The organism is Psychrobacter urativorans, assembly GCF_904846675.1.
In the GTDB taxonomy this organism is placed as follows: Bacteria; Pseudomonadota; Gammaproteobacteria; order Pseudomonadales; family Moraxellaceae; genus Psychrobacter; species Psychrobacter urativorans_B.
Map to the genome: position 1 here is coordinate 1 of NZ_CAJHBT010000017.1, position 57,671 is coordinate 57,671.

Here is a 57,671-nt window from a genome sequence, read left to right on the forward strand (position 1 = left end):
TAGCCTGTGTCTTTATTTGGCTGCCGCTGATTTGAATTCTATACAGACCCTAGTCTTCTTTAATTAGTAATTTGATTGCAAAAACAAGACTATAAATGAGCTGTAATAACGTAAAAAATGCTAGAATCGGCTCATTAATACTAAGAGTTAATAGTCTTTTTATCTTTAAATACAGAAGTAATAGGTTTTTTGGTGGTGGTGAAATTATCACTCTGAGCAGACTTAATATCAGTATTAATAGCTATTATTGACTTAGCTGTACCGGTAGAAACACTTGACTTTATAACACTATTATCTGTATAGGCATAATTAGCAAACACCACCTTTGCTGACCATAATTTTAAGACACAAACCGTTAGCGCACTGGCAAATAGTAACGGTGAATAAAGCGGTGAAAACGGTGCTACGATAATAGCGGTTATTATATTGAGCACTAATAACAGTTTAGGCAACGCAGCTATGTTAGCCGCCCATACACTATGCTGTGTCCGCTTATATTCGTGCTTTGGTGTACAAATAAACGGCTTATCGCGTCCCCAAAGTACGGGCAACCAAGACAATGCCCCAAGCTCCCAAAAGCTGAGATGCAAAGCCCAAGCACGTAATCTGTGATAAAACTTAGGTGCACTAATATCATTCACTTGTTGATTAAGCGGTGCATTATCATGACTATAGGCCCATAAACGTCTCGCTAAAAACAGCGCATAGCTACCATATACCGCATACAAAGGCATCAGTAGTGACGATAAATTGACGGGTGCATCCATAAGCATCGCACCCGTGACTATCAATAGAGTGCAGATATGTAGCAGTATAAAAATACCTGTAAAATTTATCCAAGCACTCAACTGTGATAAATGAGCACGCATACAGGGCAAACGCCCAGCAAGACTATTTGTCACGGACAGACTTGACGACGGTAGCGGACGAATAGAAAAGTAATTATTGAGCACCTGCATATTGCCATAAATCCAACGGCGGCGCTGACTCATCAAATCCCCTAAAGTGTTTGGCAGTAGACCCGTAGCAATTACCTCAGGAATAAACTGGCTACGCAGACCCTGACAGTGCATCAGCACGCCCATCTGCGCATCCTCTGTAATTGACGCACCTGACCAGCCACCTAAATGAAGTAGCGCATCGCGGCGAATAACGGCATAAGTCCCCGTTGATAGCGCACGCTGACGGTTAAAAGGCCGGTATAAATGATAATTAAAATAATGGTTCAGCTCACTGTGGACATCTACCCGGCCAGCATCACGATAAAACTGCGGAAACTGTAAGAGCGCGTGATTGGGATGGTTATTAATAGCAGTGGCTATCGACATCCTTGCTTGCGGCAATGCTTGATAATCGCTATCGACTACCACCAGATGCGTACATCTCGGATCCATCAGCCCCAAGGCTAAATTAAGCGCCCCTGCTTTGAACCCTGCTACCGCATCAATATGATAAAAATGCACGTTTAACCGTTCATCGAGCCCAGCACAAAACTTTGCCAATGGCTCATATAGGGCCGTCTCAGTGTTATTATTATCAACAATCAATATCTCATCGTCAGGCGCTTTTATCGTGATTAAGGATTTAATCGTAGCAATTACCATCTCTACTGGTTCAGCACGGGTCATCATCTGAAAGCTTAAACGTACCGATTTTTCTACGAGCGGTGCTTTATGCTTATCACTGCGATTAAAACTACTACTAGACTTCACTACTACAGATCTATTAACATTTTTAGAGTTATTGAAACTGTCGGTGTTATTGGCGTTGTCAGAATGACTGGTTTTATTAGAACTACCAAAACTGGTTTTAATATCGGTATTAGCGTCCATATTATTATTTGTGTCGATATCATTATTGGCGTAAGCTTGTTGGCTTACCGCATCTTTACTCATAAATGGTAAACCTACCCCAGCGTATATTTTTCTAACATACATGTCCTTACCGATTGTCATGTCATATCCTTAGGCATACACCTCAACTGAGATTAATAAATAAAATCAATTATTTTATTAGCCTCTATATTTCTCATTATTTTCTTAACTTTAGATTAAATTCACCAAAGCCATAATAAATTTGAAGACTAACTTCTAAGGGTAAAATAAATAAAACCTCCCTGTCTGTATTATTATTTTCCTCTATGAGCACTTCATATTCTTTCTACACTTATATTTAGAGTAATGCGTCCATTAATATGGCTATCAACTAATAGTCTATTAAAACAATCCATCATAGCCAAAAGGGTTATCGATTGTTACATATGATCTGTCTATAAAATCGTATTAATGTAATCCTACGTAACCCACGTAAAAACCTGTTACTTATTATCTACTTATACACCGAAAAACTTTAGCTAACGTCTTTCAAAGAAGCTTCTGTTAGTAAAATAAAGACAGCGCAATAGGATTGTTGGTAGGACGCGAGGATGGTGTGATAAAGTATTTGAATAAAGACAAACAGGGTAAGAAGGGGAGGAATAAAGTATAGAAGAGTATTTAATGACAAGTTCTGACTGAATAAGGTTATATCTGGACAACCTTTACCAACATCATCAAGGTTTAATTGGTCTTTTTTTAAACGAAAAAAAAGACCGCGTCCATAATATATGAACGCGGTATTGATATGATAATAAAGGCTATATAAAGGTGGCTATAAAATGCTATTTCCAACCACTATTAAGACTGATTTAAAAGCCTTAGTTTAGGATGCCGTACGCGACTAGCGCATCTGCAACACGCTTAAAGCCAACCATATTTGCACCAGCCATATAGTCAATATAGCCATTTTTTGTCTGACCATATTGCTCTGACGCTTCCGCAGCGCTGTCATGAATGTTTTTCATGATGCATTTTAGGCGCTCATCTACTTCATCAAAAGTCTGGTACTGACGTACAGAGTTCTGTGACATCTCAAGCGCTGATACTGCTACGCCGCCAGCATTTGCCGCTTTACCAGGAGCATAATAGACATGATGCAGACGTATATAATCAATAGCATCAGCAGTCAATGGCATATTTGCACCTTCAACCACATATTTTATGCCATTATCGACCATTAGCTTAGCATCGTCTTCGTTCACTTCGTTCTGAGTAGCCGATGGGATGGCTATATCGCCCTTAATACTCCATGGTTTTTTATTAGCAAGCCATTCACCACCATAAATATCGACATATTCAGCTAAAGGTTTACTTTGTTGTTTCTGAGCTTTCAGCCAATCAATTTTTTCTTGATTGAAGCCACTCTTATCATACAAGGTACCTTGTGAATCTGATACGGTGACGACTACTGACCCAAGGGCAATGGCTTTTTCAGCAGCATGTAGCGATACATTACCCGCGCCAGATACTAAGACTGTTTTGCCTTCAAGGTCTTCATTTTGGGCTTTTAGCATATTTTCTAAGAAGTATACTGCACCATAACCAGTTGCTTCAGTGCGCATCAAGCTACCGCCAAAACCAACACCTTTACCGGTGATAACGCCGGTAGATTCGCGCGTTAGATTTTTATACATTGCGTACATATAGCTGACTTCGCGTCCGCCAACACCGATATCCCCAGCTGGCACATCGATATCTTTACTGATGTAGTGATGTAATTCACGCATAAAGGCATAACAAAAACGGCGAACCTCAGAGTCTGTTTTACCTTTAGGGTCAAAATCAGACCCGCCTTTACCACCACCGATTGGCAAGCCAGTCAATGCGTTTTTAAAGATTTGCTCAAAGCCTAAGAACTTTAGAACCGATTCAGTCACAGTTGGGTGGAAACGTAGACCACCTTTATAAGGTCCCAAAGCATTATTGAACTGTACACGCCAACCGCGATTAACTTGTACTTCACCTTTGTCATTTTCCCAGTTCACCCGGAAGTTGAAAATACGGTCAGGTTCAATCAAACGCTCAAATACTTTTAGGGCTTCGTATTCAGGATGCGCGTCATATAACGGCTTAATGGTTAGAGCGATTTCTTTTGCGGCTTGGATAAACTCAGATTGATGACCATATTGAGCTTCAATTTTTTCGATGGCTTGCTGGATACTCATATATCTTCCTTAACTATGGAACGGGGGGGTACTGAGGGCTATCCGGGTAATATTGCATTGCAAAATACTACAATATTACAAATACCGGTGCGGTATTAAAACGCTAGCTCTTTGACATTGTTCACAATAACGCGAAGCCTACAAGAATAGACGAGAATTGAAGTCAATGGCTAACCCATCGATGGTCGCACGGCGCTGTGATCTATAATCATTAATACATGTCTACAGGCTACTATCTGTAGATAGATAAGAACAGGGTATTGAGATGACATGAACAGCACATGAGGGGTGCTTTATGGTCAGACACTTGACTCCGCCTATTTAATTTACAGGTCTGCTAAAAAAAGTCAATCTTTTTGGCTAAAATAACTTATATTTATTATCGATACTTATCTATATTATAACTAGCACTAATTACCAATTATCTACTTTGTTTATTCGAACAACTAAAAATAGCTATAAAAGGTAAGATACAATGACTGAACGGCATATATAATTGGTTTTTTTAATAACTCTCTTAAGAATATTATATCAATGTGAGCGGCAAGGTCTTATAATAGCCGCTATTAGCGCAAAACTATTTTTGAGTATTATCAATAGATGATTTGTATCCATTCCACAATAAGTGATATAGAGAGAAAGATATGCGTACAGATTCATTCCAACAGATCTTAGAAGACTTAAACAGCTCATCTTCAGACGTTGAAGCTTCGGCTCTAATATCAACTGATGGTCTGATGATTGCGTCAGCCCTACCTTCAGGTATCGATGAGGACAGAGTGGGTGCGATGTCAGCAGCACTGCTATCGTTAGGAGATCGCGCCGGTCGTGAATTGGCCCGTGGTAGTATCGATCGTATCATGATTCAAGGCGAAAAAGGCTCTGTCATCATGACGTCATCAGGTGATGAAGCGGTTCTTACCATAATGGCAAAATCGAATGCTAAGCTTGGTTTGATCTTTTTAGACATCAAACGCGCCTCAGAAGCCCTAGCAAAACTACTTTAAATAATGATAATAACTAGTAAAGGAGATTATTATGGGTTCTCCACTTCCTGATGCCAATAAGCCTGATATGCCAGCTGAGCAAATCACTTTGACCTATCATGATGGAACCTCACGCATTGTTTATGACTCTGGTGTTGAGCGACCCTACCCTGATGGCAAGCTCATCGTGTCGCGCACAGATTTGAACGGCGACCTCACACACGTGAATGACGCTTTTGTTGAGATTAGTGGCTATGAAGTCGATGAACTTATCGGCCAGCAGCATTATATCTTGCGTCACCCTGATATGCCAAGAGCGGCCTATAAAGACTTATGGGCAACCGCTGAGTCTGGACAAAAATGGCACGGCTATGTCAAAAACTTATGCAAAGATGGCAGCCACTATTGGGTCTATGCGACTGTGGTACCAAATGTACGCCGCGGCGAGACTGTGGGCTACACCTCTGTACGCCGTAAGCCGTCTCGCAGCAAAATTGAAGTGGCAATCAAGCAATATGCTGAAATGAAACAAAATGAGGAAGATTAAATCATGACGACGTATAACATGTTGATCGCCCCTGATTTTTCGCCTGAGCGTTTTGCAGGCTGGCATATGTTCAACACCCTTATCCAAAAGCGTGCTGAGCTAAATATGCATTTAAATACGCCGACCTCTCATGCTGAGCAACAAGAGCTACTCAATACCGGTGATATTCATGTGATTTATGCCAATCCTTTTGATGCTGCTGCTTTAATACGTGAGCAAGGCTATCGCGCTATTGCCCGTCCAATTGGTAAATCGGATGAAATGGTAATTGCTGCCTCAGTTAATAGTGATATTAATAGCTTGGAAGACCTGACCCGTGGCGCAACTGTTGCCATGGCCAATAACCGCGATGTTAAGTTAATCGGTTTGCGCTTATTAGAAGCGGTCGATTTAGAAGAAGCCGACCTCAATTGGGAAGTGACTGAAACCTATCAAGCGGCGGCGCGACAAGTCATCAAAGGTGATGCCCAAGCAGCTTTCTTTTTGTCAGAGATTTTCCACAGCTTTTCACGCCTGACCAAAACTCAACTGACGGTACTGATTGAAAGTGATTTGGCTGATATTAGTCATGTGTTATTGATTAAAGATGATTTGGCTGATGGCCCAGCGCTTACTGATGCTATCCTTGCTTTTCATAACGATGACGATGGTAAAGAAGCCCTTACTGAGCTTGGTATGCCCCAAGGTTTTGAGACCATGAGCGAAGAAGATGCAGAATTTATGCTAGATTTGATGGAAACATTAATGGACTAACCGACAACTTAGTTGGTTCGATTATCCATAGCCCTTTATCATCAGTTAATGATTCATTAATCGAAAACAAAGAGGCTATGGGCAATACTCAATGAACAACGTTTTAGTAAATAACATATTAATAATAATGTCTTAAAAGTCTACATCGCCTGTTTTTATCATGACTATTTACTACACCTACGGCGCTCCTTATCGTCTATAGCGCTGACCCTAAGATCAAGGATACCGTCATGGCCGACTTACCTGTAACTGATGAGTGTGAACTTGCCGCACGCAAAGACTTTCGCTACTTCTCCCGCAAGATTTTTGCTGACCCCAATAATCGCTATTATCATGAGCAGCGCATCAATGCCGCCTTACTCCTGAATGAAAAAGAACCGCTACAAGGCGCTATCGCTGATTTTTTTTATGGTTGTTGGTATGATATTCCCTATGATGTTGAGGAGATGTTTACACGCATTCAAGGACGCTTGCATCCGCAAATAGAACAAGCCTTTCATAACTGTATTAATAAGCTCGATTATATTAAGCATAGCAGTATATTTGCGACGCGCTGGAGCGTGCTGGTGACCCCATCGCTCAATGTCGATACTCACCGTTTGCGTATTAGTAGCGACGACGCTAAAGAGATTGCCAAAAACATTACTAATGAGCTGATGGTTGCGCGTGATAGTGGAGATTGGGATACTATTGAACAAATTGAAAACGAGTTCTTTGCGCATTGCTTAGCTTGTAACGACCGCCTCGCTTTCTCCATTGTTTGGTTCCGTTTAGGAAAAAGTGATTGGCAGTTTGATGAACGCTGGGGCGACTGTCAACAGCGCCTAGAGCAAACCGGCTCAAGTTCAAAATCTTTATCTGCATCTAAGCCCGAGCTAGAATAGAATAGCAGCAGCGAACATTCAATCACGCCTTTAAAGGTATATAGTAAGTATTATCAATAACTTAGGTAGTAAGTCGCTACTTGCCAGTTGATTCAATATTCTTTTTAGGACTTTTAACAAGGTAGCTTTTATGTCCCCTCTTGCTAATGCTAACAAAACTTATATTACCCTGACGCCTGCCGGCGTGTTTGAAGCATTTTCGCAAAGTGAGCCAAGCGCTATGCAGCTGGCACTCCAAGCTTTACTGTCGCATCGCGAGACTATGCTAGTAGCGACTTGGCTGGAGGAGTATCCAGAGTTATGGCTAGATGGCTTTGTCGAGCAAGGATTTATCGAAAAGCTATCGACCTTTTTGCCTGCCCCCAACCTACCGCTTGATCAATTTTTACCTTACGTGGTCGCCAGCCTATCAGGTAAGCGCCGTGCCGCCATTGCCTCAGATGAAGGTTTTTGTTTGGCGCGGATTGGGTACAACCAAGAAGAAGCGGACACCCTAAGTGTGGCAGCGGCTGATTTCTCGGGATTTATGATTCGCCAAAAGCAGCGCGGCTGGGCAATGGGAAGTCGTGCCATTTCATTCTTTCAACAAGTTGATTTATTGGTGCCTGAAACCAGTTTTGTATTCTTATGGATTGATAATGGTGGTTACGCGCTTATTATTGATGGCGAACCCTTGACTAACAATCGCGCTTTTGTTGAGCTGATTTGGGGAATTAAAACTTCAGGGCTTAGATTTGAAGACTAGTTTTTAAACTCCGGCTGCCTAGCAATACTAAGATGGCTTTTATATCAAAACCGCTCTATATGCTAAAAAGATATTATTACACGGCAACATTATGACAGTCCTCATCTATTGTCTATTTGTGCATCTTTATTAAATATAGAATGTACGCTGGTAACGGTAATAAAGGCTTGTTTAACATAAACTCTGATTCAAACTGTTATCTAAAGAATCATCTACATACTTAACCGTTTATCACGATAACTTCCTCTCTAGAGATAAAGTACTGTCAAAGCCTTAACAATAATAATACCCTGCTAAGTAACAACAACTTACCTTCTCATACGGCATAATATAATCCATAGTTAAGCACATATAGCGCACTTTTTTTCCCTAGATTTCTATTTAACTTTCTATTTAACTTTCTATTTAACTTTCTATTTAACTTTCTATTTAAATCTTATTATTCTACGCTTATACGTCCTTTCTATATATAATTTTTCACACTGGCAACTTCTGCCGACATTTGCAATCTTGCTCTTTTTTTAGGATAGTTTATGACTTCGCTTACCTCTGTGCGCGTGCGTTATCAAACAATTGAAATTGGCAATACCGATATCCACCTGTGTACCCTTCGTGATAATCAACAATATAGCGACCCTGATGATGAAGCGCTTAATTTAGGCATTTGCTCCGCTTCTTGGCCATTATTCGGTGTGGTTTGGCCGTCAAGTTTGGTGCTTGCCAACCATATGCTTAATTATAATATCACCGGCAAACGTATCTTAGAGGTGGGCTGTGGTATGGCACTATCGAGCTTGCTGCTGAATCATCGCCAAGCCGATATCACCGCCACTGACTATCATCCGACAGTCGAGTATTTCCTTGATAGAAACACCCTACTGAATAAAGATAAAGAGATTGCTTTTGAGCGACTAGATTGGGCACAGGATAACAGCGATCTTGGGCGTTTTGATATGATCATCGGTAGTGATTTATTGTATGAAGATCAACATGTGGCTATATTAGCGGCGTTCATCGAGCGCCATGCCAATCCACACTGTGAAGTCATCGTCGTTGACCCGGGTCGCGGACGCAAGAATAAATTGACTGCAAAAATGGCAGAGTTCGGCTTTAGCAGTCATCATATTAAACCAGAAGATACTGCTTATCTTGAACAGCCATTTAAAGGTCATATCTTGACGTTTTCGCGAGGTGGTTGAATAGTAAAGTCAAAACATATTAACACTTCAATCTTCTCCATTGGGCTATATAAGCCTTGGTAATAATGGCATTTTCACTCAAGTGTGATTTAGGCAAGGCAGCGATTCTAAAGCAATAATTATAAATGGCAGTTACGATTATTTTGAGCATTCACTCAAAATAGTTTGTAGTAGCTCTACGTAACTTTACCCTCTTCGTAGTACGTGGCCATGGTAACGTTGATGACAGTGCTATACAAGCACTCCTAGATTCAGGTTTTATCAAACGTCAAATTCTTGAAGTAATTTTGGGTGCAGCGCAAAAAGTAACGGGTAACTATACCAACCACCTTGCCAACACCCCTATAGACAAGCCGTTCCAAAAGTTCGAGTGGCATAAAGCTGACTGATTGCATAACCTATCAGTAGCAAATAAAATAAGAATCACCATATAAGATGTGTCAGAGGGAACTAGCATCCCTTTGATATTTTATTATATTTTCAAAAAGCCATCAACAATACCATTCTTAAATAAAACCACAACTAACAGCAAACACAGCCAGTATAGCTGCTGACTTATAATAGATGATAACCATCGATAAATAGTATCCAATGCTACCCACTATTAACGAGAACTCCTATGAAAAATTCAGAACAACCATTAAAAATAGATGTCGTATCAGATATCGTTTGCCCTTGGTGCATCATCGGCTATCAACAGCTGGCTGAAGCATTGAAGCAGATCAATACCGCGTATGAGATTCATTGGCATCCGTTCGAGCTAAACCCTAACATGTCACTTGAGGGACAGAATCTACGCGAACATGGAGCCAAAAAGCACAATCGTACTGAACAGGAAGTACAAGAAAGTCGAGACAGAATGACGGCTGCAGGTGCAGAAGTCGGGTTTGAGTTCAACTTTAATGACAACACGCGTGTACACAACACCTTCAACATGCATCAACTTCTACATTGGGCTGATCAATATGGGCGCACCAATGATCTAAAACAGGCCTTATTCACGGCTCATTTTACCAATAACCGAAATCTCTCTGAAAAATCGGTACTGGCAGATATCGCTGCAGAAATTGGCTTGGATCGTGCCGAAGCGCTAGCGATTCTTGACGATCAACGTTTTGCTAAAGAGGTACGCGAGGCCGAACAGCATTGGCGGGAACAAGGTATTCAAAGTGTACCGTCGGTTGTCTTTAATGACCGTCATCTGGTTAGTGGTGCACAAGGGGTAGAAAACTATATCAGTATTTTGCAACAGCTGGCTGATATGCCCGACTGAACTATTATTTTAAACTATCTGTTTATATCTTAGTTCTAGACTGTCTTTCTAAGCTATTTTTATAACTGATGCCTGCCTTCTTGCTATATTTTTTAGAGCTTAGAGCACTGAGAGCAAGCAAAACTATGTTAAATATCAGGCCGTTTCTGTGATGCGATCTATACCATCTATATAAAGCGCCTCCAAGGATAGCGCCATATCGTCAGCAATGTCATGCACAGCGGTGCTGTCGACATCACCCTGGGCAAAGAAAGGCGCGCAGCCCCATAACTTTGGCCTGCAAGCGCCGACCGAAGCGCACAGGATCTAGCTGCTTATCTAATCCTCCAAGCCGTTGCGATTCAGTAAAACAATTTGTAAAGTGGGTCTCCAAACCTGCCAGCATTCGTTCAAATTTATGCAAAGCTGACTGCTCGCGCTCGCCTAGCTCCAGTAAGCCTTTGACCAGTATACAAGCGCGGCTTGGTAATTCTTCATCGCGCAGCCCGCCAAGCAGACGTAAGTAAGCCGCCAGTCCCAGCAATGGAGAGCTGTTGGCATCCAAGGTGCGATCCAACTCAACCATTGCCTTACGGGCATAATAATCGAGTGCTTCTTGAAACAGGCCGTCTTTGCTACCGAAAGCCTCATAGATACTGCTGGGGCGCATATCGAGCGCTTCTTCTAATTCTTTTAGCGATGTAGCATGAAAGCCCTTTTGCCAGAACAGATGTAAAGTTCCTTCTAGCAAGTCTTGCTGGTTGTAAATTGTTGCACGATTCATAATCGATTCCAGTTTTTCTATGCCGTAAATTCATGAAAAGGATGGTTAATGTCTCAGAAGAATGAATCCCCGAATAAATCCCCGTCTATTATTGTATTCGACGTCAATGAAACTCTACTCGATATTACCAGTCTCGAACCTTTGTTTGAGCGCGTATTCGGTGACCCAACTATTATGCGAGAATGGTTTGCACAGCTGGTACTGTACTCACAAACCATGACTTTATCAGGGCTTTATACCTCATTTGGCGATCTTGGTGTGGGCATACTACGAATGGTTGCGACTATTCATGAAGTAACACTTGTAGACGGCGATATCGCTGAGTTAAAAGAACGAATGAGCTCAATGCCCGCCCATCCCGACGTTATCCCTGCACTCACCCGCTTACGTGATGCAGGGTTTCGGTTAGTCACTTTGACTAATTCGCCGAGTAGTGCTTCGCCTACTCCATTAGAAAAAACAGGATTGAGCCAACTTTTTGAGCATACTTTTAGCATTGAGACTGTTGGTAAGTTCAAACCTGCTGCTGAAACCTATCACATGGTCGCCAAGAATTTGTCTGTTGAGACCTCAGAGTTATGCCTCGTCGCTTGTCACCTTTGGGACATTATCGGGGCGCAAACAGCGGGCTGCCGTGGTGCACTTCTTACCCGACCTCACAATGCTATTCTGCCAGCATCAGGCGTACCCTTACCGGATATGGTAGCATCGGATTTGAACACGCTCGTTGAGAAAATCATCCTTAACAAACAAGGATAATCTTCACATTAGAGTCCTTAATGTTTAAATGGCAAGATAGTTAGCATCGGTATGACTTGCTGGCTATTTGTTAAGTGCTCCCCTATAACCATTTGCTTTGGGTAGACTTAATCATTACGTCTATGGTCTAGTTATGAAATAGACAAAACTATTTTTGGGAGCACTTAGTATGAGTACAGATAAGTTATTAAAGTTATCAGATGAAGCGGAAGAATTGGTTTTGGATAAACTTAGATTGTATATGACAGAAGAGTTCGATATTGATATCGGTAACCTGCCCGCACGGTTTTTATTGGATTTTATTATTGAAACGCTAGGGCCGCATTTATACAATCAAGTGATTGAAGATATTGAGCCTTGGCTATATGAAAGATTTACTATTATTTTAGAAGATATGCACAGCTTTAAAAAGGATTAGTTACTTATGCCAGCCAGCCGACCTTTTATATAAGTGGGTACTTTTTGCTAATACCTTCTCTGACCAGCTTAAAACATCTATCTTAAAACAGTTCCCGTAAAACAAAAAATGCTGCCCCCATAAAAGGACAGCATTTTTTACTAAAAATTAATATCTGAGAGTTACGGCTTATCTATTTAATTAAGCATCAAAATGAATAACTGAACGAATACTTTCACCTTTAGCCATGAGCTCAAACGCCTCATTAATGTCTTCTAATGGCATAGTATGCGTAATAAAGTCATCTAATGGAAACTCACCTTGCATATAGCTATCGACATAGCCTGGCAATTCTGAACGGCCTTTGACGCCGCCAAATGCCGAACCTTTCCAGACTCGACCAGTCACTAGCTGGAATGGACGGGTTGAGATCTCTTTCCCTGCACCAGCGACACCGATGATAACCGACTCGCCCCAGCCTTTATGGCAGCATTCAAGCGCTGAGCGCATGACATCGACATTACCAATACACTCAAACGAGTAGTCAACGCCGCCAGTCATCTCAACGATGACATCTTGGATAGGCTTGTCATAATCTTTAGGATTGATGCAATCGGTTGCGCCTAACTTTTTGGCCAGTTCAAACTTATCTTCATTAATATCAATCCCGATAATACGGCTGGCTTTTGCCAACGTGGCACCGATGACGGCTGATAGACCAATGCCGCCCAGACCAAAGATGGCCACGGTAGCGCCTTCTTCAACCTTAGCCGTATTCATGACGGCGCCCATACCGGTAGTCACGCCGCAACCAAGTAGGCAGACTTTTTCCAATGGCGCTTCTTTATTAATTTTGGCTATAGAAATCTCTGGCAAGACCGTATATTCAGAGAAGGTTGAGCAGCCCATATAATGATAAATGGGCTCACCGTCTTTATAAAAGCGCGTGGTGCCATCTGGCATCAAGCCTTTACCTTGGGTCTCACGTATTTGTTGGCATAAGTTAGTTTTGCCGGACAAGCAATACTCACAGACACCGCACTCAGGAGTATAAAGCGGAATAACATGGTCGCCAACTTGGACGCTGGTCACGCCTTCGCCAATCTGTTCAACGATACCACCGCCTTCATGACCTAAAATAGCAGGAAAAACACCTTCTGGATCTTCACCAGACAAAGTAAAGGCATCGGTATGACAGACACCACTGGCAATAATTTTTACCAACACTTCACCTTTACGTGGCAACATGACATCCACTTCTTCGACCGAGAGTGGTTGATTTGGCCCCCAAGCAATGGCGGCTCTAGATTTAATAAACTTGTCTGACATAGTAGTCTCTCTTTTTAGTTAATTGGACTTTTAGTAACTAGGTTTTAACAAATGCGCTGTTAATAGTTCGAGCTTGCAGCCTATTAAACACAAGTGTAATTCTAATATTACTTACCTTGTATAGGTAGGCCTGACTTGTAACGCTACAATAACTGAGCGCGTGTTTGAATGAATATTGCCATATTACACCATTTCTAGGCCAGTGTTAATATGCTATATTTACAAATATCTTTTACACAGTGGTAATAATTATGAAGTGGGATGGCATCAGTGAGTTCGTCTACGTGGCCGAATACGAGAGTTTTACTAAGGCGGCAAAAAAGATGGGGATCTCGACCGCCCAAGTGAGCCGGCAGGTGAGCGCCTTAGAGCAGCGCCTTAATATTAAATTACTGTACCGTACTACGCGTAAAGTATCATTAACGGAAGAGGGCCGTGTTTTTTATCAGCACTGCCGTAGCGTTCTTGATGGCTTGGATGCCGCTGAACAAGCAGTCAGTAACTTACAATCGAAACCTCAAGGTAGGATTAAACTCACCGCGCCTGTCACTTATGGAGAGCAACAATTATTACCTTTGGTGAATGACTTTATGATGCACTATAGCGATATCGAAGTGACGGCCTTTTTGAGCAATCAAACGGTTGACTTGATGGAAGGCAATTATGATTTAGCGATTCGTATCGGCAAGTTAAGCGACTCCACCATGATGGCCAAAAAGCTCAGCCGCCGTACTAATTTTGTCTGTGCCGCGCCTGCCTATATTGAAAAACTTGGCATACCACACTCTCTGAATGACCTCAATCGACACAATTGCTTGCTTGGAACTTTGGATTATTGGCACTTTAAGGAAGCTAGTAAAGAGCGAAATATTCGGGTAACAGGTACCGTGCGCTATAATAGTGGTTATAGCTTGGCCGATGCCGCTTTAAAAGGGTTAGGTATCGTGCAGCTGCCTGATTATTACGTGCAAAAATATTTAGAATCGGGAGAGCTTGTGAGCTTGCTCGATAATTATAGAGAACCTGAGGAAGAAATATGGGCGGTTTATCCTCACAACCGTCATTTATCACCGAAAATCAGGCTGTTAGTGGATTTTTTGGCGGAGCGCTTATCTAAACCCTAACTAGCTCATAACGATATCGTAATAATAGTGGCTCGTGTTACACGTCCTATATTTCACTTCATCATATTGTAGATCGTCATACTTATACACGCTCCCCAGCGCTTAAAGACTAACATTATTACCAAATAGCAAAAGTAACTTTACATTTAAGTGTATTATATTTTATGCGGAACAATGTATGATAGTTTCTATCGACAGACAACGCAGCAAACCTGCTACAACTCGATAGAAAAACTATTCATAAAAAATTATTCATAACTGGAGAACAACACATGAGCGTTTTTACTCACGTAACCCTTGGTACTAATGATGTTGATAAAGCTCGTACGTTCTACGATAACGTTTTAAGCATTTTAGGCCTTAAACGCATTACCGACCTCGGTGAAAACGGTTCAATATGGGGCAAAGATGCGCCTTCATTCTTTGTAATGAATCCTAATGATGGTCAGCCAGCGAGTGTTGGTAATGGCAATATGGTTAGCTTTGAAGCCTCTAATCGTGCCGTTGTTGATGAGTTTCACGCTGCAGTGTTGAGCGCGGGTGGCCAGAATGAAGGCTTACCGGGCACACGAGATTGGGCCCCTAACGCTTATGGAGCCTATGTACGTGATTTAGATGGTAATAAGCTGGCCGTTTATTGCTTTAAAGCCGAATAAAAGCTATCCCACGGATAAGTTATTCATGATGCTATAAGCCGCCAAGTAATTGGTTACAATAAAAACCCCACAACTATGTGGGCTTTTTTCTGTCGAAATTATAGACTAAGGCTGGCTACCTTTATGAGCGAATACTTCATTATCAGCGTTATGCGTCAGTAACGTAAAGGTATGAATGGGATCATTAAAGTGAGGATTCAATTCGAACATGCCAGTGATAGTGAATGCCTGACTGTCTTTCCAATAAATACATTGCCAATCATTTTCCCCCTCTATATAGTAGGGTTCAAAAAATGCTTGCATGGGCATCAGACAGAATTGGTTATGCGTAAAAGGCGGCTCAAAGGTCTTCTTGTTTTCAATACTTTCTAGTTGGCGTTGTAGGTTGAATAGTCAACGGGTGCCTTTACCCATTTAGGACTTAATCCCAACTGTCCCATCATTACTTTAATCTCACCATTTGACGGGATGATGATAGGACATTGATCCTGGGATTGTAGTGGTCAACTAATTTCACCTCAAGTATTAAGTTACTTGTATTTTTCATGGTTATTATTTTACTTATGTTTTGACTGACGTTTAAAAGAGGCTAGTAACGGCATCTTTTTTTAGTAATAATTACTTATAACTGTCTATTAGTTATTATCTACTAACAACTAACTGTTGATAACTATTTGGGCATCTTTAGAATAGGCTTAATAGTAATACCGCTTGCTGAGTCTTCAAATGCCTGTGTAATCTGATCAAACTCATAGAACTTAGTTAGTTTATCGAATGGGAACTGTCCTGCTTTATAGTACGCAATCAGCTGCGGAATAAATACTTTAGGAATAGAGTCACCTTCAACAACCCCAATCATGCTCTTACCTTCCGCCATCAAATTCTCTTGAATATTAAGGGTTACCTCAGGTGTAACACCTACAATTGCAACAGTACCGAGTGGTCTTAAAGCATGTAATGACTGCTTGACTACCTCTGGAACTCCAGTGGTTTCGACAGCGTAATGACTGCCAGCACCCGTAATTTTTTTGACTTCTGCAACCACATCGACATTTTTACTATTAAAAATATGGGTTGCGCCAAGCTCTGTTGCCAAACTAAGCCGATTGTCATGAATATCAACGGCAATGATATGTTGACAACCAGTAATCTTGGCAGCCATAACGGCACTAAGGCCAACGGCACCAGCACCGTATATGACTATGCTAGAACCAAATTCTGGCTTAAGACGATTGAGAACGGTTCCGGCACCAGTCTGAATACCGCATCCAAGCGGGCCAAGTAAGGCTAAATCAACCTCAGGATCGACTTTTACGGCATTTTTAGCTTTAACAATAGCGTGGGTAGCAAATGAGGATTGACCAAAAAAAGTCGCTAATTCTTGTCCATCTTGAGCTAAACGATGACTGCCATCCTCCATAGCGCCACCAAAGTTAAGATCATTGAACGTTTTGCAAACGGTTGGATGACCAGTCAGGCAATTCGTACAATGACCACAGTGAGCAAACGATAGAACGACATGATCACCGACTTGTAATTCAGTTACGGCTTCACCAACGGTTTCTATAATGCCTGAGCCTTCATGACCGAGCACGATTGGATAAGGCACTACGCCTTGATCGCGCGCAACAACATCTGTATGACAGACGCCGACTGCAACAATCTTAACCTTTATCTCATCAAACTCAGGATTGGCAAGTTGTACAGATTCTATTTTGAATGCTTCGCCTTTACCATGTGTTACTGCCGCTTTAATGTCCATTATTATGACCTCTGCAATTGATTAGACTACTTGATTGTTTAGCTCTACTTTTAATTTCTTTGCACACTCAATAATCTTTTTTCTATCAGCAGCGATAGCCCCATTTTCAATAGCGATTAGGCGCATATGCAAAGTAACATCATAATGAGGATAACTCGCATTACGGTGAAACAAACGTTCATCTACCTCCATAAACTCCGCAAAATCGTGCAACTCCTGCAAGCTGTCCGCTAACATATGGCACCATCTGTAGCCTTTGAATTCTATACACATAAAATCCACGTATATTGCCATCTCGTTATCTCCTTACAGTGATATGCGCCGTCTTATAAACATCTCATTTTAAACTATGTTGTTTGAAGCCTATCAGTAATTAGAGCCTAAGTTTTAAAAGTATAAACCTTAAAAGAAAGCTTTAGCAAAAGTCTCTTTTAAACTCTTCGGCTCTTGGCGTTTAACCTTATTTAGCTTATGGCGAGTCTTTGAGGCAACTTGATAAGCTTTTAAACGCGACTGTTGTATATTACCAATCGGTCGATTGGCCTCTAAGCAGCGAAATGGCGTAAATGATAGGTTTTCCATGATTTCAAAATTGCCATCGTCCGGCACATCTTGGCAAGGAATGGTCAGGCGTGCTACCGTCACAAATGGCGCATCCGATTCTTTCCATTCTTTAGTCAATTCATCAATGGGCTGCTGTTTAAGGTTACGGCATAATTGAATTTGTACTTCAAACATATAATCATGTTCACGTATCTCATTAATAATCAGTGGTTGAATGGCTTCTGACTTGCTAGCCAAATCTGGAGTTCGACGGGTGACTTTTTTGCTGGCCTTTTTGGTGGGCTTCACGCGAATTTTTGCCATATAATCACCGTGGCGTACCGCGCCTTGTGAATAAAAGCTATATAGCAAGGTATTCTTAGGCTCAATTTTGGCAAATTTACTAATAGCAGCTAAAGTCTTAAAGGATTCTTTACTAGGTAATTTGGAGCTATGATTGGTTAACCAGTCGAAGGCGAATTTTGCCTCGCCAAGTTTCCCCTTGGCAAGATAATCGCCCATCTGCAAAAATAGCTTAGAGATATAAGCGTAATCTTCAATCCTATTACAAAAGAAAACCGGAAAGTTAATAAGATTATAATCGAAAGTAGTGCTGTTCTCTTCACCAGGCGCTAGCTTTTTACCGGGGACGTCAAAGACTTTAATCGCCAATCCTTGTGCTAATCCAAGCTTAATGTCGGCGTCAACCTTCGGTGCACCGTTGGAGAATCGAATAACGGCATCATGAACGCCTGCTTTGGCGTAGAAACCTTGCGCATATTCTTTGGGAATATCATCTAAAATCTCAAACTTAGCTTTGAGAGCGCAGTAGCCTTTAGCGTGGGCATCTCGCGTATGATAGTCGACGTTGTCTGCTTCATTACTTCTACTAATATAGTCACGAATGTCGTTAGAAATGGTACGAATGTTGTGTTCATCTGCTGCGGACAGCTCAAGATATTTAGAATCATAAGGAACGTATTTCGGTTTAAAGAGTCTCTTTAGCATAGTGTTGTCCTAATAAAATGTGAGTGACCGTTTTGTTCTAGGTTAGTTTTGATAATAAAGCATACTAAGACAGTTCACTAATCCATTTCAATGCTGATAAGCTTGGGATAAATAAATACTCCCCACCGTATAAAGTATTGAAGGTCTCTATACTATGATAACGCTTACGAATAGGGTCAGCAGGTACGGTAAAGGTATCGGCTGCAGCGTTTTTATTGCCATGATGTATGCCAAGCATAGGATCTCTTTCTTCGCCTAAATTCATAAAGTTACCGTCATTAATCCATTGTGATTGTAAGAATTCAACGGTTTCCATGGCATGGGCGTTAATACCAATGAAGAATAAGCCGCGCTCTTTACCGTCGTCCTCCGTCACATCGGGCGGCAACACTTCACCGAAGCCAACCACACGTCTAACGATTCGATGCACACGAACATCTGATAAGATAAAGTCTTTACTGTCTCGAGGGTTCATTCGCCGCGCATGAGCACCAAACGGACAGCGCTTACCGTAAGGGTCTTCCTTGTAGCCAAAGTCATTATTGCGGCTAGGGTCAGCGCCCAATTCTTCATCATCATAGTCAGGTGACAGTACCAATGGCGCACCTGAGCGCCAGCGTCCCCACATCTTGGCGCCAAGTAATTCAGCTTCCTCGACAGAATCACTGTTGTCTCGTAGATATTTATTAAATTTAGCGACATGGCTATCGTAGGCTCTTAACACCATAAACGAGCCGTTCTTTCCCAACACTTCAGGCTGCGGCATAGGCGGGATAAGACCGGCTTCGCTTTCGTAACCTAGGACAAATTCTCCTGCAGCAATCGGGTCGGTATAGCTTGGCGGCGTTTGAATACCGCTCCCCTCAATTTCTGGATTACTAATACCATCCTGATAGCCAAAGACATTTTTGACATCTTCAGTTGCACCAAAATCATGTTCCATGAGGATTTCAATATGGCCTTGAGCAGGATTTTCAGGGTTGATATGGACGCTAATATCGTCTTTGAGCTCGGCAAGTTTCGTTTGCCATTTCTCTTCAGTATCGGCAATGATAGCAGCGAAAATATGGACATCACCTTTATTGCCGAAAGGGGCGGTCCAAGTCTCTGGCGCGTTGACATCGATATCTCGTAACTTATCAGCGCGTCCTGCCATGCCCACTTTAAAGGACTCAGGAAAACTATCTAGTGACGATTGCGGCACGCCCAACGCCTCTAGACCCTCATAAGTAATGACAATGGATAGCGTGGCCTGCATGTCTTTATGCCAGTCTTTACTACCAGTCACGTCGGGTAGAACTTTGGCAGTCATTTGCCGCCCGATTTGAGGATTGTTAATTTTGAGCGCGACTAAAGTACCAAAATAAGGTACGGGACGCTCGTGCAAAATGATAGATTGAATATCCTCTAGCTGCATAGTCACTAGATTAGGATTAAATACTCCGCGCGCTTTACGGGCAAAGGTTTCAATATCATCACCGACTTGCTGTTTAATATCTTTAAACCAAGTCTCAAACTTACCATCTTCGATAGCATTGCCAAATTCATCTTTCAGTTCGTCTTTGAGGTCATGCAGCTTGTCTGTTAGCGGATGCTCGTCGGTATCCTGAGCGTCTGCTATTTTAAAAGTATCATTTTTAGAAGTGTCATTACTCATGGCTAAACCTATTTTATTTATAATTAACCTTGGTTATAAAACTATATAGCTCTCCTCCATGTTTAAGAAGAGAGGCTATAATAATCTACTTGTTAAAGGGCTATATTTTCAGGAAAAGCAGATTAAGCCTGAGCTTCGTCCAAGGCTTTATTAACACCTTTAACGATTTTATCTTGGCGGCGAATATCTTGCACCGTTAGATGCGGAACACCGACATACCAACCAGTCGCCGTAATTTGATGGTCAAGAATAAATTGTTTGACGGCAGGGTTTTTAATGCCAGGCCAGCCTTCAACGTTACCAAATAAGATATCCATTAATTCAGGAATCTTGGTCGCAAAGTCATTGATGTATGCATCCCAATCACCATCATAAGCGGTGCAAAATAAGATTTTACTATCGTCCTCTATAAACACGATGCGTAAATCATGTAACGTACCAACGCGTGTCGCGCCTTTTAAGTTGCCTTTAGCAATATCTAAGGTCTTTTTCAGGCGCGCAGCTCCCCCTTCTTTAAGCGGTGCGATGACAGTTAACTCAGATATTTTACCGGATTTTAGCCCTTTTTCCCCGGCCGTCGTGACTGAGTGATCGTAGTCATCATCACCACCTTCTTTTATATTGGCCATTAATAGCTCAGCACGCAAAGTGAAGTCATCGAAAGATTCAGTAATCTTAGCTTTTAAATCTTCAGTATTGTCGATAATGTACTCTTTATTGTTATTGTTTGACTTGCTCATGAGAGTTATCCTTATTATTTATATAGTAATCAAGATCATTATTAGTCATCAACAAGATATTCTGTTAATTTGGAATAATTTTTATACTTTGTTACTCTACCTAACTTTATTACCTCTGACGACCATATCAAACCTAGCCAAGTTACTCGAAATATGGCAATTTACTCAAACAAAATGCTACAGATTTTAAACATTGGGTTGGAATAATGATCCCAATAGCAATACTCTTAACTTAATCCAGTACGAAATAAGGTACCTACAATCACAAAGCTGACTGATAAGAGTGTGATCAAAATAATATTTATCGAAAACGCATTAAGTGTATTAGCGGACAAGGTTGGGATAACCCGAAAACGAGCATGGAGCGCGACCAGAATAGTAGCGAGTAACAGAGATAGTTTCAGGCTGATGAGGATACTTAGATCATTATCAAAGCTGAACCACGTGCTAATATCAGGCAACAAGTTGTGTGCCATCCAGAGTCCTGTGAGCACTTGCACAGCCAAAGCCGGCATGCCTACCCTTTCAAACTGCTGTTCAAACTGGAGCAGCATGTCGATATTACGTGTCGTTAGTACTTTAGGTAATATGGACAAGGATAAAACTAAGTGACCACCTGTCCAGATAGTGGCTCCTAATAAATGTGCGATTAGTATATAGTTAAACATAACTTTGAATTCCGTAAAAAAAGGATATTACTTATGAAACGTGCCAATCAATTACAGCCATTATCACGCCAGCATCATCTTGGTCTACATATCGCTCGCCATGCTAAAGAGTGTTTTGATAATCCTCAAGAGATTGCTGAGCATTGGCAAGCGCTGTCCTCTTATATGAGTGATATGCGCAATCATTTTAAGGTTGAAGACAATCTTCTCGTTGACGGCTTGCACCCTTATCGATCCACGCAACCTGAAGTAGCTTCTGTACTTGATAAACTAGATACCCAGCATAAGCTCTTGCATAAATTAACAGCAGACATTCAAGCTTCGACAGAAACTGAAGCGAGTTTGCCCACAGTTGCACAGGTCAGAGAGCTTGCCAACATGCTATATGATCATGTTCGTTTTGAGGAGCGTGAGCTGTTCCCTATCGCTGAACAATGCCTGACAGTAGAGCAACTCAATGCGATTTATAAAGCCAGTCCAGACGACATTAAGCACTTAGATGAGCAACGCTAAATTAAGCCGTTAAGACAAGTTAAGGTGTTAAAAAATCGTTTTGCAGACACTTTTTTATGAGCGATGGATAGACATATTAACGCCAACTATCAAGGTTACCTTGACCATAATAACTTAATACTCCAATTTTTTAATAAAAACACTTGCAAAGTCTTAAAAACTTGCTAAAATGCATGACCTAAATAGGCGTATAGCTCAGTTGGTTAGAGCGCTACCTTGACATGGTAGAGGTCAGCAGTTCGAGTCTGCTTATGCCTACCAAATTTAGAAAGCCCCAGTTTGACGACTGGGGCTTTTTTTGCCTGTAAAATATGGGCTGTAGCGTAAATATGAGATTGATATTAATTAAAAACCTCATACTTCTAACCGCAGCCAAACTGCATCAAAAAGTCCGTGTGCCTAAATTGTGCCCAAACTGTGCCTTCTCTCAATTTCACCTATCTCTCAAAGTAACATTTCTGACCCCTACCCTAGCTTTCCTAAAGCTGCCTTAAAATTAATTTACTTGTCTTTCTCTAACGACTCGTTGGGTACGTAAGTGAACAAATCACCAACTCCTACATCTAACGCCTCACAAATTTTATCCATGGTTTCAAAGTCTATTCTTGAAGTTTGTTCATTATAAATTTTGTGCATAGTCGACTTGCTAATACCCGTCATTCTTATCAAATCTGCAACTTTCATTCTGCGCTCAGCCAGTAGCACTGGCAAATTACATAAAATCATAATAAAACCCTTTATCGACTAAAAAAGTACTTGCATACAACTACCTTTACTAGTAAAGTACTCCTATGGAATTACTAAATAATTCGATAGGATAATATAATAATTGAATTGAACCATAAGGAACTTATTATGTCACACACCTACCTGACAACCCAAGAGCTTTCTGAGCTTATCAAATACAACCCTCGTACTATCCGTAACGAGCTTAAGGATAGCGTACTCATTGAAGGTATTCATTATATACGTCCCTTTGGTGGACGTAAGATTTTATACGTTTGGGAAGAAATTGAAAAAGATATGCGCACCGGCGTTACCGGTAGTATCAACGCCATGGCATTACAATAAGGAGAATCATGATGGCTAGCATTAGAACGCGTAAAGGTAGCAATATGCTATTCGTTGACTTTTACTATATGGGCAAACGCTGTCGGGAGACGACAAACCTGATAGACACCCCAGCAAATCGTAAAAAGCTTGAAAGTATTATTTTGAATATAGAAGCAAAAATCAGATTGGGCATTTTTAATTATGCTGAATTCTTTCCTAAAAGTGATAAAGCAGCAGAAATGGTGGCGTTAAACGATCGTAAGGAATGTATTAATACGAATACGCCTTCTTTTAAACAGTTCGCAGCGCTGTGGTTCTCTGAAAAAGAAATTGAATGGCGCGATACCTACAAACGTAAAATACAGGAGATTATTGATATGTATTTACTTCCTAAGTTTGGGACTAAACCCATTCATATCATAAAAAAGACAGATGTATTAGCCTTCCGTTCATCGCTCGCCAAAGTAACGTACGGAAAAGCTAACAAACATCTGTCAGCGGCACGCATCAATTCAATAATGGTACCTTTGGGTATGATACTAAAAGAAGGAGCTAAACGCTATAAGTTTGATAATCCTTATGATGATATTAAGGCCCTAAAAGAGCCTAAGACTGATATTCAGCCGTTTACATTAGATGAGGTCTGGAAGTTTATCAATGGTGTGAGAGAGGATTATCGCAACTATTATTTAGTACGCTTCTTTACTGGTATGCGTACTAGTGAGATTGATGGCCTAACATGGGAAAACATTGACTTTAATCGTCGTGAAATAGTGATTAAGCAGGCTTTAGTTAAGGGCAAGGTTGTGCCGCCTAAGACACAAGAGTCTTATCGAGCTATTCAAATGTCTCCTTGGGTTTTTGATGCTTTAAAAGAGCAACAAGCAATAACTTACAAGCGTTCTGACTACGTATTTTGTTCGCATACTGGTGAACCATTAGATTATAACAATGTGAATAAGCGTGTTTGGCACCCTACCCTTAAGGTTCTATCATTGAAGAAGCGTAATGCTTATCAGAGCCGCCATACAGCAGCGACGCTATGGTTAGCTGCTGGTGAGAGTCCTGAATGGATTGCCAGTCAAATGGGGCACTCTACGACTAAAATGCTGTTCAATACTTATAGCCGGTATGTTCCAAACATGACACGCCAGGATGGCAGTGCATTTGAGGCATTGATTAGTCGTAGTCAGACTAATCAATTATCTACTGATAAGGAGACGTCACAATGAAAGTTATTGATTACGATAAGCTATTTGCTAAGTTTAAGCCCAGTGGTTACGTTAGTGAAGATGCCAATATTATTGCCAACATCATCATTCGTGAACTTCTTATTCAAACAGGTGATGGCTTGGCTAGATTCTTAAATGTAGACACGTGCTTCAATAATCATATGGCGATGCGGGTTTGGGTACAAAAGCACTTGGACGCGAGTCTTGGTTATGTGGTTGATGATATGTGCAATCAGCTAAAGATTGAACTATATGAACTACTGCCACAGCTTGGCTATGGCTGCTGAGGGGGCCGTTATGAGTGTGAAAATTCAGCCTAATATGACGCAGAACGCGCAAGATATAGAAATCTGCGAAGATTACTGGGCATACAATCATAATGATGATTATCTTGAGTATGTGCGAATACTTTGTCAGCAATACCAGATCAGCTCACACGTATTGTTTGAGACGATAGCTCAATGTTATGCTTGTTTAGATGATGTTTGCTGTGAGTACTGTGAATGTTTTTGTCCGATTGAGGTGCCAGCAGATATTCCTTATATGCGTTCAAAAGAGAGTTGGTGTTGTGAGGTGTGTGAGAATGCTGTATGGCGAACACATAATAGTAAGTAAGAATTAAATTATTACTATGAACCAGACAGCTTAGTGTTGTCTGGTTTTTTTGTATATTATTTCTATAATATAGTTATTATCATGATTCTAATTAACAATAGTGCAGGTAAAGTGTTATTTCCACGTCAGCAGTTGTCGCATAGAGTTGTTCAGGTATTGTATAGAAAACATAGTTTCTTTATAGTAAACCCATACCTGAAATATGGTTTTATTATAATAAGCGGAGCTGTAATGACAAAACCTAGCAACCCTTATACCGCCAACATCTTTGATAGCGCTGACCTAAAAACTATTATGCACTCCAAGCGCGCCAATATCTATTATTTATCGCACTGCCGGGTAATGCAAAAAGACGGTCGTATTCTCTATCTCACTGAAGAAGATAAAGCTAACCTTTTTTATAACATTCCGATTGCCAATACTACATCTATATTACTGGGAACAGGAACGTCCATTACCCAAGCGGCAATGCGGCTATTGTCACAAGCTGGAGTATTGGTTGGATTTTGTGGCGGTGGCGGCTCGCCGTTATTTATGGGCGCGGAACGTGAAATCTTTATCGAATGGATGACGCCGCAAAGTGAATATCGCCCGACAGAATATATCCAAGGCTGGATGAGTTGGTGGTGGGATGATGATAAGCGCTTAGCAGCAGCGAAACGCTTACAACATGCACGACTGGCTTACTTACAAACTATTTGGAGTAAAGATAGCGACCTAAAACGTTGGGGCTTTGATAGTAGTATCGACGCAGTACAAGCGCTCATTAAAGAAAATATTCGTCAAATCAATCAGCAAATGGAGGTCATGCATCTATTGCAATTAGAGGCAAGACTAACCAAGCAGCTGTATAAGCTGGCAGCAAAAAATACGGGTTATGATGGTTTTACTCGTGAACACGATGGCCTTGATAAAGCCAACGGCTTTCTCAATCATGGCAACTATTTGGCTTACGGGCTTGGTGCAACGACCGCATGGACACTCGGTATTCCGCATGGCTTTGCGGTGATGCATGGTAAGACAAGGCGCGGTGCATTGGTGTTCGATATTGCCGATATTATCAAAGATGCGTTGGTGCTGCCATTAGCCTTTATTTGTGCGGCTGAAAATCTCAGTGAGCAGCAATTCCGGCAAGAGTGTCTCAATATGTTTACTAAGCACAAGGCACTGGATTATCAGTTTGAAGTCATCAAGCAGCTGGCTATAACGACCAATTGGGAAGTATAAATGATTGTCACCTTTGTCTCGCAATGTGAAAAAAAGTCGCTCAGTCGTACGCGGCGTATCCTAGATGCCTTTGCCAATCGTATCGGTAATAATGTCTGGCAGACTACCATCACTGAGGAAGGTTTAAAGACCGTTAAGCTACTGCTACGCAAATCAGCGACTAAGTCTACAGCGGTCAGCTGTCATCGTAATAAAACCCGCCAGCTGACGGAGCTGGTATGGATAGTGGGCAATAAGCGTAGATTTAATGAAGTTGGCATTGTGCCGGTGAACCGTACTAAAAGAAATATCCTGCATAGTGAATGGGAGAACGACTGGAGTTATGCCAGTAGTATTCAAGTTGTCGCGACCATTGCCGCCCTGCTGCATGACATTGGTAAATCCAGTATTGGCTTTCAAAACAAGCTCACCAAAGGCAGCAAGCTTGGCGACCCTTATCGTCATGAATGGATATCGCTTAAATTATTTGAGCTTATCATTAGTGACTGTACGACAGATGACGCATGGCTTAACCGCTTTATCACGATTGATACGTGGCTCAAAAACCATGATATAGAAAAGTCATTGGCTGCCTCTAAGCCCGATGTAGTTCATATACATAAGATGCCGCCCCTCGCCCAATGGGTAGCATGGTTGATTGTCACTCATCATCGCCTGCCACCGGTTGAAAAAGTGTTTTATCCGTCTAAAACCATTCAACGCTTGCAGCTGCCTAGTAATACTACAGATATCAAGCAGGACTTAAATCATTTTTATTCAAAACTTACGCCAATTGATTATTGGGTCAAAAACCCTAAGTCTTTGGATGAGATGACTAAAGCGCAACTAAAAAAATTTTGGCAATTTGATGAGTTGGTGATTAACAGTCCTGTTTGGCAAAAAAACATCAAACGTTGGGCTAAAAAAGCATTGAATGACCCGGCATTAATGGAGCTAAGCCAAAAATATGTAGCGACTAATCATGCCATCAGCGATCCTTTTTTACTGCATCTATCACGGCTTTGCTTGATGGTTGGTGACCACAATTACTCCAGTCTTAAAGAAGACGACGCACGCTGTATGACCGTCAATAGTCAGTTTAAAAAGTTAGCCGCAAATACTGATCGGACAGCGAGCAAGCCTACTATTAAACAATCACTAGAGGAGCATTTATTAGGAGTTGGTGCTTTTACCGCCCAGTTCTGCCGTGCGCTGCCTATTATCGCCAGTGAGATGCCTACCCTGCGCAATCATGACCCACTCGTCAAGCCTACTGGTATTGAACGTTTTAAGTGGCAAAATACAGCGTTTAAAATGACCTATGGTTTGCAAGAAACAACGCGTGAGCATGGATTTTTTGGCGTCAATATGGCATCGACGGGCGCGGGTAAAACCATTGGCAATGCGCGGATTATGTATGCTCTAGCTGACCCCAAAAAGGGCGCGCGCTTTACCATTGCGCTAGGTCTGCGTATTTTAACGTTACAAACGGGACTCAGTTTTCGTAAAAACCTAAAGTTAGAGGGCGATCAGTTGGCTATATTGGTCGGGGGCACTGCCAATAAAAAGCTGTTTGAGATGGCTGCCAATGGCCATACAGAAAACACCGATATTCTCGGTGAATACAGAAGGGACGACGAGCCGGATAACGACGATGATACCTTTGGCAGTGAGTCCAGCGAGGACTTACTAGATGAGATGGTCGATAGTGACATTGACTATCAAGACTACGATGATTTGAATCTAGGCACTGTCATTGCCAGCCCTAAAGCCCGCGATTTAGTGTTTGCGCCAATTGTGACTTGTACCGTTGACCATATCATTCAAGCGAGCGAATGCAAACGTGGTGGCAAATACATTGCACCGATGCTACGGCTCCTCAGTAGTGACTTGATACTTGACGAACCAGATGACTTCGACCAAGCCGACTTGCCTGCCCTCACCCGCTTGATGCATCTTGCCGGACTGTTTGGCACGCGTGTACTGTTGTCGTCTGCGACCTTAACGCCGGACTTAGTAACCGGCTTGTTTGAGGCCTATATGGAAGGGCGCAAACTGTTTAATCACAGTCAAAACAAGCCAGCCCCTAACCTCGTCTGTGCGTGGTTCGATGAGCAGCCCAAAGCAATTATGTCGGAGCAATGCGGCACTATTGCTGACTTTAGTAAAACCCATCAACGATTTTGTGATAAACGTGCCAGCTACTTATCAAAGCAACCGGTTAGACGACAAGCAGAAATATTGCCATTCTCAACCAGCTATAGCAAAGATAAAGAAGCAGATTTTTATAAATTATTGGCGCAAACGCTGACTGATGGTGCCATACGTTTGCATAGTGACCATCATAATTATCAAAACCCTCATCACTCCCATAATATTCAGCCAAAATCTACTAAAGCGGCGCTCAATAAAGTAAAAGCCAATAAAACAGAAAAAAGTAAGGAAAAAATTGATAATGCTATAAAAGTCAGCATCGGACTAATCCGAGTTGCTAATATTAATAATATTAACGCCATCGCCATGCAATTATTCAAAGCAAATAATATCACCATACCCGATGACACGGTATTGCATGTGGTCTGTTATCACGCCAAGCAGTTATTACTGCTGCGCAATGCGTTAGAAAATAAGCTTGATCGAATTTTAGATCGTAGCGACAGTAACGTTAGCATTTTTGAGCAGCCTGAAATCAAGCAAGCGCTAGTAAAAAATCCTGCCAACAATCATATTTTTATGGTGCTCGCGACTCCAGTTGCCGAAGTCGGGCGTGACCATGATTATGATTGGGCAATCGTTGAACCGTCTTCTATGCGCTCAATCATTCAACTGGCTGGGCGCATTTGGCGGCATCGTCCGGATTTAGTTGCCACCACGCCCAACCTGTTATTACTACAATATAATATCCGCTATTTTAAAAACAATGGCAATCAGCCGGTCTTTACCCACCCTGGGTTTGAGACCACCTTGTTTAAGCCAGCCAGCTATGACTTACACGAGCTGATGACAACAGAACAGTTGGCAAACGTGGATGCTAGACCACGCATCGTTACTTCTCATAGCGACACATCCAACAAGGCGTCTAATAAAACAGCCAATCAAAAGATAAACACCTTGAGCGACCTTGAACATCAAGTCATGCGCCATTTATTAAATAATCCTAAACTGAACTACGTCAATGCTTATTGGGACAGTAAAGCCACTGCCAACCGCACCCATACCCATCTACAGCAAATCAGCCCATTCCGTGCGGGCATACCGCAGGACGACTGGCTTATCATACCGCGCATGGTCAACGATGACGAAGATATGGATATACCTACCCAAGGCTTTGACGCTTATTATGCCGAAGATATATTCGAAAAAGGACTCGCCAAATCAACTCCGCAGAATAAAACGCTGCAACCGTTGGCCTTTGATTTTACTAGTGCACAAGTTAAACCTTGGCTCACTACCTCGCTCAATGCTGAATTAAATAAATTAAAAATCGCTGAGCCTGATAAAAGTTTACGCTCACTTGCTATCACCTATTCGTCAGTATCCCTTGATAGTATTAAGTCTAATAACAGTAACGGCTGGATGTTCAATGAGTTTTTTGGCTTTGTCCGTGAGTAGTTTATTCATAAATAGCAGGCATAAAAAAGCACGGTATAAACCGTGTCTTTTTATTATAGCTAATCCACCTATGCGGTGGGAAAACTTAATAACGATTAAATCATTTTCTAAGCCACCTATGCGGTGATTAAGATATGCGCGAGGGCCGTAAACGTATATTGATTTTTCTAAGCCACCTATGCGGTGATTAAGAATCATAGCAAGTTTGTTAGTAATAATTTATTATATATTAATTAATGATTAAATCATGGTTTATTTGTATATCCCTTCATGCTTTAATCGTTATAATGACTGATATTCATTTATTATAATAAAGGAGTAAATCTTGGTGGATATATCCCCAGAGCTGGCAAGTGGTGCGGTCAAAGCCTTTCTTGCCAGCCAATATGATAAAAAAACCGAAACTGAGCAAAAGCAGCTGGCAAAAGCGCTAGAAAGTAATGATTTAGTACTAATCAATACTTTGAATGAAAAGCTGGCAGTTGCTCAAGATAAGTATCAGCTTGATAACTGGATGGATGCCGCTGCTAATAAAATGGCAAAGCAAATTAGTTTTGGTACTCATATTTCTAAAGGCATTCATTCAAGCTCAAAAGGCGACAATATTAACTTTGAGCCAGGAACCGTATTGCCAAGCAGCATCGTAGGGCATCAATCAATAAGTAATCACAAAATAGATGCCAGCGGCAATGCTGCTGCTTTGCCATTATTTTCGTTTTTTGACTTTGACGTTAATAATGATAAAAAAATTATGGATTATATTATTGAAGATAATGGTAGTTTCAAGCACTGCTTATCAAAAGACAAAGTGCTTTCTGAGCATTACTTTCAAATATTTAGAGAGCTACTTGTAGGAGAAATATCGGAGCCTTGCTCAAGCGAGTACAACAAACAAGTACTATGGCCTATTGATGAAACAGTAGATTCGTATGTTTGTATTGTCCCTCTCTACCCTTCCGCATTAACCAACCGTGTTTATGAAACAATTCAGCAAATAAAATACTCAGAAGAGGTAAAACTTGCTAAGAAAAATCGATTTGCAAGTACTGCTGAAAAAACCCCTTACGTCACACTTTCAAATATAGCAAGCGTGACTATCGGTGGTAGTAACCCTCAAGGCGTCAGTAGACATATGAGCAAGCAAGGCGGACGCAACTACCTACTTCCTTCCATGCCGCCCATTATTGAACGTGATTATGCTTACCATTTATCAAAATTTGCCAGCAGTATTTTTAGTACGGGTATGGAATACAATGTGCGCGAGGCACTGGACAGTATTTTTAAATCCGTTAAGAACAGCCGCAATATCGTTGATATCAGAGACGCGCGCAAACGTGCCATTGATGAGATGCTCTATCGCGTGTTTGCTGCCGCAGAAAATATCCGCACCACACTGCCTGCTGGTTGGTCAAAAGAGTATGACCTTGATCGCTGCGAGAAGCTTTGGCTAGACCCGAAGCGCGCTGATATGAAAGGGGAAGAAGACTTCAAGGCGGAACGTGAAGGCGATGACTCGTGGCATGGTCAAATTATGCACCGCTTTGCGCGCTGGTTGAATACACTTTTGCAAGCTGAATTCAAAGCAATAGCACGTGACTTTGGTGATGCGGAACACCTTGAATGGGAGCGTGAGATTGAGGATATGAAAAAACGTTACGAGCGCGCAGGCAAAGGGGTGTTTTTATGAGCCGTATTGATGATGGAGACAGCTTTGGTCAAGGCAAACTTGAGGTACAAGGCTACTTAATGTTTAAAAAAGTCGTGATTGAGGGTGCAAATACCATCTCCAGCCCCTTAACTTATGGCTTCCCTGCTATTACTGGATTCTTAGGGAGTTTTCATGCGATATCTCGCAAGATGGCGAACGATGAACGCTTGTCAGAGTTGTCAGGCTTATCAGGATTGGCAAAACCTTCCTTAGGCGGCGTGTTACTTGCCTGCCATGACTGCCAACCGCAAATGTATCGCGCCAATACTTATAGCAATTATACCTTTAACCAGACACGCAATCCTATCAAAAAAGACGGAAAGACCGCCTCTATCATTGAAGAGGGAAAATGCCGTTTGGTGATGACTTTTATTGTTGAGGTATTAGGTGCAGAGTCATTGACTGCTGAGCAGCAAGCGCACGTCATGCAATCTAGTAAACGATGGCTACAGCAGCAGCGGATGGCAGGCGGTAGTGTACAAGGTATGGCGCGATCTGAGCCGGTACAGTTCTTTGGTAAAAATGATATTGGCGAGGTGATACCACAATTATTGCCAGCGTTTGTGTTGATGAACGCGCAAGATGACTTTAACGAGATTATCAGTAAGGTACAAGCAGACAATCCTGATGCCACACCGTTAGATGCGCTCATTGATGTCTGTGCCTTGCATCATATTCCTGAAACCCAAAAAAACGGTGAGAGCAAGTGGCTGACCACCTCACGTAAAGCCGGTCACGGCTGGCTGGTGCCGATGCCGATAGGCTATCAAGGGATATCGGAGCGTTATGACGCGGGCGTGATGCAAAACGTGCGCAACCCTGAATATCCCAGCCATTATGTCGAGGCAATCTATAGCCTTGGTAAATGGGTCTATCCGCAGCGCTTGCAAAGTATTGGCGGGGACAACGATATTGCCAATGCATTCTGGCGCTATCATTATGATGCTGAGCAATCGCTATATTTAGTGAGCCAAAAACAAGACTTTTAATCTTGTCCTTTATTATTAAACGCTTTATTTTCAACTGACTTATTTTGCACTACATAACTTTTAACCAACTTATTTTTACTTATCGTTTTATTTACATGGAGACCATTATGTCAAAGTCCGCCCTAAAAACTGCATCGGTCCTTGCTTTTGAGCGTAATCTTGATATCTCAGATGGCTTTTTTGCGCAAACAGACAGCCAAGATATCAATGCTAAAGTCACGCCTGTGATTATAAAAGAGAAGTCCGTGCGCGGTACGATTAGCAACCGCCAAAAAAACGCCATTGCTAATGACCCCACCAAGCTTGACGCCGAGATTCAAAAAGCCAACCTGCAAACTGTGGATTCAGCTTCGTTAGATGAGAGTAATGACACCTTGGTGGTAACATGGAGCGGTAAAGTCTTGCCATTTACAGGTAAGCCCAATGTCTGTAACGACCAAGACTATCAACAAGCATTGGTATCAACAGTTAACAGCTATCTGGATGGCGAAGGTGTTAGCGAATTGGCACGGCGTTATGCGACCAATATTGCTAACGCGCGTTGGTTATGGCGCAATCGTGTCGGCGCGCAAAGTATCAAGGTTGAGGTCAGCTGCGATATTGAGGGTAAGCAACAGCAGTTAAGCTTTGATGCTAAGTCCCTCTCATTACATAGCTTTGACCAAAGCTATGATGCGCACAGCGATGATATTAATAAGCTTGCCAGCCTCATTGAACGTGGATTAACCGGCGACGCGTTTGTTATTCTATACGTAAAAGCCTTTGCTATCATGGGTTATGGTCAAGAGGTCTACCCCTCACAAGAGCTGGTACTTGATACTGGCAAGACCAAAAGTAAAATCCTGTATAGCGTCAACGGCAAAGCGGGTATGCACTCACAAAAAGTCAGTAACGCCATTCGCACTATTGATGATTGGTATCCTAATGCTGAGTTCCCTATCGCCATCGAACCATACGGCGCGGTGACCACGATGGGTACGGCATTCCGTCAGCCTAAAGACAAAATGGACTTTTATAGCTTATTTGATAATTGGGTGCTCAAAGGTGAGACGCCAAGTGTTGAGCAGCAACATTACGTGATGGGCGTACTCATTCGTGGCGGCGTATTCGGTGCCAGCGGTAAGGAGTAATTCATGAGTCAATTGACACATTACCAAGAAATTACCATTATTCCCAATCCAGAGATTGCGCCCTACTTTATCTGGAGTCAATTATTCACCCAGTTGCATATTGGCTTGGCTGATATCAAAAATAAGCACGGCACCCAATCAATCGGGGTCAGCTTCCCTGATTATCATTATGATGACAAGGGCAAATCGTCCAAGCTAGGGCTTAAGCTGCGAGTATTTGCACCCAGTCAACAGGATTTAGAAACGCTGAATCTTGTCAACTGGCTATCCAGACTAACGGATTATGTACATATCAAGCGCATAAGCGACGTTGGCGACAAGGCAAAAGGGAACGTGGTAGTCAATCGCTACCGTCCAAAAAATATGCTCAAGCAAGCTGAAGAGTTTGCCAAGTATAAAGACATCAGCTTAGATGCAGCGCTGGTACACTGTGCCGCATATAAACAGGATAATAAGCTGTATCCGTATATCAGTCTAAAGAGTATCAGTAATAAGCAGCCCTATCCATTATCCATCGTTCAACAGGCGGTGGATGATGCAAGCCAAGGCGCGTTCAATAGCTATGGCATCAATAATGCGGCGGATAAAGTCACTGTGCCGCATTGGTAGGTTAAACTTTTAAACTCACAGCATGTTAATGATGAATTACCCAAAAATTGGGCGTAAAAACCCTTTTTTCTACTATTTAAAAATATGCTTATTTATCAAACAGTTATGGCAAGGCAAAAAAGGGAGGGTAAAATAGGGTATTTTGCTCTCCACGCCTTGCTATAACTGCTTTTTTAGAGTTATAATTCCTCTTCATCACCGCATAGGTGACTTAGAAAACCCACAAAAAGCTCAACCATTGCAGTAAATACTTCATCACCGCATAGGTGACTTAGAAATCAAAAAAGCAGACCCTAATCAGCAGATAGATCTTCATCACCGCATAGGTGACTTAGAAAGTCCGACTTGTCGCTGTAAACAACCTGCATATCTTCATCACCGCATAGGTGACTTAGAAAGCATAACTAGCAAGTTCTTGCTCGGTTGCGTACTTCATCACCGCATAGGTGACTTAGAAACACTCCCGACTACACAAACGTAGCAGTCGTCACTTCATCACCGCATAGGTGACTTAGAAAACTAAAAAAAGTATGCCAAGCACTAAAAACAACTTCATCACCGCATAGGTGACTTAGAAAAGTATCACCGCCAAGCTTACCAATGCTAATATCTTCATCACCGCATAGGTGACTTAGAAATATCCACCGCAATGGCACTTGATCCGTTTATCCTTCATCACCGCATAGGTGACTTAGAAAGAGAAAGCTCGCGCTAAAGAAGCGAAAAGAGTCTTCATCACCGCATAGGTGACTTAGAAATTTAGCTATTCCGTCTGACGCGGCTTATTTGACTTCATCACCGCATAGGTGACTTAGAAATTCATCTGATTGCGGGTTGAAGAACGCATCACCTTCATCACCGCATAGGTGACTTAGAAAAGCGTAACGGCGTGGTTTATAGCGTAACTTTTCTTCATCACCGCATAGGTGACTTAGAAAAAAAAGACCAAAAGTATTGCTGCTTACTAGGGCTTCATCACCGCATAGGTGACTTAGAAAATAAAGCGCTTATTAGCGAGCTATATGATAAACTTCATCACCGCATAGGTGACTTAGAAAATAGACCGTAGCTTCGATTGCTTTGCGGTTGTCTTCATCACCGCATAGGTGACTTAGAAACAAATATCAATAATCTTTTGGTCAAACTCAAGCTTCATCACCGCATAGGTGACTTAGAAAGCTGTATTACCCGTACCCGTACCGCTGTAGTTCTTCATCACCGCATAGGTGACTTAGAAAATCACCGTATTAGCTCGCGTACAGCCATTTGGCTTCATCACCGCATAGGTGACTTAGAAATCGTTAACCAGTTTATCTAAATAAGTAAATATCTTCATCACCGCATAGGTGACTTAGAAATTGCAATTCTTGCTCCGCTACTACCAAAGTTACTTCATCACCGCATAGGTGACTTAGAAACCTAGTCCCTTTTTGACCGCCGACGGGATTATCTTCATCACCGCATAGGTGACTTAGAAAGTCAAAAAATGGCTGAAATTAGCAAGGAAATACTTCATCACCGCATAGGTGACTTAGAAATTGTAAAAAGCATCGGCACTTGCAGCTTTCTCCTTCATCACCGCATAGGTGACTTAGAAATAGCAGCGAAAAACAGCAACCGCTCATCTAATCTTCATCACCGCATAGGTGACTTAGAAAATCAACGTAGCCAATCAAATCTTAACTTTCTTCTTCATCACCGCATAGGTGACTTAGAAAAACCAAAAGCACTGGTGCGGCGCAGTACATTACTTCATCACCGCATAGGTGACTTAGAAACACCAAAGCCATTTTGTTAAGGGTTTTAATAGCTTCATCACCGCATAGGTGACTTAGAAAAACCAAAAGCACTGGTGCGGCGCAGTACATTACTTCATCACCGCATAGGTGACTTAGAAACTCGATAAGCGGCTGCAAGCAATCACTATAGTCTTCATCACCGCATAGGTGACTTAGAAATCCTATTTCAAGTGACGCAGCAGGAGAGTACTCTTCATCACCGCATAGGTGACTTAGAAATAATCCCTTCAAAGTTTATTCCGGTCGCTGTCCTTCATCACCGCATAGGTGACTTAGAAAACTCTCGTTAACAAACGCAATAACAAATGCCGCTTCATCACCGCATAGGTGACTTAGAAAGTTGGTAGCGTTAAAAACATCAGCTAACACTTCTTCATCACCGCATAGGTGACTTAGAAAGACTTGAGCAAATATACTGATTCAGGTTACTGCTTCATCACCGCATAGGTGACTTAGAAATAGTTCAAGCGATGTAGCAGGTGATTACCCACCTTCATCACCGCATAGGTGACTTAGAAAATGCTACAAGCTTATGTCGCTGCTGCTGAGTCCTTCATCACCGCATAGGTGACTTAGAAAGATAGCCCCAGCGAACGCATATAAATCACCTTCTTCATCACCGCATAGGTGACTTAGAAAAAAAAGCAAGCCTATATAACGAAATTGGCTTACTTCATCACCGCATAGGTGACTTAGAAATAAAAAATAGTACACCCCAAGTTTATACCCATCTTCATCACCGCATAGGTGACTTAGAAATTCAACGCCTAAATAATCACTTACTAAAAATTCTTCATCACCGCATAGGTGACTTAGAAATTAACCAACCTGGCGAAGGTACTATTACACTTCTTCATCACCGCATAGGTGACTTAGAAAATCAGGTAAGTTCATTGGCGCAACGTGCATGCCTTCATCACCGCATAGGTGACTTAGAAAAGCGAAGGTCGGCTGCGCGTCTTTCGCCCACACTTCATCACCGCATAGGTGACTTAGAAAGTTAATCCATCTGGGGCAACTATAAAAGACGCCTTCATCACCGCATAGGTGACTTAGAAATAAATCAAGATGGGGTCACGGACGTGGTGGCACTTCATCACCGCATAGGTGACTTAGAAAATATAAGCAACCATAACCACCACAACAAATGCCTTCATCACCGCATAGGTGACTTAGAAATGATAGAAAACTTTATCATTAATAAAAAACCACTTCATCACCGCATAGGTGACTTAGAAATATACCTGATTATGTTTGGACGCAAGCGAAAACTTCATCACCGCATAGGTGACTTAGAAACCTACGTTGCGGGAACGGGCGGGTATTATTTTCTTCATCACCGCATAGGTGACTTAGAAATTTGCTCGCTGCAATAATATCTGCAACGTCTTCTTCATCACCGCATAGGTGACTTAGAAATGCAAAAATGTATCGAATGCTGGAACTAACTCCTTCATCACCGCATAGGTGACTTAGAAAATGAGGGGCGTGGCGGCTGGACTGTTGCTAGACTTCATCACCGCATAGGTGACTTAGAAATCCCAAAATCTACGCGCTAAAAGGATTACAGGCTTCATCACCGCATAGGTGACTTAGAAAGTCGCTGTTAGCGGTGCGTTGGGTTGGATTGTCTTCATCACCGCATAGGTGACTTAGAAATTTTGTATCTGTGTTCCATGACAACTTAAAAACTTCATCACCGCATAGGTGACTTAGAAATTCATCGCATTAGTCAGTGCATCGTTGTCAGCCTTCATCACCGCATAGGTGACTTAGAAACGAATAGACAAAAGCCTTAGAAGGTAGATCTACTTCATCACCGCATAGGTGACTTAGAAAACCGGTACGCGCCTTGTTATGGCCGTATCGTACTTCATCACCGCATAGGTGACTTAGAAATTAGAAGGTAGACCCAAAGGCAATGTGTCCTTCTTCATCACCGCATAGGTGACTTAGAAATGCTAACGTTGAGCCTACACCGACAACGCAAGCTTCATCACCGCATAGGTGACTTAGAAAACGCCATCAGTCACCAACGGCATCATTGGTATCTTCATCACCGCATAGGTGACTTAGAAAATACCACGGAACATAGTGTTGCCTAACGCATCCTTCATCACCGCATAGGTGACTTAGAAAAGTGCTAGAGGCTGGTAAACGTTCTGAGGTTGCTTCATCACCGCATAGGTGACTTAGAAAGCCAAAAAACCCTCTCCATTTGCTACATCACCCTTCATCACCGCATAGGTGACTTAGAAAGATTATAAAGCTAGGGCTGTGCGACTGTATTACTTCATCACCGCATAGGTGACTTAGAAATTGCCAAACAGCCTATCCTTAAAGCCTACGCCCTTCATCACCGCATAGGTGACTTAGAAAAAACTTTATCGAGATTGTTCGGTACTTACTAACTTCATCACCGCATAGGTGACTTAGAAAAATCTCAGTCGCTTGAGCGTTCTCGCTGGCGTCTTCATCACCGCATAGGTGACTTAGAAAAATATCTTTACTGAGGACGTTGAGGGTTGCGACTTCATCACCGCATAGGTGACTTAGAAAATGAGATAAAGCGCTCAACACGAACGGCGCTCCTTCATCACCGCATAGGTGACTTAGAAAGTTTCAGCGCCTAATACTTCCTGCGTCGCTGACTTCATCACCGCATAGGTGACTTAGAAATCCACCGCTTGCGCTAGTGTTGGCACGATAGACTTCATCACCGCATAGGTGACTTAGAAAGTTCAGCGTTGAGATAAAAGCTTTTAACGAGCCTTCATCACCGCATAGGTGACTTAGAAAATGAAGTCAGGATATAAGCAAGGTGTGCTAATCTTCATCACCGCATAGGTGACTTAGAAATGATAAAGAAACGATGCAGGCTCAATTAGTAACTTCATCACCGCATAGGTGACTTAGAAATACGTTGCCAACGCTTTTGATAGACAGGACGCCTTCATCACCGCATAGGTGACTTAGAAAAAACACTAAAAACAAACTGCCCTTTTCGTAGGCTTCATCACCGCATAGGTGACTTAGAAAATGCGGACGAGCACGCTGAGTTGATGAGTAAGCTTCATCACCGCATAGGTGACTTAGAAATAGTGTCCTTATTTTAATAGCAACCCATTGCCTTCATCACCGCATAGGTGACTTAGAAACTATGAACCACCCCGACTATATCGGAGACTGTTTGTTTAAGTTAGGCCGCTAGGCCTAACTGATTAAGATTATCATAATAGCGTCTTTCAAACTCAAAAGGTGACACATAATCAATAGCGCTATGCAGTCGTGTCTTATTAAACCAATCCACCCATTCATGTAGTGGCATAATAAAATTGGACAGCGCATAAGAGGTTATACTAACCCAAAGAAGGAAAATGGTATGACTGGCAAACGCAAACAATATACCCGAGAATTCAAACTCGAAGCCATCAACATGGTAATCGAGCACAACCGTAAAATAACTGAAGTTGCAGCCTCACTAGGTATTGGTCAATCAACACTAGATAAATGGCTGCGTCAGTATCGTGAAGAACAACAAGGGATTTCACCGACTCAAGGCAATGCTTTAACAGACGAACAGCGAGAACTACAAGAGCTTCGCAAACAAGTTAAACGACTGACTATGGAGCGTGACATCCTAAAAAAGGCCTCCGCTCTGCTAGCATTGGACAGTCTGAGAGACTATCGCTGATTAGCGATCTGGCAGAGCAAGACAAACGCTTGAGTAAAAGCCAGTTGTGCCACCTATTTGGTATGGTTAGAAGCAGCTATTATTATGGCGTACGGACCAAACCGATTAGCCTTGAAAAAGTAATGCTTAAAGCATTGGTTCGCCAAGTATTTAATGAATCCAACCAATCAGCAGGTACTCGCACCATCATTGCCATTTTATGCCATCAGTATGGCGTCAGGCTTACTCGTTATATGGCGGGTAAGCTTATGAGAGGCATGGGTCTTAAAAGCTGTCAGCTAAAGACGCATAAGTACAAGCACTGCGACGCGGAACATAAAACCCATGACAACATATTGAACCGCAACTTTAGCCCATCAGCACCGAACCAAGTATGGACGGGCGATGTGACTTACATCCGTATCAAAGGCGGCTGGTGCTATTTAGCCATTGTTTTAGACTTATATGCTCGGCGTATCGTAGGCTTTGCCGTATCAGACTCTCCCGACAGTAAACTGACAACTGCAGCGCTGGATATGGCGTATCACACGCGATTAAGACCAAGTGATGTACTGTTTCATTCAGATCAAGGAACACACTATGCCAGTCATGCCTTTGCAAAATCAGTAGCTGGTTGTAATGAAATGACGCATAGCATGAGCCGTCGTGGCAACTGTTGGGATAATGCACCTACTGAACGCTTCTTCAGAAGCTTTAAAACTGAGTGGATGCCAAAGAATGGTTACGAGGATATCGCTGAAGCTAAGCAGGCTTTTTGCAATTACATCTGGGGCTACTATCAAACCATTAGACCGCATATTTTTAATAATTATTTAACACCAGCAGAAAAAGAGAAGCGCTACTTCAACAAAAACCTCTTATCAACTGTCCTAAATTAGTTGACCACCAGTGATGGTCCGGCTTATCCGTAGGAAGGAGTTATCGTCAACGCTTGCCTGATCAGCCGCCAAGGTGATCCCAGAGCGCAGAAAAAGCATAGCGGGTGCAACTGCCACCAAGCCCATCAGTACGCGGCGGCGCGTGGGGCTGAAATGATTACGCATAATTAGTTCCACGTCAAAGACCATTTATTAAAACTTATCATAGAATAAGCTTATTGTCAGTAGTATAAAAACAATTCAGGCACAATTTTGCTAACCATAAGCAAAGTAACGGTTTGCTATATGTACTAGCAAAACATAGCTAAAATGCAGATTAGGAATAATTATATTACTGACAGAACTTTATTAAGTAGGTAACCATTCATTATAGTGGTGCAATACACTTAATACATGATTCTCAGCTTAATCTGGCTATTGTAGGCTGACGTTTTTAGCTTAGTCAATCCTAATAATTTGCCAAAAGTGCTGGGCAAAAGTTACAGACTACACCAATAATTATGGTCGTTGAGAGAGGATTTACTATATAGATATTTATATACAGTAGCTAAGTACTTTCTTACCTGCTCTCTGTCACTTTCTTTTTCATTTAGAGCAGAATATTCGGTATTCAACTGTCTATTCCAATGGACTACCAAATTTTCAGGTATCCTCAGTCCATTGAGTTTTATGAGCAGACCGTCAGCGCTCTTACTAATGCTGTTAAAGTATTAGTAAGAGCCAAAGACAAAGTAAATGCTTATCAACACCTGATGCTATTAATAATGTTTATTGCCATTTTAAGTGCTCATTTAAGATATCTATGTGGCATCTTTGATAGCTATCGGTTCTATTAGCGTATGGTGTTTTCAGCTTGGTTCATTTAACGAAACAGGTGGATTATTTAGTATAAAAAGAGCAGAAATCCACCGATTTTACTGCTCTTTTTATATTGTTAAATTGTTTTTTCAAAAATAGTACCTTTTTTGAATTTAGAGCCTTTAAACATTGTTTTCGTAATAATCGGATAAGCAATACCTGCAACGATTAATCCGATCAGCCAAGCAAGGTCAACGAATACGAATGCTGCCGCTGTCCCGATACCAAGCGCCAGTAGTGCGGCATAGTTCACACCAACAAAGTTTCCATCTTCTTTGTATAATTCTTTGATATCGATATGCTGTTTTCTCATAATATAGAATTCAACAAGAAGAATCGCAATTAACGGTCCAAGAAAAGCTGAGTAGACATGAACAAAAGTATCTAGTCCTTTTGCATTATCGTCCTGCACTAATAGCCACGGGAATGATCCCATTGCAAGCACTCCAGTAATTGTCACTGAAGCTTTGTAGTTCAGTTTCGTAATTAGTTGAATGACATAAGCTGGCGTAACAATGTTTGCTACCATGTTGGTAGCAATTGCACCAAACACAATAAATACAGAGATGAATAACTGCATATAAACGCTATCGAATAATGCTGGTAGTCCTAGCGCTGGATTCGTATAACCTGTCGCACTTGCAAGCATAGCGCCTACAACGATTACCGAGCCATAAGCAACGATAATCGGTACGAAGTAAAAAAGTCCTCTTTTTCCGTCCGTGTAGCCTGTTTCCAGCTCGCGTGAATAGTCTGCTGCACTTAAAAATATAGCCGCATAGTTACCAAGAAACACCATAATATATGCAAAGAACGCAATTCCCCATGTACCTTCGGCATTAATCCAGGAAGTTGAAATTGCTGCACTGTGGTCTTTAACTAGTATGGTAAATACAGTAATGACGATACCCATCAGCACGACAGATGCCACCGACTCAACTACTTTAATGCTCTTAAAGCCTTTGATTGAAAGCAATATTTGCGCAACTATAAGAATGATGAATCCGACAAATACATTATCAAAAGCTCCACTCGACAATATTTTGAACACTTCATTTAATGCGGTACCGCCGATCCAACTTTGAACACCATACCAGATCACAGCAGGCACTGCACGGAGCAGTGAAGAGAGCAGCGTTCCTTTCTTACCAAATGATGCTTTTAAGTGAGCTACGTAGGGAATACCGTATTTATAGCCTGCTCTGTCGTTTAATGCAAAGAAGGTAGAAATAACTCCGATTGCAATTAATGCTGCTGCGATGGTCTGCCAAATATTCAATATTGCCATACCTGCAACTATAACACTCGCACCGAGTGTCATATTACCCATGTTCACACCGTCTCCGACCCACAAAGACATGTAGCCAAGCGCACCTAAAGTCCTATCTTCTGGGCCATTTGGCTTAAGGCTTTCGTCGCCTGTAGTTTTTACTTCTGCTGTCGCTGCAGACCCTTCTTTATAATCCATAACACTTTCCTTCCTTGGAACAATTTTTAGTGGGTTATAAGTTTATTGATATTAAATGGGCATTGCATAGCCACCAATTTTGCTAGTTTTAAGGCCACAGCCAACCAAAGCTTCAATCATACGCGTTGCGACAGTGACGCCATCAATGACAGGGACCCCAGTCTCTTGGGTCAACCATTCTGTCAGATCAGCCATACCAGCGCAGCCCAAAACAACTGCCTCACAGCTATCTTCATGAACCGCCCGCAAAATTTCGTCACGGACTTTTTCACGAGCTTCTGAACCAGGTTCTTCAAGTGCAAGTACTGGGATTGCAGCAGAGCGCACTCGTCTACAACGATGTGACAAACCGTAACTGTGAATTAGCTCCTCAATGACAGGAACAGAGCGAGGTAATGTTGTGACGACACTGAAAGACGTTGAAATCATACTGGCTGCTTTAACCGCAGCTTCACAGATTCCTAAAACAGGCCCTGAAAAAACCTCGCGGCATGCACCGATGCCGGGATCATCAAAACAAGCTACAACCACACCATCGACACCCTCTGCTTCAGCTTGCTTTAAACGCTTGATCAAACCTGGTACAGATATGGCTTCGTCATGGTGCCCTTGGATGGATGCAGGGGCATCAGTTCCAGATGCACCAACAATTATGGTGCCAGCGCTAGCTCTTTGACGTGCACTTTCTACGATCTTATCCGTCATAGAAGTCGTCGAATTTGGATTCATAACTAAAATTTTCATAGAATCTCACCGTTGATAATTTTTTTGTTAACAATATTGAATTTATGTTGTTAACAACATTATTAAATATTATTATTAACAATACAACTCATTGTTAACAAAACGGCTAAATTCCTTTAGCATTAGCTATTAAAGCGTGGAGGGAACACTATAATGATCGCTGTGGATATAATAAAAAAAGAAAAATTAGCCTCTGGAACTGATGAGATACCAGAACAGGCAATTATTAGTTCAATTACGGCCGCGGTGTCAGAACAGCGTTTGCCGGCCGGAACAAAGTTGGGTGAACGAATGTTAAGTGATTTGTTTAAGTGTAACAGAGCAAATGTTAGGCGTGCACTTTCTACGCTTGCCACGATGCACGTTGTCCAGTTGCGTCCTAATCGGGGTGCTTTTGTCTCGACACCCTCGCCTAAGGAAGCCAGAGATGTGTTTGAGGCTCGCCGCACGATTGAGCTGACCTTAGCGCGCAGTGCGATAAAAAATGCTCGTCTTCAAGACATAACTGATATGCGCACTACGATAGCTGCTGAGGCTGACGCACGCGCTCGAGGCGATAAACCAGCAGAATTACGCTTATCACGTCAGTTTCATATGCATTTAGCTGCTATTACTGATAATCAAGTTTTAGAGAAATTTTTGAGCGAGCTGACACTGCGTACTACATTGATCATTGGCTTATATAATAAGCTCGGCTCGTCGAACTGTGCCGAAGATGAGCATTCGCGTATTGTGCAAGCGATTGAGGAACGAGATGAAAAACAGCTAATGCTATTAATTGATCAACATTTGGAACATCTAGAATCGAGTCTTGACTTTGAGCGATCTATTGAACCTCTTGCTACTTTAGCAGAACAATTGAACGCTTGATCTTTTCCCAAACTATGCATAACTGAACCGCGTTGGTATCATTGGAGACTCAACACTCTCAGAAACCACACCTTTTAGACTAGAGGGTGTGATGTTCGTTTGCTTATTGAAGCGGTAAGCGACTGTCCTTCCACATGGTCAATCATCCGAGCCATTTTCCCCTAACATTAGCTGCACATCTGAAACTCTACGATCGTGAAATAAAAAACACATAGATCAAAATATATATGTGCAAGTTCAAAGCTTCGATACGTGCATTGAAGATCATGAAAAAGGAAACAGAGAGCTAAAACAGTCTATTGGCTGAGAGCGTCAATAGACTGTATAAGTCTGAGATAATTAATTATTTAAAAGAAAACTGGAATGACGTAAATAGTGTTGTGTTTACGACTCTTGAATGGATTGACTATACTCAACGCAAACCCATAAAGCGGCGCGCAAAGCCTCCAAGAGCCCTTTACTGCCCTTTCGTTTTGTTGTCCATCCCCGGGGCGACGTCGATTTGAAAAACCCCGTCAAATCCGCGCTCAGGACGAAAAATTCGGCCTGAAAAAGTCGTGCGATAATAATGCATCACTCGACGGTACTCAGATCCATGAAGATCAGTAACATTGATATCGACGCTGCGCTGGCGGACGTCAGACAACAACTCCAAGCAGACACAACCGTCCCAGGATCCGAACCGCCCCAGACAGAACCGGACTAAAAGCGGGCGCAAGCCGGGCGGGCAGCCCGGTCGCGTTGGAAAGACGTTGCAACCGGTGGTAGATCCGGATGCCATCCAGCGGGTGAAAGTGGATCGACGCACCTTACCCAAAGGCGGCGCATTTCGGGTTGTGGGCTTCGAGAAAGGTCAGGTCGTTGATCTGGACATCCGCCGTTTTGTCATCGAGTACCAGGCCGAGATCCTGGAAAATGCCCAGGGGCAACGTTTTGTGGCGCCTTTTCCGGTCGGTGTAGAACGCTCGGTTCAGTACGGCCCGCAGCTAAAGGCCCACGCGGTCTATCTGACTCAATACCCGCTCCTGCCCTATGATCGCATCCGCGAGTACTTCGGAAGACCAGGTCGGCATCCCACTGAGTGTCGGCTCACTGTTCAACTTCAATCAGAACGCTTTCAACAAGGCCGCTGAATTTGAGCCGTGGGTCAAGGATCGCCTGGCCGAGGCGTCGGTGGTAAACGTCACTGGCTGCACGGCGCATCGAATGACCGACTGACCTGGCTTGCGCCCCATGCGCAGCGAGGCCAGCAGGCGATGGATGCGATCGGCATCCTGCCACGCTTCAACGGTGTGCTCTGTCATGATCACTGGAAGCCGTATTACCGTTATTCATGTTTACACTCTCTGTGCAATGCGCACCACCTGCGAGAACTTCAGCGCGCCTGGGAGCAGGATAAACAGGTGTGGGCTCAACGGATGCACACTCTACTGAACATCATGACCGACAGCGCCGACGCCGCCGGCGGCTGCCCACCACCGGATGAAAGCCAACGCCAGGGCAAGCGCAGGCGGCTCAAACGCACGCGGGCCCGCAACCTGCTGGAACGGTTGATCGCCTACGAAGCGGATGTGCTGCGCTTCCTCGACAGTCCAGAGGTACCGTTTACCAACAACCAAGGTGAGTGAGACATCCGTATGTTCAAAGTACAGCAGAAAATATCGGGTTGTTTTCGATCCTTTGAAGGAGCCGAGATCTTCTGTCGCGTGCGCAGTTATCTGTCGACAGCGCGTAAGCAGAACGTGTCTGCCTCGAAAGCCCTGATGCATTTGTTCGAGGGGAGTGTGCCACCGTTCATGGCGGTGAGTGCGGGTAATGATGCGACCGTTTTGAATCAAACCAGCTGAATAGTTACACCATGTTAAACGTAGCAAGCTTATCAAATCAAAGACAATGGAGGTATCGGGTTTCCGAAAAGGCATCTGGTGCGGTTGTAGTCGATACCGCTCGGGTCATAATAGGGGAACTATTGTTCAGTGTCCCTGCGCGGGTTAAAGCGACCCGCGCGGGAGGTTTTCTACATGCCGCTTATCGAGTTGGGGTCACCCGCCAGATGGTATTAGAAAGGTCATCGGCGACGATGAGTGCCCCTTTTGGATCCACAGTCACACCCACCGGTCGGCCACGGGTCTTGCCATCCTCACCGTAGAAGCCGGTGACGAAGTCCACCGGGTCTCCGGCTGGCTTGCCGCCACTGAAGGGCACGAAGACTACCTTGTAACCCGCTGGGTCAGGCCGATTCCAGCTGCCATGTTCGCCGATGAACGCTCCTTCGCTGAACGTGTCACCCATTGTCGACGTTGAGAATGACAGCCCTAAGGGAGCTTTATGCGACCCCAAGCTGTAATCCGGAGCAATTGCGGAGGCTACCAAATCAGGCCGCTGCGGCTGGACTCGCGAATCGACATTCTGTCCCCAGTAGCTGTAGGGCCAGCCGTAGAACCTACCTTCCTGGACTGAGGTCAGGTAATCGGGCACCAATCGTGCACCCAGCTCGTCCCGCTCATTGGCCACCGCCCATAACTGGTCAGTACCAGGCAGAATATCCAGCGCTGTCGGATTGCGCAGACCGGTTGCATAGGGACGGTGAGCGCCGGTCTTGGCGTCGATCTGCCAAACCCTGGCGCGATCCGCCTCTACATCCAGTCCGTTTTCGGTAATGTTGCTGTTGGAGCCGATACCAACGTACAGGTAGCGTCCATCTGGACTGGCCGTCATAGACTTGGTCCAATGATGATTGACCACACTGGGCAGGTCGGTGAGTTTGCGAGGTGGCCCGCTGGCAGTGGTCTGATCGGGCTGATAATCGAACTGCACCACCGCATCCTGATTGGCAACGTACAGCTGATCGTCGATCAGCACGAGGCCGTAAGGCGCATTTAAGTTGTCGGCGAACACGGTACGTGTCTCGTAAGTGCCATCGCCATCGCTGTCGCGCAGCAGAGTCAAACGGTTACCGCTTTTGACCGAGGTAGTGCCTTTACCTTGGATATAACCCGCAATGAAGTCCTTGGGGCGCAGATTGGGCGCGTTACCCCCCATGCCCTCGGACACCAGAATGTCGCCATTGGGCAAAACCAGCGTCTGCCGTGGAACATTCAGGTCAGTGGCGATAGCGGTGATTTCATAGTTTGACGGCACTGTGGGTTGGCGATCATCCCAGCCTGCCGGATCGGCGATTTTCATGGTTGGTAACAGGCCGCGATGAGCTTTGGGCAAGGTCGGATCCGCTCCGAACTGTGCAGCGTCGTCTATTTTGCTTTCGCCACATGCGCTCAATAGAGCCGCGGTTAGCGTTATTGAAATGACATTGATCGCCTTCATTTTGCACCTCCAGAGCGTAAGCTGGCTAAGCCGATCCAGGTTGCTGAGCAGGCCAGGATGACAGTGATAACGGATAGAATAAGCCCGGTCGGCATGCTGGCCCAGGCGTCCTTTGCATGGATGAACGAGTTGATGACACCCAGCACAAAGGTCGCCAGTAGCAACAGAAAATAGACCACTGATGCACCCATGCGCTTATCAGCGCGGACCAGGGATACAATCGAGCCCAGCAAGGCCAGACCGTTGAACACCAGCGCACCTATAAGCATCCAGGAAGCGAAGTTCTTCCATTGCAGCTCGTAGCTGGACCAATAGGCGTAATCGTTGAGTAAGACTCCGATAAACAGAGGCACTATTCCGGCCAGAACAAACGCATGCAGCGGGTGAAGCGGGTACAGCGCGGTGCCGGAGTGTCGGGCAACAGCACTAATCATGGCGGTTTCCTTATTGCTGGTAAACGAGGATTCGATCGACCGTACTGATTTTACCGGCCCGAACTACGCTTGATGGAATTCAAATTCTACGAAATAGAAGCGTAGCTTAAAAACATACCAAAGCCAAGAGGACTCTTCAACCTTTTTTCGAATTATTTCCTGAAAATCAGCCGGTTATTAGTTCCTGGATGGGCACTAGCTATAGTCCTTTCTGCCTCACAGGACCTGAAGTCCGATAATTAGCGTGCTCCATTTAAATTAGTTGCCGCCCATACTTTCCACTACACATGGTACTACGCATCGACCTACTTTACTCGTGGAACAAAAGCTGTGTAAAAAATTAAACATTTTAAATCAATATATTATGACTCGTTTAGGATTGTGTTTTAGTAACTATTCAGCTCAAATTTTGCCGACTCTCTTACATCTTTTTACATCTTTGATATGTACTTTCTGATAAACCTAACTTTATCCAAGGTTTTAATGATTGTCCTGATGTAGCTACAGGCTTACGTTTAGACACCTTACCGCCTTTACTAGCTCTGAGTGCTTGGCGATAGATAAACTCATTGTAATGGTAAGCATCACGCTTCCAACAGTATTTTGCAATGCTTTTAGCAGTAGCTTTAATTTCTGAGTACAGTAATCGCTCTGAAAATATAATATTGACGCTTTGAGCTTGTTTTAGCACTGAGTTATACGATTGCTCCCACCTTTTCTCTCGATGGTCTCTAAGCGCAGAATATGCCCACTGCCAGATAATATGAAATAGGGTACACCCTAATAAAACCTATTTTTTCTTAATTAAAAAAGATTGTTTAGAAACTATTGATGGAATCATTTTTCACATATATATAGACCAAAAAATAGGAGTAATAAATAAGGTTTACTCACAATAGTAATTTTTATTACATTCCTAAGGGACCAGATAACTACTATTTTTTTTATGATTTAAAGTCATGCCATGAAGATAAGCCAAGTGGAACTATTAAAGAATGTTCGAGCACATTATATAAAAGTGGTGTTTTCCTAGAATCTATATACAAAATTTTAGTCGAGTATGACAGTGCAGACGTAGAGGGTTGTTATTGGTATTACCCGGAGTTAAACAGTCCTTATCCTGAAGACAATTTTGAAGGTGTTTGTTTTGAAATAGGATGGAATAATCCAGATACGGAAGTCTATGTATCAGAACAAGTCAGCTTCGACTATGCAAAAAGGCTTGTAAGCGTTTTTTAGAGATTCATACAGATCATAGTAAGTTTTTAACAAAAATAATTGATAACTGGAAGCTTTTGGATCCTGAAGTGTAGTTAACGTAAAAATCACTTTACCCAGATTGTCTCTCAAAGAATGGTAGCTAAAGACCAAAGTTGTTAATAACGTTGTATAAATTAGAATAGCAAACACAAAAAAGGCCGTAAGTACTAGAGTATGTCCTCATTTTTAGCCCATTAAAATAGTCATTACCAGAATTTAACCGCTATTCCAGTGGATCCTTTTAGGCGCTTTATCAGTTGGATGACCGTACGTGATGATGCGGAAATTCGTCGGTATGGTCGTGCGTTCATGGAGCTATGCCAAAAGCAATTTGCTAATTAAGTAAGACTAGCTAAGAAGATAAAGCCAGCTCTGATAAACTTTACCAGACTTATATTAAGTGATAAAGTAGGATGCAAGACGTGATTCAGAATTCGCTTTACTTACCATTTATGTATGCACTGGTCATACTTTAGATGTCTAGCTTAGACTAGTCATTCCTTTAGTGCATATCAATCCGCTCGCATGTAAACAGGTTATACCGCTGATGGAAAAGTTTGTAGCTATCATTATGGCCATTTTTGCCAGCCCTCTGCTCATTGGCGGCGCTTATCTCCTCTCATTAGGTGGCAGCCCTTACTATCTTATCGCTGGCATTGTGATGCTTATTACAGCATTTTTATTGTTTAAAAGACATTGGGGTGCTTACGGGCTCTACGCTATTTTTATTATAGCGACAATCGCCTGGGCACTTTGGGAGTCCGGCTTTTATTGGTGGGCACTGGCTCCTCGAGTAGGCTTTCCGCTGATATTTGGTTTATTGATGTTATTGCCGTGGGTGTCTAACAAAATGGGAGGGAAGAAAACCCGAGTATTGACGGGCCCTACTAACAATACGTTGAATAAAGACCCTGTTAATGAAAGCCCTATTGATGACGGTGCATCGCTTTTAAATTCTGATAAGCTGGTCACAACCTCTACCACGACTTCCGTCAAAGACTCAAAAAAGAACGTAAGAAATCCTGTCTATTATTGGGGATTATTTGCGAGCGTAGCCATTAGCGCTCTGCTCTCTCTTGGGAGCTTAGCAAACAATGCGACTGACAAACTTGGTGAACTAAATTTAATCGCTGACGATGAGGCCATTAAAGACGCTATCTCAACCGATCCTTTAGCAACCAGTACTTCTGCAAATCTTGGTGACCCATTATCAGATGGTAGGCAAACGCCAGCTGGTGAATGGAGTGCGTATGGCCGAACAGAATATGGGCAACGCTACTCTCCCCTTAATCAAATTAACACCAATAATGTCAAAGACTTAAAATTGGTATGGAAAATTCAAACTGGTGATTTAAAAGGTCCTAATGATGTTGGTGAGACTACCTATGAGGCAACCCCTTTAAAGATAGGTAATGCCTTATATGTCTGCACCCCTCACAACTGGGTATTGGCATTGGATGCAGACTCCGGTCAGACATTATGGAAGTTTGACCCTGAAGTGGGAAAAAACCTTCAACGTCAACATCAAACTTGTCGAGGAGTGTCCTATTATGCCGGTCGATCCAGCGCTGACAATGCTATTGAAGACACCAACGACGATACAAATGGCAGTGTTAATGATGAGGCAGCGACGACCAGCAACCTAAGCGTTCAAAAAATTGCTGGAAATACGTTTAAGAGTGCCTCTACTCAATGCGATGCCAAGATATTTGTTCCAACCTCTGATGCTAAGCTATATGCACTCGACCCCGAAACTGGGCAACGCTGTCAGGGTTTTGGTGAGGATGGTGAATTAAATTTAATGCACAATATGCCATTTAAACAAGCGGGCTATTATTATTCGACGTCTCCTCCAGTAGTGGCAGGCGGTGTGGTTATTGTGGCCGGTGCCGTCAATGATAACTACGATGTCAACGCTCCCTCTGGCGTAATTCGTGCTTATGATGTTAATACCGGTACGCTCATGTGGAATTGGGATTCAGGCGATCCTGATAATACTGAACCTTTAGATATCAATGATCCGACTCAAACCTACAAAACCAGCTCCCCAAATTCGTGGGCGCCAATCAGTGCAGATGAGGAACTTGGTTTGGCCTATTTCCCTATGGGTAATCGTACTCCTGATCAGCTAGGGAGCTATCGAACCGCTGATGAAGAGAAATATGCAAGCTCCGTTGTCGCTTTAGATCTCGAGACTGGTGAAGCTCGCTGGGTTCAGCAGTTTGTTCATCATGATCTTTGGGATATGGATACCCCCGCTCAGCCAAGCTTAATCGACTTGAAAACCACCGAGGGTGTTCAGCCTGCACTTGTTGTGCCTACCAAACAAGGCGATGTGTATGTATTAAACCGAGCAACAGGCGAACCCATTTTACCCATCAAAGAGCGTCCTGCACCGCAAGGCTATCTGATAGAAGGGGAATATGCAGCACCTACTCAACCTTACTCTGCTTTGAGCTTTGAGCATGCGCCACTAACTGAAAAAGATATGTGGGGCGCGAGCCTTATTGATCAGATGATGTGCCGTATTGAATTTAACAAACTTAATTATGATGGTCGTTATACACCACCATCGATTAAAGGCAGCTTAATCTATCCCGGCAATTTTGGAACCTTTAACTGGGGCGGCATCGCCGTGGATCCTGAAAACGGGATAATGTTTGGCATGCCTACTTATTTGGCATTTACCTCAAAGCTCATCCCCAGAGACAAGATAGATGATGCGGAAACCAATAAAGGAGAACATGGGGTTAATGCTAATAAAGGCGCAGATTACGCTGTAGAATTAGCGCCTTTCTTATCACCTCTGGGCGTTCCGTGCCAACAACCACCTTGGGGCACAATAGCAGGTGCTGACCTAAGCACAGGTGAGATTGCCTATCAACGTAAAAACGGGACGGTACAAGACTTATCCCCCATCCCAATAAAATTGGAGTTGGGTGTGCCTGGTATTGGTGGACCCATCATCACCAAAGGTGGTTTGGCGTTTTTGTCAGCGGCGACCGAAAACAACTTCAGAGCTTATGATTTGAAGAACGGGGATGTGTTATGGAATGTTCGCATTCCAGCAGGCGGCCAAGCCACGCCCATGACCTACCTGAATTCTAAAGGTGAGCAGATGGTGGTATTAGTTGCTGGTGGACATGGTTCAGTTGGCACAACCATTGGCGATTATGTCTTAGCTTATAAGCTTGCTGACAAAGCCAAGTAACGTCATACCTTATCGATGAAGCGGTAATGATTCGATTCATTGCCGTTTTATTACGAGGACATGTATTCAATTCACCTTATAATGAACGGTGGTGCATGCCAAGATAAGTATGGTTTGATTATTACCGTCAGACTGCGTAACTAAAATCTTCCAAGTTTGTTTCTACGGATTTGACAGCAGGGGTCAGATTATAATACTATTAAGGATACCCTTTACTAATCTTACTTATTAACTAGTGAGATCATTCCGGAGTACTACCATGCAATGGACTAAACCAGCTTTTCAAGATATCCGTATTGGTTTCGAAATCACTATGTATTTCGAAGCTCGTTAAAATTTACTAGACCTAAATCCATTAAAAGCCCTAGATGATTAGGGCTTTTATTTTTTTGGAACTATTGATTTATGCATATTCATGTTTTAGGCTCAGCTGCTGGTGGTGGTTTTCCACAGTGGAATTGCAATTGCCATAATTGTCATGGTGTTCGTCAAGGGTCGATTCAAGCAAAAACCCGTACCCAATCTTCGATAGCAATATCAGAAAATGGCATAGATTGGATTCTATTCAATGCTTCACCTGATATTCGCCAACAATTATTTGAATTTAAGGCGGCACAGCCAGCACGTCAATTAAGAGATACAGGCATCACGAATGTGGTCTTGATGGACAGTCAGCTTGACCATACTACAGGTCTATTGACACTGCGCGAAGGTTGTCCGATTCCTGTTTGGTGTACTGACATGGTCTACCAAGATCTCACGACAGGATTTCCTATTTTCAACATGTTGAAGCACTGGAATGGTGGTCTGCAATATCATCAAATTGATCCGAAACAGACATTTAACATTGAAGGCTTTAGCAATTTAGAATTGACACCTCTGATTATTAGAAGCTCAGCACCACCCTACTCTCCACATCGTAATGATCCACATGACGGCGATAACATTGCACTGATTGTGAAAGATTTAAAAACACAAAAACAACTCTTTTATGCGCCAGGTTTGGGCAAAATTGACGATGATATTATGCAGATTATGAAAGCCTCTGATTGCGTTATGATTGACGGAACCTTATGGACTGACAATGAGATGCAAGAATGCGGTGTCGGTACAAAAACAGGTCAAGACATGGGTCATTTACATATTAGTGGTGAAGACGGCTCACTTTATTATTTAGATCAACTCGAAAATTCACGCAAAATATTGATTCATATCAATAACACCAATCCGATATTGAATGAAAAATCTGAACAGGCTGCTGAATTAAAACAACATGGTGTTGAAGTGGCTTTTGATGGCATGCAGATTGAATTGTAAGGCGAAGACAATGCAAGAAGAAAAAACAGCACTTAGCCCAGAAGCGTTTGAACAAGCGATTATGGATAAAGGTCAGTATTACCATATTTACCATCCCTTCCATATCCTGATGCATGAAGGACAGGCGACACAACAACAGATCCAAGCTTGGGTGGCAAACAGATTTTACTATCAAATCAACATTCCATTGAAAGATGCGGCAATTATGGCAAATTGCCCTGATCAGCGTGTGCGTCAAGAGTGGATTCAGCGCATGATTGACCAAGATGGTATTTACCCTGATGGTGGTGGTCGTGAAGCATGGCTAAGTCTGGCAGAAGCGGTTGGTCTTAGCCGTGAGCAAGTGATTTCTGAAGAGTTGGTTTTACCTGGTGTACGTTTTGCCGTTGATGCTTACGTGAATTTTGCTCGACGTACGTCATGGCGAGAAGCAGCCAGTAGCTCACTTACAGAGTTGTTTGCCCCACAGATTCATCAGTCTCGCTTAGAGTCTTGGCCAAAACATTACCCTTGGATTCAAGAGCAAGGTTATACCTATTTCCGTTCACGCCTGAGTCAAGCCCGTCGTGATGTTGAGCATGGTTTAACAATCACATTAGACTCATTCAAAACGGTTGAACAACAAGAGCGCATGTTGGAAATTCTGCAATTTAAACTTGATATTTTGTGGACTATCTTGGATGCCTTGAGCTTGGCCTATGTACATAATCAAGCCCCTTACCAAAGCGTCACTTCTGACAATGTTTGGCATAAAGGATTGTTCAAATGAGTTTACCTGATCTAGATCACTCTATCGTACCAGTGTGGCGTCATGGTTATCGCTTTCAGTTTGAACCTGCACAGAATGCCTATGTATTACTGTACCCTGAAGGTATGATCAAATTAAATGAGAGTGCCAGTATCATTGGTCAACATATTGATGGTCAGGCGTCCATTGCTGACATTATCGAAAAGGTGAAAGACATGTTTGGTGGTATTCCTGAAATCGAGCAAGACATTATTGAATATATGTTGGTGGCTCAACGTGAACATTGGATTGATTTATTATGACTACTCCAGTAGGACTTCCGTTATGGCTATTGGCTGAACTTACCTATCGCTGCCCATTACAATGTCCTTATTGCTCTAATCCTGTTGATTATGCTCAGTATAATCAGGAGCTGACGACGCAAGAGTGGTTTGATGTTTTTGATCAGGCGCGGCAAATGGGAGCCGTGCAACTCGGTTTTTCTGGCGGTGAACCACTCGTTCGTCAAGATTTAGAAGAATTGGTCGCTTATGCTCATAAACAAGGTTTTTACACCAACTTACTCACTTCGGGTATGGGGTTAAACGAATCTCGGATTGCTCGATTAAAGGAAGCTGGTCTTGACCATATTCAAATCAGTTTCCAAGCCAGTGATCCGACGGTTAATAATGCCTTAGCTGGTTCAAAACATGCCTTTGAACAAAAGTATGAGATGTCACGTTTGGTCAAGCAGTACGACTATCCGATGGTGCTCAACTTTGTCATTCATCGGCAGAACATTGATCAGATTGAACAGATTATTGAGCTGTGTTTAGAGCTTGAAGCAGATACCGTTGAGCTTGCTATTTGCCAATTTTATGGTTGGGCTTTTGAGAATATGCAAGGTTTATTGCCTACCAAAGAACAAGTGGTAAGAGCCGAACGCATTACCAATGAGTATCGTCAGAAAATTGAAGAACTAAACATCAAATGTAAACTCATTTTTGTGGTGCCTGATTATTACGAAGAACGTCCGAAACCCTGTATGGATGGTTGGGGCAAGATTTTCTTAACCGTTGCACCCGATGGCACAGCCCTACCTTGCCATGCCGCCAGACAACTACCAATACAGTTCCCTAATGTACGAGAAACACCGCTTTCAGATATTTGGTATGAGTCTGCGAGCTTCAATCAGTTTCGCGGTGATGATTGGATGCCCGACATGTGCCAAAACTGTCCCGATAAAGAACGGGATTACGGCGGCTGTCGTTGCCAAGCTTTTATGCTGACTGGGGATGCCAAAAATGCCGATCCTGTGTGTGGTAAATCGCCTTATCATTACCTGATCGAAGAGGCTCGTTCACAGAGTGAAGCGCCTGTACCTTTTGAAGATTTGCTATTTAGAAATCCAAAGAATTCCAAACTATTGAGTCAAGAACAATTGATTCCTACTCGTACGGTAATGGATTAACAATGAATGCTCAGCCTATCATCTTTGATGGACATAACGATCTATTAACCCGCCTTTGGCTGAGTTCAGCCGAAGATCCAGTGCATGACTTTATCCATGCCTCACTGCCGGGACATTTAGACTTAAAACGTTGTCGCAAAGCGGGGTGGATGGGCGGCTTGTTTTCTATTTTCCTGCCGCCCTACGCTTACGTTAAAAACAACCATCCTGAAAAGTTATTAAATCCCTCACACTCAGACTTTGATCCTCAGCAAATCGTTGATATTTGCTGTGCTCAATTGGAACTCGCTCAACAACTACAGGCTCGCTCTGACGGTCAGATTCAAATTTGTACGTCCTTAGATCAAATCCAAGCCTGTCAGCAGAATCAACAATTAGCCATCATTCTTCACCTTGAAGGTGCTGAATTTTTAGCCATTAAGCCCGACTTATTGGATATTTTTTACGATGCAGGACTCAGAAGTATTGGTCCACTTTGGAATAGAAAAAGTATTTTTGGTGGTGGCTTAAATGCACCCTTTCCGCATTCTCCAGATTCGGGATCTGGCCTCACCAATCAAGGGAAAGATCTCATTCTAGCGTGTAGTGAAAAGAATATGCTGATCGATGTGTCTCATATGAATGAACGGGCTTTTTGGGATACGTTAGAGATTATCAATCAACCCATTGTCGCGACACATTCCAATGCTCACGCTTTATGTCAGCAAGCAAGGAATTTGACCGATCAGCAACTGGCTGCCATTAAACAAAGCAATGGTATGGTTGGTGTGAATTTCGATGTTGCTTTTCTTCGTGCTGACGGACAACGTAACACGCAAACATCACTCGATGTGATTGTCGATCATCTTGATTATCTGATTGACCATTTAGGCGAAGATCACGTCGGTTTTGGATCCGATTTTGATGGTTGCCTCTTGCCTGATGATTTATCTGATATTAGTCAAATCTCCATGCTGATTGAGCGTATGCAACAACGACACTTCTCCGACCAACTCATTGAAAAGGTCACGTCAAAAAATTGGTTTAATGTTTTGAATAAAATATGGAAATGATAATTTATATGATGGTGATGTTCTAAAAAGTATGCTGCCATCGTGTTTTTGGCGCTATATAT

The 57,671-nt window shown here is 42.7% G+C and carries 50 protein-coding genes, 1 tRNA gene, 2 pseudogenes and 1 CRISPR repeat array; of the genes and pseudogenes, 36 read left to right on the plus strand and 17 right to left on the minus strand.

What is annotated here, in order from left to right; translation table 11 throughout:
* Window positions 1–140: 140 nt before the first annotated feature.
* Together JMY06_RS08625 and gdhA are read right to left on the minus strand one after the other, a co-directional pair.
* Window positions 141–1,955 (minus strand): glycosyltransferase family 2 protein, encoded by a 1,815-nt coding sequence (locus JMY06_RS08625; protein WP_201617920.1) that lies wholly within the window; start codon window positions 1,953–1,955, stop codon window positions 141–143.
* A gap of 740 nt (window positions 1,956–2,695) precedes the next feature.
* Window positions 2,696–4,042, minus strand: coding sequence for an NADP-specific glutamate dehydrogenase (gdhA, locus tag JMY06_RS08630; RefSeq protein WP_201617921.1), 1,347 nt, complete (start codon window positions 4,040–4,042; stop codon window positions 2,696–2,698).
* A 644-nt stretch (window positions 4,043–4,686) separates the two neighbouring features.
* Between gdhA and JMY06_RS08635 the strand changes: the two genes are divergently transcribed.
* The 7 genes from JMY06_RS08635 (at window position 4,687) to JMY06_RS08665 (ending at window position 10,429) form a co-directional block, all read left to right on the plus strand.
* Window positions 4,687–5,049: a roadblock/LC7 domain-containing protein gene (locus JMY06_RS08635; RefSeq protein WP_201528090.1), complete on the plus strand. Its 363-nt coding sequence runs from the start codon at window positions 4,687–4,689 to the stop codon at window positions 5,047–5,049.
* A gap of 31 nt (window positions 5,050–5,080) precedes the next feature.
* A complete protein-coding gene (locus tag JMY06_RS08640) occupies window positions 5,081–5,575 on the plus strand; it encodes a PAS domain-containing protein (protein ID WP_201528088.1) in 495 nt (164 codons plus the stop codon).
* Window positions 5,576–5,578: 3 nt separating this feature from the next.
* Window positions 5,579–6,328, plus strand: coding sequence for a PhnD/SsuA/transferrin family substrate-binding protein (locus tag JMY06_RS08645; protein WP_201617922.1), 750 nt, complete (start codon window positions 5,579–5,581; stop codon window positions 6,326–6,328).
* A 230-nt stretch (window positions 6,329–6,558) separates the two neighbouring features.
* Window positions 6,559–7,212, plus strand: coding sequence for a hypothetical protein (locus JMY06_RS08650; protein WP_201617923.1), 654 nt, complete (start codon window positions 6,559–6,561; stop codon window positions 7,210–7,212).
* 130 nt (window positions 7,213–7,342) lie between these two features.
* Complete coding sequence (locus JMY06_RS08655; protein ID WP_201528082.1) at window positions 7,343–7,957, plus strand: hypothetical protein; 615 nt, start codon at window positions 7,343–7,345, stop codon at window positions 7,955–7,957.
* A gap of 533 nt (window positions 7,958–8,490) precedes the next feature.
* On the plus strand, window positions 8,491–9,156 hold the full coding sequence (locus JMY06_RS08660) for a class I SAM-dependent methyltransferase (RefSeq protein ID WP_201617924.1): 666 nt from the start codon (window positions 8,491–8,493) through the stop codon (window positions 9,154–9,156).
* A 619-nt stretch (window positions 9,157–9,775) separates the two neighbouring features.
* On the plus strand, window positions 9,776–10,429 hold the full coding sequence (locus tag JMY06_RS08665; protein WP_201617925.1) for a DsbA family protein: 654 nt from the start codon (window positions 9,776–9,778) through the stop codon (window positions 10,427–10,429).
* Window positions 10,430–10,664: 235 nt separating this feature from the next.
* On the opposite strand, the gene JMY06_RS08670 is transcribed toward JMY06_RS08665, so the two are convergent.
* On the minus strand, window positions 10,665–11,192 hold the full coding sequence (locus JMY06_RS08670; RefSeq protein WP_265087886.1) for a TetR/AcrR family transcriptional regulator: 528 nt from the start codon (window positions 11,190–11,192) through the stop codon (window positions 10,665–10,667).
* Between the two features lie 48 nt (window positions 11,193–11,240).
* On the opposite strand from JMY06_RS08670, the gene JMY06_RS08675 reads away from it, so the two are divergent.
* Together JMY06_RS08675 and JMY06_RS08680 are read left to right on the plus strand one after the other, a co-directional pair.
* Window positions 11,241–11,951: a haloacid dehalogenase type II gene (locus JMY06_RS08675; RefSeq protein ID WP_201617926.1), complete on the plus strand. Its 711-nt coding sequence runs from the start codon at window positions 11,241–11,243 to the stop codon at window positions 11,949–11,951.
* Window positions 11,952–12,120: 169 nt separating this feature from the next.
* Window positions 12,121–12,369, plus strand: coding sequence for a DUF2164 domain-containing protein (locus JMY06_RS08680; RefSeq protein ID WP_201617927.1), 249 nt, complete (start codon window positions 12,121–12,123; stop codon window positions 12,367–12,369).
* 180 nt (window positions 12,370–12,549) lie between these two features.
* Here JMY06_RS08680 and JMY06_RS08685 read toward each other — a convergent pair whose 3' ends face one another.
* On the minus strand, window positions 12,550–13,677 hold the full coding sequence (locus JMY06_RS08685; RefSeq protein WP_201617928.1) for an S-(hydroxymethyl)glutathione dehydrogenase/class III alcohol dehydrogenase: 1,128 nt from the start codon (window positions 13,675–13,677) through the stop codon (window positions 12,550–12,552).
* A 251-nt stretch (window positions 13,678–13,928) separates the two neighbouring features.
* Here JMY06_RS08685 and JMY06_RS08690 point away from each other — a divergent pair, with 251 nt between their 5' ends.
* Window positions 13,929–14,801, plus strand: a complete 873-nt coding sequence (locus JMY06_RS08690; RefSeq protein WP_201617929.1) for a LysR family transcriptional regulator — start codon at window positions 13,929–13,931, stop codon at window positions 14,799–14,801.
* Between the two features lie 272 nt (window positions 14,802–15,073).
* Window positions 15,074–15,457 (plus strand): VOC family protein, encoded by a 384-nt coding sequence (locus tag JMY06_RS08695; protein ID WP_201617930.1) that lies wholly within the window; start codon window positions 15,074–15,076, stop codon window positions 15,455–15,457.
* A 105-nt stretch (window positions 15,458–15,562) separates the two neighbouring features.
* Here the strand turns inward: JMY06_RS08695 and JMY06_RS08700 are convergent, their stop codons facing one another.
* From JMY06_RS08700 to JMY06_RS08730, 7 genes are all read right to left on the minus strand, one after another.
* Entirely contained in the window at window positions 15,563–15,820 is a 258-nt protein-coding gene (locus JMY06_RS08700) for an SOS response-associated peptidase family protein (RefSeq protein ID WP_201617954.1), read from the minus strand.
* A 307-nt stretch (window positions 15,821–16,127) separates the two neighbouring features.
* Window positions 16,128–17,219 carry an NAD(P)-dependent alcohol dehydrogenase gene (locus tag JMY06_RS08705; RefSeq protein ID WP_201617931.1) on the minus strand — a complete coding sequence of 364 codons (1,092 nt, stop codon included), beginning with the start codon at window positions 17,217–17,219 and terminating at the stop codon, window positions 16,128–16,130.
* A 21-nt stretch (window positions 17,220–17,240) separates the two neighbouring features.
* Complete coding sequence (locus tag JMY06_RS08710) at window positions 17,241–17,513, minus strand: DUF4031 domain-containing protein (protein ID WP_201528058.1); 273 nt, start codon at window positions 17,511–17,513, stop codon at window positions 17,241–17,243.
* A 108-nt stretch (window positions 17,514–17,621) separates the two neighbouring features.
* Window positions 17,622–18,770, minus strand: a complete 1,149-nt coding sequence (locus JMY06_RS08715) for a catalase family protein (protein ID WP_201617932.1) — start codon at window positions 18,768–18,770, stop codon at window positions 17,622–17,624.
* Window positions 18,771–18,834: 64 nt separating this feature from the next.
* Window positions 18,835–20,427 (minus strand): Dyp-type peroxidase, encoded by a 1,593-nt coding sequence (locus JMY06_RS08720; RefSeq protein WP_265087887.1) that lies wholly within the window; start codon window positions 20,425–20,427, stop codon window positions 18,835–18,837.
* A gap of 122 nt (window positions 20,428–20,549) precedes the next feature.
* The gene (locus JMY06_RS08725) at window positions 20,550–21,167 is read right to left on the minus strand and encodes a hypothetical protein (protein WP_265087888.1); all 618 of its coding nucleotides are present in this window, start codon (window positions 21,165–21,167) and stop codon (window positions 20,550–20,552) included.
* A gap of 227 nt (window positions 21,168–21,394) precedes the next feature.
* A complete protein-coding gene (locus tag JMY06_RS08730; RefSeq protein ID WP_201617933.1) occupies window positions 21,395–21,835 on the minus strand; it encodes a CopD family protein in 441 nt (146 codons plus the stop codon).
* A gap of 33 nt (window positions 21,836–21,868) precedes the next feature.
* On the opposite strand from JMY06_RS08730, the gene JMY06_RS08735 reads away from it, so the two are divergent.
* Both JMY06_RS08735 and JMY06_RS08740 read left to right on the plus strand, forming a co-directional pair.
* A complete protein-coding gene (locus tag JMY06_RS08735) occupies window positions 21,869–22,348 on the plus strand; it encodes a hemerythrin domain-containing protein (RefSeq protein ID WP_201617934.1) in 480 nt (159 codons plus the stop codon).
* A 184-nt stretch (window positions 22,349–22,532) separates the two neighbouring features.
* A tRNA-Val gene (locus JMY06_RS08740) sits at window positions 22,533–22,609 on the plus strand.
* A gap of 240 nt (window positions 22,610–22,849) precedes the next feature.
* On the opposite strand, the gene JMY06_RS08745 is transcribed toward JMY06_RS08740, so the two are convergent.
* Window positions 22,850–23,074 (minus strand): helix-turn-helix domain-containing protein, encoded by a 225-nt coding sequence (locus tag JMY06_RS08745; RefSeq protein WP_201617935.1) that lies wholly within the window; start codon window positions 23,072–23,074, stop codon window positions 22,850–22,852.
* 129 nt (window positions 23,075–23,203) lie between these two features.
* On the opposite strand from JMY06_RS08745, the gene JMY06_RS08750 reads away from it, so the two are divergent.
* From JMY06_RS08750 to cas6f, 10 genes are all read left to right on the plus strand, one after another.
* Window positions 23,204–23,419, plus strand: coding sequence for a hypothetical protein (locus tag JMY06_RS08750; RefSeq protein WP_201617936.1), 216 nt, complete (start codon window positions 23,204–23,206; stop codon window positions 23,417–23,419).
* 11 nt (window positions 23,420–23,430) lie between these two features.
* Complete coding sequence (locus JMY06_RS08755) at window positions 23,431–24,633, plus strand: Arm DNA-binding domain-containing protein (RefSeq protein ID WP_201617957.1); 1,203 nt, start codon at window positions 23,431–23,433, stop codon at window positions 24,631–24,633.
* Complete coding sequence (locus JMY06_RS08760; protein WP_201617937.1) at window positions 24,630–24,920, plus strand: hypothetical protein; 291 nt, start codon at window positions 24,630–24,632, stop codon at window positions 24,918–24,920. Before JMY06_RS08755 ends, JMY06_RS08760 begins: the two co-directional genes overlap by 4 nt.
* Entirely contained in the window at window positions 24,886–25,248 is a 363-nt protein-coding gene (locus tag JMY06_RS08765) for a hypothetical protein (protein WP_227672254.1), read from the plus strand. The genes JMY06_RS08760 and JMY06_RS08765 overlap by 35 nt, the downstream gene beginning before the upstream one ends.
* A gap of 231 nt (window positions 25,249–25,479) precedes the next feature.
* Entirely contained in the window at window positions 25,480–26,475 is a 996-nt protein-coding gene (gene cas1f / locus JMY06_RS08770; RefSeq protein ID WP_201617938.1) for a type I-F CRISPR-associated endonuclease Cas1f, read from the plus strand.
* Window positions 26,476–30,066: a type I-F CRISPR-associated helicase Cas3f gene (gene cas3f, locus JMY06_RS08775; RefSeq protein ID WP_201617939.1), complete on the plus strand. Its 3,591-nt coding sequence runs from the start codon at window positions 26,476–26,478 to the stop codon at window positions 30,064–30,066. It begins immediately after the preceding gene.
* A 328-nt stretch (window positions 30,067–30,394) separates the two neighbouring features.
* Entirely contained in the window at window positions 30,395–31,753 is a 1,359-nt protein-coding gene (gene csy1 / locus JMY06_RS08780) for a type I-F CRISPR-associated protein Csy1 (protein WP_201617940.1), read from the plus strand.
* Window positions 31,750–32,763, plus strand: a complete 1,014-nt coding sequence (csy2, locus tag JMY06_RS08785; protein ID WP_201617941.1) for a type I-F CRISPR-associated protein Csy2 — start codon at window positions 31,750–31,752, stop codon at window positions 32,761–32,763. Before csy1 ends, csy2 begins: the two co-directional genes overlap by 4 nt.
* Before the next feature lie 107 nt (window positions 32,764–32,870).
* Entirely contained in the window at window positions 32,871–33,893 is a 1,023-nt protein-coding gene (gene csy3 / locus JMY06_RS08790; RefSeq protein WP_201617942.1) for a type I-F CRISPR-associated protein Csy3, read from the plus strand.
* 3 nt (window positions 33,894–33,896) lie between these two features.
* Window positions 33,897–34,502: a type I-F CRISPR-associated endoribonuclease Cas6/Csy4 gene (cas6f, locus tag JMY06_RS08795; RefSeq protein WP_201617943.1), complete on the plus strand. Its 606-nt coding sequence runs from the start codon at window positions 33,897–33,899 to the stop codon at window positions 34,500–34,502.
* A gap of 190 nt (window positions 34,503–34,692) precedes the next feature.
* Window positions 34,693–39,459: a CRISPR direct-repeat array (repeat unit 28 nt; unit sequence CTTCATCACCGCATAGGTGACTTAGAAA).
* A 41-nt stretch (window positions 39,460–39,500) separates the two neighbouring features.
* Here the strand turns inward: cas6f and JMY06_RS12025 are convergent.
* On the minus strand, window positions 39,501–39,629 hold the full coding sequence (locus JMY06_RS12025) for an IS3 family transposase (RefSeq protein ID WP_413786907.1): 129 nt from the start codon (window positions 39,627–39,629) through the stop codon (window positions 39,501–39,503).
* Window positions 39,630–39,683: 54 nt separating this feature from the next.
* Between JMY06_RS12025 and JMY06_RS08800 the strand changes: the two genes are divergently transcribed.
* Both JMY06_RS08800 and JMY06_RS08805 read left to right on the plus strand, forming a co-directional pair.
* The gene (locus tag JMY06_RS08800) at window positions 39,684–39,995 is read left to right on the plus strand and encodes a transposase (protein ID WP_201617944.1); all 312 of its coding nucleotides are present in this window, start codon (window positions 39,684–39,686) and stop codon (window positions 39,993–39,995) included.
* A gap of 8 nt (window positions 39,996–40,003) precedes the next feature.
* Complete coding sequence (locus JMY06_RS08805) at window positions 40,004–40,873, plus strand: IS3 family transposase (RefSeq protein ID WP_227672258.1); 870 nt, start codon at window positions 40,004–40,006, stop codon at window positions 40,871–40,873.
* 934 nt (window positions 40,874–41,807) lie between these two features.
* On the opposite strand, the gene JMY06_RS08810 is transcribed toward JMY06_RS08805, so the two are convergent.
* Entirely contained in the window at window positions 41,808–43,199 is a 1,392-nt protein-coding gene (locus JMY06_RS08810; protein WP_201617946.1) for an NCS1 family transporter, read from the minus strand.
* A 51-nt stretch (window positions 43,200–43,250) separates the two neighbouring features.
* Entirely contained in the window at window positions 43,251–43,943 is a 693-nt protein-coding gene (locus tag JMY06_RS08815) for an aspartate/glutamate racemase family protein (protein ID WP_201617947.1), read from the minus strand.
* 153 nt (window positions 43,944–44,096) lie between these two features.
* Between JMY06_RS08815 and JMY06_RS08820 the strand changes: the two genes are divergently transcribed.
* A complete protein-coding gene (locus JMY06_RS08820) occupies window positions 44,097–44,813 on the plus strand; it encodes a GntR family transcriptional regulator (RefSeq protein WP_201617948.1) in 717 nt (238 codons plus the stop codon).
* Window positions 44,814–45,408: 595 nt separating this feature from the next.
* Window positions 45,409–46,660 (plus strand): annotated as a pseudogene (gene tnpC, locus JMY06_RS08825) (IS66 family transposase).
* Between the two features lie 181 nt (window positions 46,661–46,841).
* Here tnpC and JMY06_RS08830 read toward each other — a convergent pair.
* Window positions 46,842–48,137, minus strand: a complete 1,296-nt coding sequence (locus tag JMY06_RS08830) for a PQQ-dependent sugar dehydrogenase (protein ID WP_201528027.1) — start codon at window positions 48,135–48,137, stop codon at window positions 46,842–46,844.
* Window positions 48,134–48,571, minus strand: coding sequence for a DUF2231 domain-containing protein (locus JMY06_RS08835; RefSeq protein ID WP_201617949.1), 438 nt, complete (start codon window positions 48,569–48,571; stop codon window positions 48,134–48,136). The genes JMY06_RS08830 and JMY06_RS08835 overlap by 4 nt, the downstream gene beginning before the upstream one ends.
* 1,038 nt (window positions 48,572–49,609) lie before the next feature.
* Between JMY06_RS08835 and cdiI the strand changes: the two genes are divergently transcribed.
* The 9 genes and pseudogenes from cdiI (at window position 49,610) to JMY06_RS08880 (ending at window position 57,609) form a co-directional block, all read left to right on the plus strand.
* Window positions 49,610–49,810, plus strand: coding sequence for a ribonuclease toxin immunity protein CdiI (gene cdiI / locus JMY06_RS12030; protein ID WP_413786908.1), 201 nt, complete (start codon window positions 49,610–49,612; stop codon window positions 49,808–49,810).
* Window positions 49,811–50,032: 222 nt separating this feature from the next.
* Window positions 50,033–50,173: pseudogene (locus JMY06_RS12035) on the plus strand (CysB family transcriptional regulator); the annotation flags it as partial.
* Window positions 50,174–50,378: 205 nt separating this feature from the next.
* Window positions 50,379–53,042 (plus strand): membrane-bound PQQ-dependent dehydrogenase, glucose/quinate/shikimate family, encoded by a 2,664-nt coding sequence (locus JMY06_RS08850; protein WP_201617950.1) that lies wholly within the window; start codon window positions 50,379–50,381, stop codon window positions 53,040–53,042.
* A gap of 259 nt (window positions 53,043–53,301) precedes the next feature.
* Window positions 53,302–53,376, plus strand: coding sequence for a pyrroloquinoline quinone precursor peptide PqqA (gene pqqA, locus JMY06_RS08855; protein ID WP_075107140.1), 75 nt, complete (start codon window positions 53,302–53,304; stop codon window positions 53,374–53,376).
* 71 nt (window positions 53,377–53,447) lie between these two features.
* The gene (gene pqqB, locus JMY06_RS08860; RefSeq protein WP_201617951.1) at window positions 53,448–54,359 is read left to right on the plus strand and encodes a pyrroloquinoline quinone biosynthesis protein PqqB; all 912 of its coding nucleotides are present in this window, start codon (window positions 53,448–53,450) and stop codon (window positions 54,357–54,359) included.
* 10 nt (window positions 54,360–54,369) lie between these two features.
* On the plus strand, window positions 54,370–55,128 hold the full coding sequence (gene pqqC, locus JMY06_RS08865) for a pyrroloquinoline-quinone synthase PqqC (RefSeq protein WP_201529218.1): 759 nt from the start codon (window positions 54,370–54,372) through the stop codon (window positions 55,126–55,128).
* Window positions 55,125–55,409, plus strand: a complete 285-nt coding sequence (pqqD, locus tag JMY06_RS08870) for a pyrroloquinoline quinone biosynthesis peptide chaperone PqqD (RefSeq protein WP_201529216.1) — start codon at window positions 55,125–55,127, stop codon at window positions 55,407–55,409. The genes pqqC and pqqD overlap by 4 nt, the downstream gene beginning before the upstream one ends.
* Window positions 55,406–56,557, plus strand: coding sequence for a pyrroloquinoline quinone biosynthesis protein PqqE (gene pqqE, locus JMY06_RS08875; protein WP_201617952.1), 1,152 nt, complete (start codon window positions 55,406–55,408; stop codon window positions 56,555–56,557). The genes pqqD and pqqE overlap by 4 nt, the downstream gene beginning before the upstream one ends.
* Window positions 56,558–56,559: 2 nt before the next feature.
* Complete coding sequence (locus JMY06_RS08880; RefSeq protein WP_201617953.1) at window positions 56,560–57,609, plus strand: dipeptidase; 1,050 nt, start codon at window positions 56,560–56,562, stop codon at window positions 57,607–57,609.
* The last annotated feature ends 62 nt before the right edge of the window (window positions 57,610–57,671 follow it).

Excerpts from the sequence above, each read along its gene's own strand:
- JMY06_RS08695 (WP_201617930.1), top strand. The coding sequence starts at position 15,074 with ATGAGCGTTTTTACTCACGTAACCCTTGGTACTAATGATGTTGATAAA.
- JMY06_RS08735 (WP_201617934.1), top strand. The coding sequence starts at position 21,869 with ATGAAACGTGCCAATCAATTACAGCCATTATCACGCCAGCATCATCTT.
- JMY06_RS08815 (WP_201617947.1), bottom strand. The coding sequence starts at position 43,943 with ATGAAAATTTTAGTTATGAATCCAAATTCGACGACTTCTATGACGGAT.
- JMY06_RS08725 (WP_265087888.1), bottom strand. The coding sequence starts at position 21,167 with ATGAGCAAGTCAAACAATAACAATAAAGAGTACATTATCGACAATACT.
- JMY06_RS08755 (WP_201617957.1), top strand. The coding sequence starts at position 23,431 with ATGGCTAGCATTAGAACGCGTAAAGGTAGCAATATGCTATTCGTTGAC.
- JMY06_RS08655 (WP_201528082.1), top strand. The coding sequence starts at position 7,343 with ATGTCCCCTCTTGCTAATGCTAACAAAACTTATATTACCCTGACGCCT.
- JMY06_RS08810 (WP_201617946.1), bottom strand. The coding sequence starts at position 43,199 with ATGGATTATAAAGAAGGGTCTGCAGCGACAGCAGAAGTAAAAACTACA.
- JMY06_RS08765 (WP_227672254.1), top strand. The coding sequence starts at position 24,886 with ATGAACTACTGCCACAGCTTGGCTATGGCTGCTGAGGGGGCCGTTATG.
- JMY06_RS08710 (WP_201528058.1), bottom strand. The coding sequence starts at position 17,513 with ATGGCAATATACGTGGATTTTATGTGTATAGAATTCAAAGGCTACAGA.
- JMY06_RS08625 (WP_201617920.1), bottom strand. The coding sequence starts at position 1,955 with ATGACAATCGGTAAGGACATGTATGTTAGAAAAATATACGCTGGGGTA.
- JMY06_RS08665 (WP_201617925.1), top strand. The coding sequence starts at position 9,776 with ATGAAAAATTCAGAACAACCATTAAAAATAGATGTCGTATCAGATATC.
- cas1f (WP_201617938.1), top strand. The coding sequence starts at position 25,480 with ATGACAAAACCTAGCAACCCTTATACCGCCAACATCTTTGATAGCGCT.
- JMY06_RS08640 (WP_201528088.1), top strand. The coding sequence starts at position 5,081 with ATGGGTTCTCCACTTCCTGATGCCAATAAGCCTGATATGCCAGCTGAG.
- csy3 (WP_201617942.1), top strand. The coding sequence starts at position 32,871 with ATGTCAAAGTCCGCCCTAAAAACTGCATCGGTCCTTGCTTTTGAGCGT.
- gdhA (WP_201617921.1), bottom strand. The coding sequence starts at position 4,042 with ATGAGTATCCAGCAAGCCATCGAAAAAATTGAAGCTCAATATGGTCAT.
- JMY06_RS08670 (WP_265087886.1), bottom strand. The coding sequence starts at position 11,192 with ATGAATCGTGCAACAATTTACAACCAGCAAGACTTGCTAGAAGGAACT.
- JMY06_RS08835 (WP_201617949.1), bottom strand. The coding sequence starts at position 48,571 with ATGATTAGTGCTGTTGCCCGACACTCCGGCACCGCGCTGTACCCGCTT.
- JMY06_RS08705 (WP_201617931.1), bottom strand. The coding sequence starts at position 17,219 with ATGGACATTAAAGCGGCAGTAACACATGGTAAAGGCGAAGCATTCAAA.
- pqqC (WP_201529218.1), top strand. The coding sequence starts at position 54,370 with ATGCAAGAAGAAAAAACAGCACTTAGCCCAGAAGCGTTTGAACAAGCG.
- cas3f (WP_201617939.1), top strand. The coding sequence starts at position 26,476 with ATGATTGTCACCTTTGTCTCGCAATGTGAAAAAAAGTCGCTCAGTCGT.
- JMY06_RS08745 (WP_201617935.1), bottom strand. The coding sequence starts at position 23,074 with ATGATTTTATGTAATTTGCCAGTGCTACTGGCTGAGCGCAGAATGAAA.
- JMY06_RS08850 (WP_201617950.1), top strand. The coding sequence starts at position 50,379 with ATGGAAAAGTTTGTAGCTATCATTATGGCCATTTTTGCCAGCCCTCTG.
- JMY06_RS08750 (WP_201617936.1), top strand. The coding sequence starts at position 23,204 with ATGTCACACACCTACCTGACAACCCAAGAGCTTTCTGAGCTTATCAAA.
- JMY06_RS08660 (WP_201617924.1), top strand. The coding sequence starts at position 8,491 with ATGACTTCGCTTACCTCTGTGCGCGTGCGTTATCAAACAATTGAAATT.
- JMY06_RS08675 (WP_201617926.1), top strand. The coding sequence starts at position 11,241 with ATGTCTCAGAAGAATGAATCCCCGAATAAATCCCCGTCTATTATTGTA.
- JMY06_RS08650 (WP_201617923.1), top strand. The coding sequence starts at position 6,559 with ATGGCCGACTTACCTGTAACTGATGAGTGTGAACTTGCCGCACGCAAA.
- JMY06_RS08760 (WP_201617937.1), top strand. The coding sequence starts at position 24,630 with ATGAAAGTTATTGATTACGATAAGCTATTTGCTAAGTTTAAGCCCAGT.
- JMY06_RS08720 (WP_265087887.1), bottom strand. The coding sequence starts at position 20,427 with ATGAGTAATGACACTTCTAAAAATGATACTTTTAAAATAGCAGACGCT.
- JMY06_RS08830 (WP_201528027.1), bottom strand. The coding sequence starts at position 48,137 with ATGAAGGCGATCAATGTCATTTCAATAACGCTAACCGCGGCTCTATTG.
- JMY06_RS08730 (WP_201617933.1), bottom strand. The coding sequence starts at position 21,835 with ATGTTTAACTATATACTAATCGCACATTTATTAGGAGCCACTATCTGG.
- JMY06_RS08680 (WP_201617927.1), top strand. The coding sequence starts at position 12,121 with ATGAGTACAGATAAGTTATTAAAGTTATCAGATGAAGCGGAAGAATTG.
- pqqD (WP_201529216.1), top strand. The coding sequence starts at position 55,125 with ATGAGTTTACCTGATCTAGATCACTCTATCGTACCAGTGTGGCGTCAT.
- JMY06_RS08800 (WP_201617944.1), top strand. The coding sequence starts at position 39,684 with ATGACTGGCAAACGCAAACAATATACCCGAGAATTCAAACTCGAAGCC.
- JMY06_RS08685 (WP_201617928.1), bottom strand. The coding sequence starts at position 13,677 with ATGTCAGACAAGTTTATTAAATCTAGAGCCGCCATTGCTTGGGGGCCA.
- JMY06_RS08715 (WP_201617932.1), bottom strand. The coding sequence starts at position 18,770 with ATGCTAAAGAGACTCTTTAAACCGAAATACGTTCCTTATGATTCTAAA.
- cas6f (WP_201617943.1), top strand. The coding sequence starts at position 33,897 with ATGAGTCAATTGACACATTACCAAGAAATTACCATTATTCCCAATCCA.
- csy2 (WP_201617941.1), top strand. The coding sequence starts at position 31,750 with ATGAGCCGTATTGATGATGGAGACAGCTTTGGTCAAGGCAAACTTGAG.
- pqqB (WP_201617951.1), top strand. The coding sequence starts at position 53,448 with ATGCATATTCATGTTTTAGGCTCAGCTGCTGGTGGTGGTTTTCCACAG.
- JMY06_RS08690 (WP_201617929.1), top strand. The coding sequence starts at position 13,929 with ATGAAGTGGGATGGCATCAGTGAGTTCGTCTACGTGGCCGAATACGAG.
- JMY06_RS08635 (WP_201528090.1), top strand. The coding sequence starts at position 4,687 with ATGCGTACAGATTCATTCCAACAGATCTTAGAAGACTTAAACAGCTCA.
- JMY06_RS08880 (WP_201617953.1), top strand. The coding sequence starts at position 56,560 with ATGAATGCTCAGCCTATCATCTTTGATGGACATAACGATCTATTAACC.
- JMY06_RS12025 (WP_413786907.1), bottom strand. The coding sequence starts at position 39,629 with ATGCCACTACATGAATGGGTGGATTGGTTTAATAAGACACGACTGCAT.
- pqqE (WP_201617952.1), top strand. The coding sequence starts at position 55,406 with ATGACTACTCCAGTAGGACTTCCGTTATGGCTATTGGCTGAACTTACC.
- JMY06_RS08820 (WP_201617948.1), top strand. The coding sequence starts at position 44,097 with ATGATCGCTGTGGATATAATAAAAAAAGAAAAATTAGCCTCTGGAACT.
- JMY06_RS08645 (WP_201617922.1), top strand. The coding sequence starts at position 5,579 with ATGACGACGTATAACATGTTGATCGCCCCTGATTTTTCGCCTGAGCGT.